Below are 57671 nucleotides of genomic sequence, written 5' to 3'. Positions count from 1 at the left end.
TATTGTAAATCTGTGGTTTCCAATATCTCAAGAAAGAACAGAATAAAGTCACGTTTATTCTAATGTTTATTCCTTATAGGTTCTATACATACAATTTTTCATTTTACATAAACCACAATCATAAGGATTATATTTCACGCGTTCCCCAATACCGATGATGCCGCTCACGGATTTAGGCGGATTCATAAAGCCATTATTGCTCAGGGTAATACCACAGAATCTTTCTGGGAAAAAAGAAAATAGTTTATATCGTTCCAGCACATTCCATCCGCAGTAACCGGGGTTATAACGATTGGTGAGATTCAAACCCTCTACCTCCATCGCTTTCTTCAAGTGAATATGGATGCTGATCATGGCCGATTCTACGATAATGGTTCCCAGGACATCCACAATATATCCTTTCAATATCTGGCCATCATTCATCAGCGACTTTGACCAGTCGGACATTCCTTTACCGGCTGTACAAAGAAAAAAAGCAACCTGTGTCGATTGTCTGATATTCTGATAGACATTTTTTTGTATATCAAACACCATATCCCTCACAGTCAGGGTATGATGTTCTTTATTTAACACGACATCATCGAAAATCAAATATCCTCCTTTTATTGAACTGTGTGAGGCAGCATCTTTTATCACATCATTAATCGTCTCAGTGATTGGCATTGGAGTAAAGCCGGGGTCATAACCCAGCATTTGTTCTATATCTGCTGTTCCAATCTGTAATTCCTCAAATGAGAATTCAAACGATTTCATCATTATAATGTTTAATGTCAATCACTTCACCAAGAAGATAATTATACTTAGCCTCAGAATCATACATATCACCCTTATGATCAGTAAACCGGTTGCTATCGACCTGAATGAACATTGGCTCGCTATTTTTGCAATACTGTGTAATTTCTTTTAGCAGGCACTAAAATAGAAAAGTTTTACATAGACCGGCATTTTTTGTTATTAACTTGACTGACCAAAACTATTAATTAACATATCTCCAAGCTTAACAGTATAGGCACTGAGTGGCAAGAATAGGAAAACTGGCTTAGTAATTAATCTCGGTCAACTGAAATAAAATTGTACTTTTGCAGTTCAAAGAAATTCCCAATGGATGAAAAACCAGGGATGAATCTTCCGGTGTTATTTAAGAAAACCGTGAAGACATATGGTCACTGCAATGCAATGGCTATCGTCGGTGAAGTTCCAAAAACCTATCAGGAGATTGACCGCCACATACGGGCATTAATAGCTTTTCTGGAGCAACTAGGCATTAATCCTGGCGACAAAGTTGCCATCCTCAGCCCGAATATGCCCAACTGGGGTATCACTTATTACGCTATTACATTCATGGGAGCTGTTGCTGTTCCTTTATTACCTGATTTTCTTCCGGGAGAAATCGAGAACATCCTAAACCATTCCGAGTCGAAGGCTATTTTTGTTTCGGAAAGTTTATCGGATAAGGTTAGCAGCATCAAGAGCGACTTTTTAAAAGACACAGTCATTATTGATGACTTTTTGGTCAAAAAATCTGAAAATTCGGGTGTTTTCTTTAATCCCGATGCCGAGCCTGCCAGAGAATACCAGGTTAAAGATGATGACCTGGCATCCATCATTTACACATCAGGCACTACCGGTAAGTCGAAAGGAGTGATGCTTTCGCATAAAAATATCTGCTTCAATGCTTTAAAAGGAAAAGTGGTTCAGCCTGTCGATGAAAACGACCGGTTTCTTTCTATCCTTCCTCTTTCCCACACTTATGAAAACACACTGGGACTTATTCTTCCGATGCTGGGCGGATCATGTATATATTACATAGGCAAATCACCCACACCGGGAGTGTTACTTCCGGCCCTGAAGATTGTTAAACCCACAGTGATGCTGACTGTACCACTCATCATCGAAAAAATATACCGGACCAAAATATTGCCTACCCTGACTAAAAGTTGGATTTCCAAAGCCTTGTATAAAATTCCCTCTGTCAGAAGGGTAATGAACCGGATTGCCGGCAAGAAACTCATGAAAACCTTTGGTGGCAAGCTGCATTTTTTTGGCATCGGCGGAGCCAAGCTTGACAGGAACGTTGAAAGTTTCCTCATCGAAGCCAGGTTTCCCTATGCTATCGGATATGGGCTGACCGAAACCTCACCTTTGCTGGCAGGTGTAAATCCCCAGACCATCAGGCTTGAGTCGACAGGTCCCGCTATCGAAGGCGTGCAGTTGAAAATTAATAATCCTGACAAACACACCGCTGAAGGTGAAATCTGGGCCAAAGGCCCGAATGTGATGATGGGCTATTTCAAGGAACCACTCCTTACCAAAGAGGTGATAACCGCTGATGGATGGTTTAAAACCGGTGACCTGGGAGTGTTTGACAAAGATGGTTACTTGTATATTAAAGGACGGATAAAAAACATCATTGTAGGCGCAAATGGTGAAAATATTTACCCTGAAGAGATTGAATCGGTCATCAACAACTTTCCGCTTGTAAATGAATCACTTGTCGTGGAAAAAAAAGGTAAACTTGTTGCCCTGGTCCATTTTAACCATGAAGAAATTGAACAGCGCTACCACCACTTGAAAAACCACGTAGAGAATTATGTGGAGCGAAAAAAAGAGGAGTCGCTGATTGAAATACGCGAATATGTTAATAAGAGGGTAAATAAATTCTCACAATTGCAAACAGTCATTGTTCAGCCCGATCCGTTCAAAAAAACTCCTACGCATAAAATCAAGCGGTTTCTTTATACCTGATTTTGCAGCCCTATTCATATTTGATCACCTCAGCCGGATTGATCCTTGCGGTAAGCTTTATCACCAATGAATAGTAATCAATAATAATCTGTGTTTCTGTGAAACCAAAAAGTAAAATCTTTATCAGGCATCAGGTTTTTTCTTTTCCATTCGAAGATCACATTATCCCCGGCCATGAAAGACTTATCGGGCTGATAAGAAAGCGAATCAATAAGAATACTCCGCTTATCTGTGATCAATGAATAATTTGCTACTTCAAGAGGTTTTTTCCAATATTTTGTGGTTGTCAGAATGTAAGTTGCATTTCTGCCATTATGCGTTTGCCGGTAGAAGATCTTCACTTTCTTAATTTCCCTGCCGGAAAAATTCAATTTAAAAAAGAATCCGGAGTCTGTCCTTTGAGCAGGTTTCAGGTATTGGTTATTCGTGAAATCGAAAATTAAAGCCGAATCCAGTTTGAAATCCCGGTCAGGATATGAAATGGGGTACCAGAAAGTCATATATTCCGGATGAGACGAAGTATTTCTGAAATAATAATCGCCGTCGACCGTAAAAAAAGTTGTATCCAGTTGAAATGTCAGGTCCTCCCTGAAGAACTCAATTTCCTGGCTTGAAACCTTCAATGACAGCTTGAAGATCAGGATAAGAATAAGTCTGAAGTGTATCTTCATATCTATCGCACAACCAGCAACTGGCCAGATTTAACAGATTTATTATCAATGGATAATGAATAAAAATAGACGCCCTGCGGGAGGCCGTGTATGTCGAATGGCAATGCTAATGACTGTTGTCTTGAAAATGTACCTGACCTGATTTTCTTACCGGAATTTTCATATAGCGTTACCAAGCCGGTAGTATAAATAACGTCATCCGGTATATTAATAAAGAAATTGGTTTCATCACGGCAGGGATTAGGCGCAGGAATTATCGATATCCGGCTAAATTCCGGGGCTGGTTCAGGCACTCCGACAATCGTATCAAGCAAATAGATATCTTGAACGACAGTTGAATCGACTTCCATATTGATTTGAATGTTATTGGTGGATAAGTAATAGAAATGACCACCAAAGGATTGAAGAATAATATGATAAGAATAATTTTTTGCGAAGATTTTCTCTGTAAAATATCCTGTTAAGGTATCAAAAGTGAGATTCTCAATCCGATCCAAACAAATAAAATCTCCACTAGTCACAACGTTCAGATTTATATCAAATAACCGTCCTTTTAAATAGCCATAAGCATCACTGGTATCATTCGGGAAACCAAGTGTGGGGCTGTTATCCTTATAATAATAAATACTCCATGAAATATAACGATAACATATTGATTGTCCAGGCAATAATACCGGTATATTAGAATCAGGGTAACCAAAATTCAATTCCCACGGAAATATCTCATAATAACCATAATATCCAAACTCGTCAATCCCCTGCACATAAGAGTATAATATCAGATTATCCTGATCGGGATCTATTACTAAAGGTTCAAAAATGTCATCCTGATCAATTACAATCAGGAACTCATAAGAATTTATCGGGAAGGGCTTGATTCTTACAATGCCTGCATTGCTTTCAATAAATAGACTATCAATGGCTCTATCAAGGCTTAATTCCTGAGGAATATATATAGATATTTCGAGCTGCCATTCACCGGATTCGTTAAAATAGAGTTCAGAAATCTTAACATCCGGGAAATAAACGATGATCGGATTGCCAAAACCGCCTTTGACGATTAAGGCAAAAATTAAAACAACCAGGAACTTTTTCATTTTATGATATATTAGGTTAATCAATATTATAAAGATAGAAAATTTTTTAGTTGCATAGCAAATACCCCTCATTTTTGAGGACGAAGAAACTGTTGTATGGAATTATATTCTGGAAGCGGGGAACTGGAGCATAATGGGAGGTGAAGAGATATCATTTCCCCTTACAGATTATTCCGGTAAAATCGTACAACTCAAATTCAGAACATGGGGGCCTACCACCGATGCATGGATTGGCCTGTATGTTTCTGATCTGAAAATATCGTCCTATTTTGATAATGACTTGTCCGCATTAAATATTGAAGGTCCTCATAATGTCAGCATTAACCAATCCGGCATATGGATCTTGACGGTAAAAAATTCCGGTTTATTACCACAATCAGGATTTTCTGTTAAATTATTCAGTGCCAGGACCAATGAAGAAGGATGAAATAGACCTCAATATGAAGCCGGGGGGATTTTATTTGGTAACTATACAGGATTAATTTTCAGTCAAAACGATGAAGGTCAGGTTATTGCGATTATTGTTTTTCTTTAGTTCTGCAAAGTCGATCGTTGCAGAAGAAGATAAGTTATCAGAAGACAGGATTTCATCTTACATCATAATCACTTTTTTATTGATAACCTGGTACTTACTCCTTAATTTCAAAACATATACTCCACTGTTTAGAAAATTGACATCCAATGTGATGTTGAAATTCTTGTTACCTTCCTTACTGATGTAAGTTTTTCCCTGTGTATCAATTAATTCGACAGAAGTGAATAAATATGGAGAAGAAATTACCAGTTTTTTTCCAGTTGGATTTGGATAAATTTTTACCTGTAAGGGATCTATTTCATCATAACCATCAACCCCATAACCCGAAACATATACAGTGCTAACAGGCTCTTCCGGATCATTGCTGTAAATAGTGATATAACCGTTATACTCTTTACCTTCTTCAGGTAAAAACCGTATATACAGAGCTATATACTGATTCCCTATAATTTCCACTCCTTTTAAAAGAGGCTTATAACTGCCATTTGCTTGTTTGATATCATATCCTTCAGGTACCGTAACAGAATCAAGAATCAGCAGATCCGTGCCCAAATTATATACTAAAAGAGAATCGATTTTGGAAACTAAAAGAGGGCAATTGTTGAAGTTTATTTCATCCGTATCGATGCTGATTTGGGGTGGAGATACAATCTGATATTCGTAGGCTCCAATATCCACACGATTATTATAGATGCGTGGATGGAAATCAAGGTCATATTCAGGAAAGTAAGGGTAAGTCGTATCCGGATCACCGCTATCAATACAAGGGGATGCAGATGACAATCTGAAATCATTGTTTGCCGGGTCTACAAGAAGAGGATCAGCATCAATATTATTCCCTGAAAATCCATAATATTTCCCGCACGAGTATGTTATAGAGGCGCCCCATTCCCACCAATATGGCCAATCATCATAAAAAACTGAATTTCTAAGAATATACCTCTCTCCGGTAATACCATCTCCTTCATAGGCAATATTTTTTGCAAACGTACAATTCATTAGGGTTGAATAAAATGCAGCTGCTCCCCCACCACCATCATAATGATAAGTACCGGTAGCTACATTATTATAAAATAGAACATTCGAAACGACAGAATAATATACAAAAACACCTCCACCACTTCCTCGAATGTTGTTGTGAAATATCGAGTTATTAAGCACTAATAATGGATCAGAGAAATCATGCGGATGCACTGAGGAATAACATGAAATCCCCCCAGCGTTAAATCTAAATAGTGAATTTGACATTCTGACATGTGCATATTCAGAAATATCCACAGCCGGTCCAGGATTTGCATATTCAAAAATGCAATGATTAAATACAGCAGTGTCAATATGACCAGGAGAGGTACCGTGAATCAGGATACCACTCCAATTCTCAAGTTCTTCCGGTGATTCCCAGGGCATAATCCCTGTAAAAGTAATCTTGTCATTCAATGAGCCTAATGCCAGGATTTTCCCATTAATAACTAAATTATACTTTCCGTCAAACTTGACCGTGCATCCAGGTTCAACGTAAAGGGTCACACCGTTGGGAACAATCACATTTCCTGTAATATATACGCATCCAGTTAGGGTGGAATCCTGTTCAATAGTACCCGATAATTCATGACAAGCATAATAGTATGATTTAACGTATACGGTCTTCAATGGGAAATCAGGATCGTTACTGTTCACATTTATATCACAGAAATAATAACCAGTATCTGGTGGATAAAATCTGACCATAACCGTATCACTTTCATTTGGTGGCAGAATATAGGCCTCAATTTCATAACCCCAACCGGTTTGACCGGCTCTTTTTATTTCAAATGGTATTTCTGATAAAACAGAAAAAATCGTAAGATTACCTTCACCAATATTCTTAATGAAAATGCTATCTATGAATGCCGTTTGTCCACCCACTGCCCTGATTACTAATGTATCCGGATAAACCATGAGCCTTCCGGAAGAGATAGGATACTGGTATTCATAAGCGCCCATATCAATATTTTGCAGGATCCGGGGCAGGCTGTCAAGATCAACAGGAGGTAGATTAAGATCGGATGTGTCGGGATTTCCTGTATTTATTGCCGGGCTATTGGATGATAAACGGTAATTTGTATCATTGACAAATAATGGATATATTCCTATCAGGTTGCCCTGCCCGGATAAATTTCCTTCCGGAAGACAGGTAATAAGTGAATAGTCTGAAATTCCTGTTCCACTCAGATCATCCCCCTCGGGGTGACTTTCTGAAAGATTTAATGCAATAATTGTATTGTCCAGGTTTAATTGCCCATTATCAACTTGCACACCTCCACCTATGCTACTTAACCGTCCGCTCATAATTTTATCATCATTACTTGAGCATCTGTTTTTTGCAATAGTACAATTAATCAGGCTGATTGTGTTATCTGCGCAGAATATCCCGCCTCCATTCCCGGATCTGGAATATGTCGGATGGCCGCCTATACCCGTTTGATTCCCAGCCATCAGACAATTGATAGCCTTAAATACACCATGGTTCGAGATGGCGCCACCATCCCCCCCATTTCCATGAACTGTTACATAGACTGCACCTCCTCCATCACCTCCCTTACCGGTAAAGTTTTCCGATAATGCTGAAAGCAATAGATTGCAAACACCGAAGTTAATTATCACTCCGCCTTTACCACCATCTTTTGCTAGTGATGAAAAATCTCCACCTGCACCACCTCCATTACCTGAAGAATTGTTACTAAAAAAACATCGCTCAATTAGTAATTCACCTGTATTGTAAACAGCCCCGCCACAACCGCCTTCTCCCCCTTCAGCATCTGAGTGATATTGTCCGTAACAATATCCGCCATGTCCTGCATTGTTAAAATTAATTGTACAATCTATCAGATGAAGATTGCCCCGGTTATATATTGCGCCTCCATTGCCACCATCACCTCCAGTATCATCAGGAGGTTGAGGAATGCCGATGCCGCCATTTCCAGCACGATTATTTGATATATCGCAATTATTCATGATGAGGTTTCCGCAATTGTAAATTCCACCGCCATCATCGCCATCTTCTCCTACCTTGCCATCACCGGTTTTATTGTATTTCACCATGCAATCCTTCATCAACAAGGTGCCGTTCGCTATATAAATACCTGCTCCTGGTTCAATATCAATATTTTCTTCTCGTGTCCGGCCATAAAGAAATTGAAGTCCCTGAAAAAAGACAGTATTGTCCGTTACTGAGTCTGAAATATTTATAATCCTGAAAAATTGTACCGTATTGATAGTGTCCCTAATAATGCAAACATCATTACCTATGATACTCAGCGATTTGTCAATCAGTAATTCCCCCGATGTCAGATATCCCGTATCAATGGATTCTGCAAATTTGATAGTATCACCATCATTTGCTGACGAGATCAGGTTTCGCAATGTACCCACTCCATTATCACCAGCGTCACTAACGAACCATATATTTTGAGTTTTTCCTGCACTATAAATGAAAGTCAAAAGAAAGAGAAATAATAATGACCTTATAGATTGTGTCATATTTTCAATATATTATTGCTTTTCTATCTTAAGAAATGATCATGATATTATCTTATGCTATTAAACTTTTTGCTGATAGGGCATTCATTTAATAATACAAAAACAAGATATTCAGTTTAATCAAATATATTATAATACAAAGCTAATAAATATATATGCAATATCGCTTAAACCACTCTCACAATGGCAAATCTCTCGTGAGGTATTCGGAATAATCCCTCACAGCAGGTTCATATTTTTCCTTGAATAACTGGGATGAAATGATAAAGTCGGCAGTGGAGCGGTTGCAAGCCGTTGGAACATTATAAAGAACTGATATTCTGAGCAATGCTTTGACATCTACCTCATGCGGATGGGGCAGCATCGGATCCCAGAAGAAGATCAGGATATCGATCTTACCTTCGGCAATCATGGCACCAAGCTGCTGGTCGCCACCAAATGGGCCGGATTTCAGCTTGATCATGCTCTCTTTCAAGGTCTGTCCCTCCCCCATTTTGGCATTCAAGGCATCTTCGACAACCTTGCCGGTGGTACCTGTGCAGATAAGCGTATGGTTTACTAGGTAATCCCAGTTCCATTCCACCCATTCAACCAGGTCTTTTTTACAGTTGTCATGTGCCACAAGGGCAATACGTTTCACAATCGTTGTTTCCTGTTCAGGCATAAGTATTGAAAGTTAATTATTGACTCGTTTGGATTTGCCTTCAATATAGGTCGTGAACTTTTCCGAATCCTGGGAAAGTTCAAATTTCACGCTCACCGTTTCTTTGTCAAGAAAGATATATGATAACCTGAAGGTCGGCATACCCTGAATCTTTTCACTCGTCAGGATAATTGCATTGTCAGGGTAAGTTATTGTATAATTTATAACGTGTCCTTCATTATCAAAATAAATAGCGTTTACCGGACTACCATTATTATCAGGGTAAATAATCATCAGGTCGTCGTGGATAATTTCAGGATTATTTTCCATTGCCGGATATTCGGAATGGTTTTTCCTGACAAGGATATTATTATCCAGGTCCGGTTTAAATGAAAATGTTCCGCCTCCCTGGCCGGGTTGACCGCTTCCCTCACCTTTCCAGTCACCAATTAATGAACTCCATTGCTTCCAGGTATCTGCCTGTGGTTGTCCATAAAGCATCATAATAATCCCGCAAAGAGCGATAGTCAATATGCACCGTGTTTTCATAAAGTTCAGCTATTTAAAAAAAAAGAAAGTTGAAAATATTGAGCAGGAATTAAAATCCCCAGGGATACTCATTTCTTTCCACGCAATATATTCCGCTCGGATTCTCAGACAAATCAACAGTAAAGTCAAGCTTTACCTGGTCATAACAATAGGGTTCCTCAACGATCACCTGATACTGTCCTATAATGATATCCGTGATCTCTATATCAAGATCATACAGGCACTCACACTCGCAGAGCGGTGCCTGCTCAAATTCCTGGATTTTTATCGTATCATTTGTTACAGTCAAAGTACAATAAATATCTTCCGGACAGCAATTAAACCCAGCATTGATATGTTTCAAAATTAATTTATTTTGCTGCAGAAAATATTCATATTCTATGCAACTTTCATTGCTATCAGCAACGGTTTGCCTGTCAGATGACGACAGAGCTTTGCAATCGGAATGAGCAACCTGAATTGTAGCATGTTCATCATTATGATCATCTTTGTGGCATCCAACAGCAAAAATTAATGGTATAATTCCGGTTAAAAGAAAATATCTCCTCTTCATGACTGAAATTTATTTATTTTATTATATAGACCAGACATGTTTTTAAAAGTTGCCTGGTAAATACTCTAAATCGATCAACAGAATTCATGAACAATGATCAATTTGATAAACAAAGTTATATAATTTTAACTGGAACTATATTCTATTGAAAAAACTCTCTGAACATACTGGATTAGAAATTCACTAAAAATTTTCAATTTCCAGCTATTATTTTATTCGTATTTTTGAGTAAAATGAAAGACAAAACCATAAAAAAATCTTTTACCCTATTTTTATAGAAAATTTAACTGTGTAAGTAAAATCTCAGATACCAAATTGAGCGAAGCGAAGCTGAGCGAAATCCCGACTCTGCCGGGATACCAAATAAATTTCAAGCACCAAATATCAAACAAGTTAATCTAACCTATCCAAAATGAAGACAACTTTTATAAAATGCAGCAGACAAACGGCGACTCTCATTTTAATCATGATTGCCTTAAATTCTCAAAGTCAGGTCCAGTTTTTATCTCATTCGGAAAAGCTGACTCCAATGAATCAGAACCGGATGACACAAGATTATATCGCATTTCCGGGGACTACCGAATATATCTTTGATGATAGCACTTCGGAAAACGGTTGGGCTGTCAATCCGGGATATATAGGCTGGATGGGCAATGAATTCCCGGTCCCACCCACTGCCACTGGTGCTATACAGTCATTTAAATTGTACTTTGTGACAAATGAAATCCATGGTAACGCGCAGGTGAGTATTGATGTCTTCGATTCGACCCGGAATCTGATAGGCTCTTCCGGTTTATTCACTCCACCAAACGATGACTGGGTGGTTGTAAATGTGAACAATATCCCGTTCACAGGTAAATTCTATGCCATGGTGAAATGGAATAATACTCTTAATAGCACAAACTGGGTAGGTTACGATGAAAATGGACCGTATACAGCTCAGGATCTCGCTTGGTACCAAGATGGTACGACCTGGCAGAAGCTATCGATGATAGCCGCCAATCCCGGTGTATTTCTTCTACGTGCCACGGCTACGTTAAATATTGGCATACCGGAACTCACAGGTGGTTCACTACTGATCTATCCGAATCCCTGTTATGATGTCATAACGATTGAAATCCCAAAAAGCGATCATTCACAAAAGACCTTTTCCATCATCAATACATTGGGGATCAAAGTGAAAACCTTTACCGGAATATCCCCGGTACAACACATCAATGTTGGTGATCTGCCCCCTGGCACATACTTAGTATATGTTGACGATAAAGAGAATCACTATTTTGGGAGATTTATTGTCCCTGATTTTTGATGCGTCAGGGTTGCCGGCGGGAGTGTATTTCTATCAACTTCAGGCAAATGGAATGATTGACACAAAGAAAATGATAGTATACAAATGAGTTTTACCACAATAGCCACAATAGGACACAATAGGGAATTATTTTTTCTATTGTGATCTATTGTGACTACTGTGGTGAATAATAAGTGTCACTGCACGAAAGAGTCAATATATTTCCTGATATTCTACCAGAAAAAAGTAGTCTGCGCAGATTTTGACGTACCAATACTATTTCCGTCGAGAAAGACTTCCGCATACACCGAGACCAGATGTCTGGTTTGGGAGGTGGAAATGTTAAGGGCAGAATAAGGCATTTCAATTTTCAGATCCTGCAAATAATATTGCCGGACTGGCACAGAAATAACAGGGGAGTATGATACGGAATTACCATTAGGCTCGCAATGGATCGTATCTCCGTGCAAACAGGGTAATGGCTTTCGGTAGCTATCCATGAACCGTACTGCTATTTTCAGCTCCCTTCCAACAGCATCTTCAAGCAGTCCGATCAAAGAAATACTCATCACCGGATTCTTACTACCTTCTGCCATGGTGTGATCAACAACAAGTTTATCCATCAGCAACCGTTCTATCCCGGGAGGAGAGATATCGGATTCCATACCATTAAAAAGATATGCAACACGGAAACAGTATACACCCTTTTTGTTGACCTCAAATGTAAAAGTTCCAAAAGGTGCATTGTCTGTGCCGGCATCATCAATACCGTCTTTGACCATGAAAGATCCGGAAGCGCTCGCTGCCGGCACTCCGTTGCCGGTATAGACAAGTGCAGCATCAACAGTTTTGCTGAGGCTGAAAAGATAGGATGTTTTCTCCCAGTAAAAGGATAAATCAGGCTTACTGGCTATACCCGTTGAGTCGCCAACAGTAAAACGTACATGCAGCCAGTCGTTGTCGCTTTGCACTTCCCTTGCATCCCGATAGCAATCCAGCAGTCCCCTGACTGTATCAATGACCGGATAGCTGAACACCTCCACGTTGATAGTCTGTCCCTCAGCCAGGTCGGTGACATCCTGATCAAACCGCCATCCGATCCTGAAAGTCTGCCTGCAATCATAACTACTCTTTGGTGTCAAATAGAGCAAAAGTTCCCCACCCTTTGAATCGAGACTTTCAACCTGGGGTCCGCCTGTTATGAGCTTATCATATACAGGTAATCCTTCAAAATCATAAATAATATCGGCAAGCGACCAGCGGGTATACTGCGTTTTTTGCTGGCCGGCACAAATCATGCAGACCATTATTACGGGCAAAAACGACATCCATATCGACTTGAATCTCATATATAATTTATTTCAGGATTTCCTGTATGCTATAAAGGCAATCATCAATGTGCCATCAGAAAAGACTAAAAATATAAAAACAAATCGCCCCGGCAATGGCAGATGCGGGTATTGTCAGAATCCAGGCAACGACCATATTCCCTGCCACCATCCACCTGACAGCTGATATTCTCTTGGAAGATCCCACACCCAGAATAGAAGAGGAAATGACATGGGTTGTACTTATGGGAGCGCCAAAAAGGGAAGCAGACATGATGACCAGAGAAGCGGAAGTTTCAGCGGCAAAACCATGAATAGGTACCATTCTAAAGATCTTATGACCCATTGTCTTGATTATTTTCCAGCCCCCGTTGGCAGTACCGATTGTCATTGCCAAGGCACAGGATATTTTTACCCATAAAGGCACCTCAAAGGCCGGAATGACGTGAAACAGGAGGAGAGCCAGAGTTATGATTCCCATCGTCTTCTGCGCATCATTATTGCCATGGCTCAAGGCCATGAAAGCGGCCGAAACGATCTGAAGCTTGCGGAACATCTTGCTAACTTTTCTTGGCTTATAGTTGTAAGTTATCCATGCCAGCATCAGCATTAAAAGGTAACCACCAATAAATCCTGCTATAGGCGACATGAAGAGCGGAATGATTATTTTATCAATGATGGTTGAATAATTTAGCGATGCCCAGCCTTTATACCCAATCGCTGCGCCAATCAGCCCACCAATCAGGGCATGTGAAGATGAGGAAGGAAGTCCGAAAAACCATGTTATCAGGTTCCAGATTATTGCCCCCACCAGTGCGGCGAGGATGAGTACCTGATTATTAGCAATCATTTCAGCATTGACAATACCTTTTCCGATGGTCGATGCAACATGCGTTCCCAGAAAAGCGCCAAGAAGATTCAACACTGCTGCCATCATTACCGCCTGTCGCGGGGACAACACCTTTGTCGATACAACTGTCGCAATGGCATTGGCACTGTCATGAACACCATTTGTGTAATCAAAAATGATGGCAATCAGAATAATTAAGACTAAAAGAATTTGAATGTCAGGCATTTTTCAAAGATATTCCCTCAATGGTATTTGCTAAAAATTCTGTACTTGCAAGGGCTTCTTCAATTCGGTCGTAAATATGTGCCCATTTGATCAGGTTCAGTAATTCCTTTGTATTTTCAGCAGGATTTTCGTAGATCTCACCAAGAGATACAAGCAACATCATATCGGCTTCAAGTTTTATCTCCTTAACTTTTTTAGTGGATTGTTCAACATCTTTTCTGGTGCTCAATGTGCCCAGCATGACAGAAATTTCTTCAAGTATTGTTTTCATCTTCTGGACCAGATCTAAAGCTCCCGGCCTGATATTCTCAAAATTATACAGACCGATCCTCGTCGCAATGGCACGTATGGAATTTAAAACGTTCTCCTGTGCCATGTTGATCGCAAAGATATCTTCCCTGTCTATAGGAGTTATAAAAGTGAGCGATAATGACTTTGCTATTTCCTTTGAAATATCATTCCCCGCCAGTTCATTTTTTATGATCTTCCCGCATTTCTCAGAGATATTGGTATAATCCCCGAATAAATCGCTTAACAGGGATGAGCTTTCTAACAGAATGTTATTCTGCTTTTTAAACAATTCAAAAAATTTAATGATCCTTGGGAAGAAACTTATAGCCATAATGCATTCATTTTTTTAAGCAAAAGTAAAAAATTTGCCATTGTATTGTTGATGACATGGAAAATCTAAGTCAAATATGAAAATGAATCCATTCCCACGATGCACAATATTCCATGCTAGCATCTAAAACAATTCCGGGTTTATTTATCAACCACTTTCCCCGAAGTCCAAGCTCCCGGGCAGATAATTCAAAATGACAGTATGCAATGCCCATATCAATCCGCTGTAGATCAACATCAGATGCTGAAACTTTGTCAGGATTTCTTCTGAAAAGATAAAAATGAAACAGGGTTCCCTGTCTGATCAATCTCCAGGGCTGGCGATTACTTGCTGAGGGAGCAAGCCGCACCATTTCAAGGACTCTTGAAAAACCCTGTGAATCATCATTTGGAAAAGGTCTGGAAAAATCTTCATCAAAAAAAAGTTCTTTCCAGGGTTTTCGGTGTTTAGAACCAGCCACTATCCTGATCAGGTTATCCCTGAAATCATAACCATCTTTACTATATCCTATAGGTGTAATGGCGGGGATAACTTCATCCTCTTTCAATGTGATGGTTTTTGCGAATTCACTTCTTCGTAATGATCCTCCAATCCAGCATGTCCCCAATCCCATTTGCGTAAAATGAAGAATCTTTGATTCCAGGATATAGCCATAATCCTCCAGGTTCATTGGATCATTTTTCTGCACTGCACCTACAATAAATCTGGAAGCGCCGCCGATAAAACCATATGTTCCAAGCCGGGCATTCTGATCCTTGTAATCATCAGTTCTGATAATACTGAAACGGGCTCTGTTAGCGAATGGGCCCGTATTATCAGTGTTAAGAATTTTAATAATATCAGCAGTTACATTATTGTCAATGTCTGTCTTTTCATATGTCCGAATGGACTTCCTTTTCTGAATGGCAACAAATACTGAAAGGTCATAATTCATCAGCAAGAAGAGTTTAAAATTCCGCCAAATTTAGATGATTTAATGAATGCTCAGCCATGGAAGAAATTAATAAAAATTTTGCAACTTGCATGCGCTTTCACTTTTAAAACAAAATGCTTTTCTGAAATACCTGTTATTATGATAATGCAGCAATCCCAGCGACTTTACTCAATTGATGCCCTCAGGGGATTCGACATGTTCTGGATCATCGGGGGCGAATATGTCATCCATTCCTTAAAGGCCTGTACGGGATGGACATGGACCATATGGTTATCGAGTCAGCTCGAACATGTTGAATGGAATGGATTCCATTTTTATGACCTGATATTCCCTTTGTTTTTATTCCTGTCGGGCATGACCATGCCCTTTTCCTTATCAAGACAACTTGAAAACGGCATTCCTAAAAGCAGGATATATCTGAAGGTTTTTCGGAGGGCATTGTTACTTGTGCTATTTGGCATCATCTATAATGGGTTATATGATCTTCATTTTTCCCAGATCCGGTTTGCCAGTGTCCTGGGACACATCGGAATAGCCTATTTTTTCGCTGCTATTATCTATCTCAATACCAATGTGAAGCGACAGATTATCTGGATCATCGGGCTATTATTGGGATATTGGGCGATTCTCAAACTCGTTCCGGTTCCAGACGTTGGTGCTGGTGTTCTGACCATCGATGGTTGCATTAATGGCTATGTCGACAGACTTTTATTACCCGGTAAGTTCTATGAAGGTATCTTCGATCCGGAAGGAATCCTTGTCAAGATACCTGCAGTGGCAACTGCACTCCTCGGTGCTGTAACAGGATCATTTGTCAAAATGACCAGGATCAAAGGACTGCATAAAACCGGATATCTGCTTCTTGCATTCATTTTTCTTTTTATGCTTGCCAGGCTATGGGATTTATGGCTTCCTATCAATAAAAAACTCTGGACGAGCTCCTTTGTTCTGTATGCCGCAGCATGGTCGGTTTTATTTTTCACTGTTTTTTACCTGATTATCGACGTTCTGGAATTCAGGAAATGGGCATTCCCATTTGTTGTCATTGGCTTGAATCCGATAACCATTTACATGGCAACATCGCTTATCGATTTTTCAATTCCTGCAAACCACATTTTTGGCGGATTGATGGCCTTTGTAAGTCAGAACTGGCAACCCGTCTTCATGGGATTGATGGTAATACTTATTGAATGGCTTCTATTGTACTTTTTATACAAGAAGAAAATCTTTCTTAAAGTTTAAGGAGGTTTTCAATCAATCATCAGGGAGTTCAAAAATAATTTCAAAAAAACTACATCTTTTGTTAAAGCTATTAAATTATGTCGTATGTTTGCGTCATATAACATAAAATGTATGACTTATACAAAATCAGATGTTTTTGACCAGGAACTCCGCGAGATAGCGCTCATAGCCAAAGCCCTGTCACACCCTGCCAGAGTAGCCATCCTCAAATATCTTGCAGAAACAAAAACCTGCATATCAGGCGACATCTCAAATGAGATCCCTTTAAGCCGGACAACTGTGTCGCAACATTTACAGGAACTAAAAAAAGCCGGAATGATCAAAGGTGAAATTGACGGCGTAAAAATCAACTACTGCCTTTCCTCCACTGCCATTACAAAATTTAAAACATTAATAAATAAATTCTTCAGCGATATCAGTTGTTGCTGACAACGAATTGACATTTAATCCGATCACTTTTAATGAATGAAACAGATGAAAACAAAAAAAGACATTAAAGACATTGTCAGAGAAAAATATGGAAAGATTGCCGATAATTCCATGAAGAACAAGTCCTGCTGTGGTTGTTCAAGCCTTCCCGAAGATGAGAGCACTTACACTGTCTTCAGTGATGAATACCATGATCTGGAAGGTTATAATCCTGACGCTGATCTGAGCCTCGGATGCGGCTTACCAACAGAATATGCCGGTATAAAAGAGGGCGACACGGTGCTCGACCTGGGCTCCGGTGCCGGAAACGATTGCTTTGTGGCAAGGGCACTGGTTGGCGAACAAGGTAAGGTCATCGGACTGGATTTCACGCCGTCAATGGTGTCAAAGGCTAAAATGAATAATTATAAACTCGGCTTCCAGAATATCGAATTTATTACCGGTGACATTGAGCACATCCCTTTGCCTGATCATTCTGTGGATGTAGTCATTAGTAACTGTGTGCTTAACCTGGTGCCCGATAAAGCGAAAGCCTTCAGTGAGATATATCGTGTGCTGAAACAGGGTGCCCATTTTTGCGTTTCAGATATTGTGCTGAATGGTGTCATGCCCGATGCCTTAAAAGAAGATGCCATCCTCTGGGCAGGTTGTGTTTCGGGGGCCGTTCAAAAAGACGAATACCTCCGGATTGTCAGCGATGCGGGATTCCGGGATATTGACATCCCAAAGGAAAAGAAAATCGATCTGCCGGATGAAATGCTGAAAAAATACCTTTCTGCGGAGAAAATCAGTGAATTGCGGCAGAAGGTTTCCGGAATTTACAGCATAACGGTAAGGGCACACAAATCTTAATACTGTTCCCGTATCCCGGGTCAGGCATGGCTAAGGGTATTTATCTGGTCAATGTAAAATCAGATCAAGGAACATCCACGGGTAGGATAGTCTTTAATTAATGTTCGATCACAAATATTTCGTTGAGTCGACCAGTATAGGGCAATAATCCAGCCAGTTGTGAATGATTTGCCGGCCTGAATCCGTCATGAATGATTCTGGGTGAAACTGGACGCCTTTAACATCAAAGTTAACGTGAGTGACTGACATGATAATGTCATCTTCACTCACTGAGGTGACCCGGAGCGCCTCCGGGATATTATCCGGAACAGCAGCCCAGGAGTGATACAGTCCGACATAGATATCTTCAGGAAGACCGGCAAACAGGTAATCCGCGGTATCCATAATTCTGATTCGTTGCTTTATCCCATGATATACTCCCGGCAGGTTATAAAGCTTTCCTCCAAAGTATTCAACGATAGCCTGGAATCCCAGACAAATCCCCAGAATTGATTTATCTTTACAATAGATACCGATGATCTCATTCATGACGGGAACCTCAGAAGGAATGCCGGGACCGGGAGAAAAAATGATCTTATCATAGCCTGCAACAGCTTTGATATCGACTTTATCATTCTTGATTACGTCATAGTGACAGGTTCCATGCTCTTCAATGATCTGAACTACATTGTAAGTGAATGAATCAAAGTTATCGATGATAAGCAGCCGTGGGTTCATGGATTCATCTCAGTACTTAAAAAGTCTGCATGTAATGTCAAATACAGAAACAACCATCAGAAAAATGAATGATATGGGAAAGAGAAGGATCCCGTTTCTGTTTATCATTGATTTTGAGATGATTGAATCATATATTTTTCCCTTAGATCAAGCAGAAGGAAATGACATTCTCTTCTATATCAATGGATTAACGAATTATTCCCATCCTGAACGTCCTGATAAAGTTATTCATTTTGAAAAACATCCTGTTTCTTTTAAGGACTATTCTTACAGATTTGACATGGTCATGAAGAACATTGCTGCAGGCAACACCTATCTGATAAACCTGACATGCCCGACACCTGTTGATACCAATATGATCCTGAAAGAGATATTCGTTTTAAGCTCAGCAAAGTACAAATTACTTTTTCAGGATAAGTTTATCGTATTTTCTCCTGAGACTTTTGTGCAGATGAATAATGGCCATATCTCTTCTTACCCGATGAAAGGGACGATTGATGCGTCGTTGGCCAATGCCACGCAGATAATTCTTAACGATAAAAAGGAGACGGCTGAACATTATACCATTGTCGACCTTATCCGCAATGACCTGAATATGGTGGCAAAGAGAGTGGTCGTGGAGAAATTCAGGTATATCGATAAAGTTTACACGAAAGACAAAAACCTGCTGCAGGTAAGCTCTAAAATCACCGGGGAACTCAGTGCAGGTTACCAGGGTCATATCGGAGAAGTGCTCTTCACTCTGCTGCCTGCCGGCTCAGTGACGGGTGCGCCAAAGAAAAAAACAGTGGACATCATTTTGGAGGTTGAGGGTTATAAACGGGGGTTTTATACGGGTATTTTTGGTTTTTTTGATGGCGAAAACCTCGATAGTGGCGTCATGATACGTTTTATTGAAAAAACCGGTCATGGCCTGATATATAAAAGTGGTGGCGGCATCACCTCTTTCAGCGATGTGCATTCAGAATACCAGGAAATGATTGATAAAGTATATGTGTCGATAATATAAAACAGGATTAAAAAAAATGCGTACTTTTAGGGTAACGAAAGTAATATGAATTACGAATTCTAACCCCAAGTACGCATTAATGTAATGACCCATAAAAAAAGTAGAATAAGATTCTTCATTTTCGCATTATTACCTTCTCTTTTGCCACTTCAATTAAATTTTAAAATAATTTGTTAATATATTCCTTTTCAAAAATTTGTATAATATGTTTATATATTCTATTTTTAAATTTTTACTTTAAATGAAGTGAAAACTAACATCTTAATATAGTTACAAATGAAAAGAAATTTAGCTTTAATTCCCTTTGCGTTCGTCCTGCTTCTATCACTGAATCAAGCTGCATTTTCGCAAAAGTCACCGATGAAGTATGGTAAAATCGTTCCGGAAGAACTTAAAATGACCGTCTATTCGCAAGATACAAATGCGAGTGCTGTTGTATTGGGCGATTTCGGCAAATCATATTTCGAATATAGTGAACAGGATGGGTTTCAAATTAAATTTGAACATCATACCAGGATTAAGATATTTAATAAGAATGGTTATGAATGGGCCAATGTCAGGATTCCTCTGTATCATGATATGACTTCAAGAGAAAAACTTACTTCAGTGAAGGCCTCCACCTATAATTTTGATGAAAAAGGGAAGATCGCTGAGACTTCAATGAAGAAAAATGCGGTATTTACTGAAGAATCCTCGTCCAACTGGGACAACTGCAAATTCACATTGCCTGGAATCGCTGATGGTTGCATCATAGAATATGAATATACGATCATATCCGATTTTATGTTCAACCTTAGGGGGTGGCAATTCCAATCTGCCATTCCGATCATCTGGAGTGAATATATGGTAACCATTCCCGAATATTTTACTTACAATCTGAGTTCAAGAGGATATGAACCGTTCTTCATCAATGAGAAGACAAGAGTTCCCGGATCGATAAATTATACCGTTAAAACCGAGACGCAGGAAGGATATGCAGTGAACCGGACATCGCAGATAGAAACAATCAATTTTCAATCAAATCGTTACAGGTTGGTCACACAAAATGTGCCGGCACTGGTTGAGGAACCGTACATGACTACTATTAATAATTATTTTACGAGTATCGAATTTGAGCTGGCGAATATCCAATATCCCAATTCCGCCAGGAAAGATTATACACAGACATGGGAGGCGATTAATGAATTGTTAATTGAAGACGAAGATTTTGGTTTGCAGTTGAATCGAAAAGGATTTATTTCGGAAACTGTCGAATCACTAATTTCCGGAATAAATAATCCACGGGAAAAAATGAGGGTGATATATGATTATACAAAAACTCACTATAAATGGAATAATGAAAAGAGTAAATATGTCACCACCAATATTAAAGAAGCTTATGATAAAGGAACAGGGAATGTTGCAGACATAAATCTCGCGTTGGCAGTTATGCTCCGACAAGCCGGACTGAATGCTGAACCGGCCATTTTAAGCACCAGGGATAACGGCATACTTCATCCAGCCCATCCCTCACTTACCCAGTTCAACTATGTTATTGTTGCTGTTAACATCAATGATACCTCCTACCTGTTAGATGCTACGGAGCCTCTATGTCCTGCAAACCTTCTGCCTTACAGGTGTTTAAACTTTAACAGCAGAATCATAAGCGAGAAAGGCTCAAAAGATCTTGATATCAAACCGAACAACAAATATTCAGAGACCGTCATAGCTGAGCTTAAAATCACTCCCGATGGAACTGTCGCAGGATCTTATATTATTGACTTAGATGGTTATGCCGCACTAAACAGAAGAAAGGAAATAACTGCTGAGGTCAATATTCAAGATTATATTGAAAAACTTCAAAACGACCATCCCGGCTTGACGGTCACAAAGTACAGCTTTGAAAACCTTGATAATGTTTATTCATCATTGAGATTCAATTCTGAGATAACATTAACGGGCCTTGCTCAGGGATTTAGTGACAGGATATACTTAAATCCAATGCTTATCGACCAGGAAAAAATCAATCCTTTCAAACTTGAGGAGAGAAAATTTCCTGTTGATTTCGGGCACCCATTCGAAATTAACTATGTTGTCCGCATTGAAGTCCCGGAAGAATATGAAGCCGAAGAAATGCCTGAAAATGCAAATGTTACATTACCCAATTCAGGGGGGAAATTCATATATAATATTACAAAGACAGGAAACATATATCAGTTAACAAGTAAATATACGGTTGATCGGACTCTCTTCCTGCCAGGTGAATATCCTGTCATTAAAGAATATTTTAACCAGATAGTAACCAAACAGTCTCAGCAAATTGTTCTCGTCAGAAAAAATCAATGATATGAAGTTCAGACTGATTTTAGCTTTCCTGCTTATATTTTCGATCATTGTATCTGGTCAGGAGAACTATAGTGTGGCTGAAATTCCTTCTCCCCTTTTGGAAAATACTGCTGCCATATACCGAGACTATGATCTGATATTTACGGTCTATTCTATTAGTATGGCTATTAAAAAAGTTCATTTGGCAATAACCGTACTAAACAAAAGCGGTGATGTGTTTGCTGATCTTAATGTCTTTTATAATTCATTTATTAGAATATCAGAGATTGATGGGAAAATTTATAACAAGGAGGGAGAACTTATATTAAAGCTTAAAAATGCTGACTTTGAAGATTTCAGTGCTGCCAGTGGGTTTTCATTATATGAAGAAAACAGGGTCAGGCATTTTACTCCCAACGTCAACTCATATCCATTCACCGTTGAGTATAATTATAAAGTAACCTACTCCAGTTTAATTAATTACCCCGTCTGGCAACCACAATACGACTATGATCTGTCAGTGCAACATTCCACCTTTCAAATTATTATGCCTAAAAATCTGAATTTCAGATATAAGGAATTAAATATCCCGGAACAGGTAAAGATTTCTTATGAAAAGGGTACAACAATTTATCAATGGAGTGTCAGTAATTTGACCGTCAAAGAAAAAGAACCATATTGTCCTTATCTGTACGAATATACTCCATTGGTCATTACAGCACCAAATGAATTTAAATATGGCGGTTATAAAGGTAACATGGAGAGCTGGGAGAGTTATGGTCAGTGGACTAAGGATTTATTAGCCGGAAGGGATATATTGCCTGAATCTACGATCACAGAAATTAAAGAACTGACAATGGACTGTAAAAACAGAATTGAAATCATCAGAAGGGTTTACAACTATGTCCAGGAAAAAACACGATATGTCAGTATTCAGCTCGGAATCGGCGGTTTCCAGCCAATAGGTGCAGATAAGGTGGATGAAGTGAAATATGGTGATTGTAAAGCTCTTGTAAATTATACAAGAGCTTTATTAAATGCTGCAGGCATTAACTCGTATTATACTGAGGTGAGAGCCGGAAATAATGAAATGGATCTGATGATTGATTTTCCTTCGAACCAGACGAATCATATCATACTTTGCGTACCCAATGAAAAAGATACAATATGGCTCGAATGTACAAGTAAAACAAATCCATTTGGTTATACCGGTAACTTTACAGATGACCGTCATGTTCTTCTCATAACAGAAGATGGCGGCAAAATTGTTAAAACCAACTCCTATGGACTTGCTGACAATACCCGTTCCAGAAAAATGGAAATGCACATAGATGGATCCGGTTCAGCAAAAGCCTCTGTCAAAACGACCTATTCAGGGCTAAAATTCGATGATATATCAGTGGTAATCAATAAGTCTTCTGAAGAACAAAAAAAATGGTATTACAACACGTTACCACTATCTAATTATATAATTAAGAACATATTCTATAAAGTCGAATCAAACCCGGTACCTCGGGTTCATGAAGAGTTGGATTTAATTCTGAATACCTATGCCTCAGTGACGGGGAAACGCATGTTTATTTCACTTAATCCCCTTGGCAAACTTTCCTCAGTCCCAAAAACCATTGATGAACGAAAAACAGAAGTTGTCATCAGATACCCTTTTCAGAATGCCGATACCATCATCTTTCATATTCCTGATAATTTTAAAATCGAATCTATTCCGGAAAACATACAATTTTCATCTACTTTTGGGGAATACTATATGACCACTGGTCAGCAAGAGAATAAGATATTTTATATTAGAGGTTTAAAAATGAATAAAATTATATCACCTGCTTCCACCTATCCGGAGTTAGTTGACTTTCTTCAAAAGATTTATAACGCTGATAAAATTCAGGCAGTTTTGACAAGAACGTTATAATCATCATGAAAAGTCATTTCCTGACACTTTCACTGTTTTTCCTGACAATCATTGTCAGTGGACAAACGCTTACCTGGGAGAAAACCTATTCCAGAGGTGGTAAAGAAGTGGCTTCATCCATCAAACACACATCCGACGGAGGGTATATCGTTGCCGGCTGTACAGGCATCAATTACGATACAAATGACATGTGGATATTGAAGCTGGATGTTCTTGGTGATACACTGTGGACGAGAATTTTTGACTTCGAAAAGGCGGACTGGGCATTATCCGTCATTCAAAGTAACGACGAAGGTTATGTTGTATCCGGATTCACGTCGCCGACTTCAGTAAGCCAGGGAACGAAAATGAAGATCATAAAATTGACAGAAACGGGTGATACAATATGGACTTATCAATATGAGGTTGAGGAACTTCTCGCCAATGATGTCATTAAATCGGTTGACGGGGGTTATATAGTCCTTGGTTGTAACTATTCTGAATGGCCTGATAAGATTGTCCTTCTGAAACTAAATGAAGACGGAGAAACAGATTGGATAAAAACTTACCAGGGCGAAGATTATGGAGTCATTTATCAAATGAAACAGACATCGGATACAGGGTACATTATGGTCGGACAGATATACACCAATCCTGAAAACGGGTACGATATTTTTTCAATGAAACTTGACCGATACGGTGACACGCTGTGGACAAAAACTTTCGGCACTGCTGACTATGAAATTGCCTTTTCAGTTGAAGAAACCAATAACGACCAGTATATTGTTGCTGTGACGCAGGATTATGGTAACTTGATCATTTTCTATTATCTGGATGCAAATGGAAATATACTGACGGATAAATCTTATGCAATGGAGCCAGGGTCGAGTATCTACCTGATAGAAAAAACCTCCGATGGTGGATTCATCTGTTCAGGCCACGGCCGGCAGCTATCAGGAGAAAATGGTCTTTTTATAATGAAATTAGATGAAACCGCGGATTCTGTCTGGACAAGGTTTTATCAAAAAAATGCTTATTCAGACTCATGGGCCGAAGAAATTCATCAGACAGATGATGGAGGGTATATCGTTGGAGGGACTACAAGCTATCAATTTGGTGAATTCAGTGATATGTGGATATTGAAGCTTAATGAAGAAGGGATTCTGTCCACCCAGGATGACATTTTCTCCGTTAGAAATTTAAGAACCTATAATATACCGAATCCGTTTTCAGAATCGACCACAATCATTTACACCTTAGATGAACCGGCAAACATCCAGATTGAAATAATTGATCATCAGGGACAAAAGGTCACCGGATTAGTCAATACATTTCAGGAAAAAGGTGAACATGGCATCCATTGGGATGCACGGGGTCATAAATCCGGTATCTATTATTACGAAATAACAATCGATGACCGGTTTTTTTCAGGGAAAATGCTTCTTATCAGGTGAAATCCATTTGGGGACATGAACACCAATTAATTTATATATCAAAAAACAATTGGATTAACGTTCATTTTTGTGTAATTTAATGGTATAAATCTTTTGTTTAATCCCTTATGCAAATAATAAGTAGTAAATTGATAATCAAGCCTTTTTGTATAACGATTGGTCTTTGGTTCATCCTCATTCTTATCGCCGGTTGTTCCCACGCCCAGGAAGACATTTATACGATACGCCGGGAACGTATGGTCATTGATCAGATCGAACGTCGAGGAGTGAAGGATACGGCAGTTTTGCGGGCTATGCGCACTGTTGAGCGGCATCTGTTTGTTCCTGATCTATATCTGAATAGTGCTTATGAAGACCATCCTTTGCCTATTGGATCCGGGCAAACCATCTCTCAGCCTTACATTGTAGCTTATATGACTGAAGTCATCAAGCCACAATCCGGTTATAAAGTCCTCGAGGTTGGAACAGGCTCCGGCTACCAGGCCGCTGTACTGGCTGAAATTGTCGCCCATGTCTATACCATCGAGATCATCTGTGAGCTCGCTAATTCTGCAAAAGAAAGACTCGAGACCCTGGGATACAAGAACATTACCGTTAAATGTGGTGATGGATATAACGGATGGGATGAGTTTGCACCTTTTGATGCCATAATAGTGACTGCAGGAGCCGAGGATATCCCTCAACCACTTATTGACCAGTTAAAGGATGGAGGACTCATGGTTTTGCCTGTTGGTGATCCATACATGGTGCAATCGTTGATACTTGTAAAAAAGAAAGGTAACCGCACCATCACACAGGATTTAATACCGGTAAGGTTTGTTCCGCTGACAAGGGACAAGTAGTATTAGCTGACATTAAAAGCCTTTTAGAGAATTTTCAGGAAATTCATTGGTATACTTAATGATCTTTGCGATATTTGCCGTAATAAAAATTCATTTCCAGAAATAAAATTCTCTTACTATGACAACCCTACAATCAGTTCAGGATTTCACAAGCCAAAAATCCATCGCTATAGTCGGCGTTTCAAGGAAAGAAAATAAGTTCGGTAATGCAGCTTTTAAAGAGTTGAAAAAGAAAGACCTGAAAGTATATCCGGTAAATCCTCACATGGATGTTTTTCAGGGCGAGAAATGTTACCCTGATATCAAGTCTTTACCGCCGGATGTTACAGGAATAGTCATCACGACAAATCCCTTCAAAACGCTTGATCTTATCAAAGCCGGCGAAGAACGCGGAATAAAGCATTTCTGGATACAGCAAGGCGCTGAGAATAAAGCGGTAATTGAGTATGCTAATACCAGCAAGAGCAATATCGTATTTAAGGAATGTATCCTTATGTTTTCGCATCCTGTCGGGTCATTCCACAGGTTTCACAGATTCTTTGTGAAGGTTTTCGGGAAATATCCTAAGTAAGGCTGTTTTTATCCAGTTCCATTATTTTCTCACAGATCAAAGCAGCGCTCACGGCAGAGTAACGTTTTCTGATCAAGTCAACTCCTTTGTAACTGACAACAGGATAAGTCCATTCCAGCACCGCCAGGAGATATGGAAGTATGTCCTCCTCAAAAATGGTCACCTTGTCGGCATACTGTCGTAACCGGCAAATCACTTCATAGGCCTTTGGTACGGCTGTGTCATGGCCATGATAACTCAGTTCAGGCTTTTCATTCAGCCTCTGCGGCACAAGCAAACCCTGTTCAAATTCCAGAATGGCCCTGAGATCTGCGTCATTTTTAAGATCTGTCATCTCGATCTTCAGGATAGGCTCCAGCCTGGCAAAATCGGCAATGGCATTGCCTGCTTGTGTTTCAGAGAAATCGATGATGTAAATGTTCTCCACCTCATCGAGAAGGATATTTTGCATATTCAGATCCCTGTGTGTGATGCACGTGTACCAGAGTTTTGAATAATTCTCCCTCCTTTTAAATTCATGTTCAAGGAACCAGTAGGGATTGATTATCTCCCGGCCCAGTTCAGGGATATGAATGTACTGTTTATCAGACCTTATGCATAAAATATTTTCGGCATCCTTAAAAATGTCCGGGAAGAAGGTATGTAAAGGATTATGATCTCTGAAAGGAAAAATAGTTTCAAGCCTTGGTTGCCCATACCATGGCCGAAGGATATCAGTGAATATGCGGTCGAATATGGGTGCCAGTTTCACTGATGGCTGTGATTTGTAAATATGGGTGAGCCACGTAATGATGCTGTCGGGCCCATTGATCCCAACAAAGGAATAGCAGAGACCTTTCCATTCGCCATATTTATAGCTGCCCATAATGGAGGTGCTGTTATTGAGGATATAGTTTTTTACATAGCGGTTATAATTTTTTTCTTCCCTGTCGATGATATCGATACCAGCCATTTTCAATACTGTCGGCAACCTCCTGCGGCCCTGATCATCGAAGCTGGTCACATGAAAGGTCTTTGCAGAGAATCCGCCATGAATGGGATCAAGAACAACCCTGCTGCAATCTTTATAGATATTCCTGATAATGATCTGCCATTCATCAGGCACCGGAAAATCTCCGACGGTTTCAATTTTCAGGCGGGCATCCTCAGCATTTTGAATGGTATCCGGAATATATACCCATATCTTACCCTTTGTAATCCTGGTATCTTTATCCAGCGGAATGATTGCGGCTAAGTTATCCGAATCAATAAATGAATGCAGGCTATGCGTAATATCCGAGTAATCCTTGATTTCTTCTGTTTCACTCAGTGTCACCGTCAGACCAAAGAAACGGATATCCTCATTGATGGCTGTGAAACCTATATTTCCGAGCGACCGCTCCAGCGCGTCATCATTAAGGTCCGACAGGCCGGCATCGTTTATGGCCACAGAAAATGACAACAGGCATTTTTCTTTCCGTTCAATTTCCCTGACATCTTCGGCGGGAAAATCATATTCAGAATAATATAGAAATCCGGCAATTGCAGGAATATGGTGTAACTTCTCTTTCATGAATGAGAAAACATCCTGAACCATCTGGCTGTATCTCCCTGAGAAATCCAAGTCTGTTTCGAAAATCACTGATGGTTTCCCTCTGAAATTAAAGCCACTTTTAATATACACACCTGTTTCGGAAGGTTTTGCTGCTATGAGATAATCGTATGGGAGAGACCTGTCAAAGGGAATGAAGCCAAAAAATGTCCCTGTTGACAGGAATGGGCCTTCATACACATTAGCCTGTTCGCGGCTGGCGGAGAGGCAACCTGTTCCAATGGCCAGATCGAGTTCATTTAACGCAGCATGTATGAAATTTTCGGCCTGCCTGCCTGGTGACAATCCCCAGATATGCAGTTGTGTGCCTTCGATGGATAAATCCGTGACCAGATATTTGCGTTCACTCTTTTTATATGAAACGATGTGTTTCATCGAATCCTCTGAAGCCTGTATCCATGCCGAGGCATTGCCGACGGTATCGAAAAGCCTGAATTGGCGCGATAAGCCTGATATCTCGAGAACCTGATGGATAGTATTTGACAGGTGTGCCAGCAGTATTCTGCCTTTTCTCTCCAGCAGCTTTTTTTCGAGCTTGATCAGTGAACGGATCCCTGCACTGGTCAGAAACTGGCAATCCGAGAAATCAATGATGACATAATGGATATCGGATGGAAGTTTGGCTGCCTCCTCATCAAATGAAGCCGCACCGAGAGCATTGAACTGGCCGTTGAGGATGAAGACGGGCACTCCTTCCCGCATTTGAACAGTAATTTGCATCTATGAAAAATTTTATTGCTACATTTTTTAATCACACAATAGTGCAAATGTATAAAATACATTCCGGAATTGTCATTACGGATTCAGATTGACACCTGTCACATCAATCCCGATTTCGATTTTATTTGCTATTTTTATCCGGGAAAATAAAACATGCCTGCAAACGACACTTACCGCACCATTGCTTCATCCTCATCAGGCCAGTACCGTGACCGTGGCAGCCGCTTCATTGCCCTTGCCTATCCTGTTGAGGACGAAGAATCCATTAAACAAATCCTTATGGGCCTGCGAAAGGAATATCATGATGCCTTACATCATTGCTATGCCTGGGTGCTGGGTGCGGATAAGTCCTCTTACCGGTTAAATGATGACGGTGAACCCTCAGGCAGCGCCGGACGGCCAATATACGGACAGATGGTATCAAATGACCTGACCAACGTATTAATAGTGGTAGTCAGGTACTTCGGAGGAACCAAACTGGGCATACCGGGGCTGATAAACGCATACAGGACTGCGGCCAGAGAGGCTCTTGACCAAGCCATCATGGTCACCAAAACCGTTAAAGACTTTATTGAGATTAATTTCGACTACCAGGCGATGAATGATGTAATGAAAATCATGAAAGAGGAGAACATTGAACAAATTGAAACTGCATTTGACCTCCGTTGCCGGATCATTTTCACGGTACGAAAATTGCAGGCACATCGCGTCTGCGAAAGATTATCTAAAATTAACAATCTGAAATTTAACTACTTGAAATCACAGTAATAATTCTATGCCATGTACATTATATTCATTATCCCTATCTGAGTCAGCTACATGGTACAAAAATTCTAAACCTATAAAAAGTATATTGGGTATCCAAAATTATCCCTCATAAAATTTAACAGAAAGGGTGTTTTTTTTCTTTTAAAACTCCCGATTATTTTTATATCTTTAAAAAAGTATCTGATCGTCTTTATTTATGAATTTTTTTATTCTGTTTCAAAGCTTTATAGAATATTTTCAAGCAGAAATTTATTATATTTTCAGGTATGCAAACGGATTCATCATAAGACAATTTTTTTAATAATCAATAGAAAAAACATTTTTTTTTAAACTTTTTTTACATCACTTTTGTGAATAATAAATACCACCCCCTCTCGAGAAAGACAGGACTATAAAAACTGGTTCAATCGAACTGGTAAAGAATAGATTAGCGAAAATTTATTAAAAATTCTGTATTAAAAAGCTTGAGTTAAACGACACCAGTGAAAAAAGATCATTCAGAGGTTTGGAACAATTGTCTGAAAATCATAAAAGATAATATAAACTATCAAAGCTATAAAACATGGTTTGAACCGATTATCCCTGTCAAACTTGATGACAATGTTCTGACTATCCAGGTACCAAGTCAGTTCTTTTATGAGTGGATGGAGGAGCATTATATCAGTTTACTGAAAAAGACGATCAAACACGAAGTGGGTGCAAATGGCCGGTTGGAATACAGCATTGTCATGGATGCATCATACAATAATTCAGCTCCTTATACTATCAAGGTTCCGACGACAAACAGGAAAGCTACAAAAAATCAGCCCGTCTCCATGCCTATCGACCTCAACAGAGGCAAATCAAAAGAAATACCGAATCCATTTGTGATCCCCGGGCTGAAGAAGCTCAAGATAAACTCACAACTCGTAGAGTCATATTCTTTTGATAATTTTATTGAAGGTGATTGCAACCGCCTGGCACGATCAGCCGGTTTTGCTGTAGCTACCAACCCTGGCAAAACGGCCTTTAACCCATTATTCATATATAGTAATGTGGGTCTAGGCAAGACTCACCTGGCTCATGCCATTGGATTGCAGGTCAAAAACGCCTTCCCTGAAATGATCGTCCTGTACGTGTCGGCCGAACAATTCATCAACCAGTTCATTGACGCAGTAAAGAATAACAGCCATAACGACTTTGTCCACTTCTACCAGATGATTGATGTGCTGCTCATGGACGATATCCATTTTCTTACAAATAAAGAAAAAACGCAGGATGTCTTTTTCCACCTTTTCAATCATCTTCATCAAAACTTTAAACAGGTCGTCCTCACTTCCGACAAGCCTCCCGTCGAACTCCAGGGCATTGAGCCACGTCTCCTCTCCCGTTTTAAATGGGGGCTGGCCGCTGATCTCCAGGTGCCCGACCTGGAAACACGCATCGCTATCCTGAGGAAAAGACTTTATAATGACGGCATCGACATGCCAAATGACGTGGTTGAATACCTGGCTTACAGCATCACCACCAACATACGTGAACTGGAAGGAGCGCTCATTTCCATCCTGGCCCAGTCATCCTTAAATAAAAAAGTCATCACCATCGAGCTGGCACGGCAGATGATCGACAAGTTCGTCAAGAATACATCGAGGGAAATATCCATTGATTATATACAAAAAGTTATCTGCGACTATTTCAAACTTCCTGTTGACATGATTAATTCCAAAACGAGGAAGAGGGAAATCGTTCAGGCGAGACAGCTGGCGATGTTTTTCTCAAAAAAACATACTAAATCATCGCTGGCCACAATCGGGCTGCATTGCGGAAACAAAGACCATGCAACTGTATTGCATGCCTGCCGGACAGTGAATAACCTCATCGAAACCGACAAACAATTCAGGACCTACGTTGAAGAACTGGATAAAAAGATTAAATTATAATGGTTCCCGACCTGAAGGCCATTGAACAGGCAGCCAAACGTATTCACTACTATATTCACCGCACACCCATCCTGACCTCAAAAAATATTAATGCCCTGCTGGGTGCTGAAGTATTTTTTAAATGTGAAAATTTTCAGAAGGCAGGAGCATTCAAATTTCGCGGTGCTACCAATGGAGTTTTCTCACTCACGGATGAGGAGGTGAAGAATGGTGTCTGCACACATTCCTCCGGCAACCATGCCCAGGCGCTGGCTCTGGCCGCGCATAACCGCAGCATTAAGGCATACATTGTGATGCCCGAAACATCATCCAATGTAAAGGTAGACGCTGTGCGGAACTATGGCGGCATCATCACCTTCTGTAAACCCACTCTCGCATCCAGAGAAGAAACCCTGAAAGTGGTCATGGCCAAGACGAATGCCACAGAGCTGCATCCCTATAATGATTACCGGACTATTGCTGGTCAGGCGACAGCGGCAAAAGAACTTATCGAAGATGTGCCCCACCTCGATTATATCCTCACCCCTGTCGGCGGCGGTGGCCTGTTGAGTGGCACTGCTCTCATCACCGCCTATATCTCCCCCACGACTTTAGTCGTGGGATCCGAACCTCAACAGGCCAACGATGCTTTCCTGTCGTTCACAACCAGGAAATTTGTCCCCTCAGTCAATCCCAATACCATTGCCGACGGATTACTGACCTCTTTAGGAAGCCTGACATTCCCAATCATCCTTGATTATGTTCATAAAATATTGACAGTCAGGGAGGAGAGTATCATCGACGCCATGAAATTGATATGGGAACGGATGAAAATCATTATTGAGCCCTCATCAGCCGTGCCGGTAGCTGCTCTCCTCGAAATCAGCAAATCGGGTGATATCCAGGCTTTGGAGATAAAAGGTAAAAAGATCGGGATTATTTTATCGGGTGGGAATGTTGATTTGATGAAGATATCATGGATAAGATGAACGGAAAACTTTATTTACTCCCCTCGGCAATTGGCGATTCTGACATCGACCTTGTCATACCGGTCCGAAACAGGGAAATTATGTTGCAACTCAGTGAATTTGTCGTTGAAGAAGAAAGAACTGCACGGAGATTTCTTCGTAGGATAGGTTATATGAGGGACTTTGAGACTGTCAGGTTTTATATTTACAATGAACATTCGGAAGAGGGAGATATCCGTCCTGTCATTGATTCACTGCTATCCGGCAATGATATAGGGCTATTATCGGAAGCTGGGGCGCCATGTGTGGCTGATCCAGGTGCCGGTATTGTCAGGGAAGCACACCTTAGTGGCATCCGTGTGGTTCCCTTAACCGGTCCATCGTCGATCATCCTGGCACTCATGGCATCGGGTTTCAACGGACAGAACTTTGTCTTCCATGGCTATCTGCCTGTCAATAAAAATGAGAGACTCCGGTCATTAAAAGAATTGGAGAAAAAAGTCTATAAAGACAGCCAGACGCAAATTTTCATCGAAGCCCCATACAGGAACATGGTGATGTTCGAGTCTGTAATAGAGGTATGCGCATCCGAGACGATGCTGTGCATTGCCTGCGACCTGACAACGGACGCTGAGTTCATCAGAACTTTGAGCATCAGTGAATGGAAGAAAGACAGACCCGAAATAAATAAGAGGCCGGCGGTGTTTCTGATTTACAAATAAAATCCCGGTCAGTAGTACTACCTATACTACCACCGCTGGCGCGCGTTTGCAGCGAGTGGTTCTAAAAATCAAAAAAAATTCTACGAAATACCGGATTTACAAAAAAATGTATTATATTTGCGCTATTTTTATCGTACGATGTTTTTATCGTACGATATAAATGAATATTAAAATCAGTATTATGAAACCAATTGTATCTGATATAATCGGAAGGGAAAAAGAAATTAATGATCTCCGGATCATCCTTGAACACTGTAGTGTGGTGATAAGTTCCGTCCGCAGAATGGGTAAAACAATGATTCTCACCAAAATGGATGAAATCTCCTCATACGGACAGAAGTCAATGCTCTGCTTTGTCGAATCGGTACAGACTGCCGAAGAATTTGTGAATGTAATCAGGGAAAGACTGATTGAACAAGGATTGATAAAGAAAAACGATTTCAAAAAAGTACTTGACTGGCTAAACCACAATTTAGGGAACAAAGATTTTGGTTATTTTAAAACTCCCGAATTTACCAGACACTGGAAAGTCATCTTCAATCTAATTATTGATGATCTTATCTCAAAACACAAGGATAGAGTCATTCTCATGCTGGACGAGTTTCCTAAAATGCTGTGGAACCTTATTAGTAATGGTAATCACATCCAGGCCGAAGAAATACTGGATGAACTAAGGACAATCAGGGAGAAATATGAAAAACGTTCCGGCCTCAGGTTTATCTATTGTGGTTCTGTTGGCATGAACCTCGTTATCAATTATCTGAAGAAGGAACATAGATACAGCGGAGCTCCGCTTAATAATATGCATCACTATATTGTACAAGAAATGAGTCCTTCAGATGCCGAGGCACTGATCAGGCATTTATCAAAAAAAAACCAAATGCATATTTCCGATATTTCTCATCTGGCAAAAGCCACCTCCTACCTCCCTTTTTTTATCGACCGAATATTTACTCAACTGAAACTTAATGCACAAAGTAATTCTGTTTCAAATGAAGTAATTGATAAAACCATTTCAGAGTTCGTTTCGGCCCGCGAGCATAATAACCAGTTCGGGCATTTTACCGAACGTATTGATACTTATTATGCCGATAAGGAAAAAAAATGGCTCATGAACTCTTGCGTATTTTATGTAAAAGTGCGGAACCAATCACGTCCAATAAACTTATCAACCTTGTGAAACAAAACATAGTAGCCGATGATTCCGAAATTTCTGGAATGCTTAGGGAGCTATATGAGGATATGTATTTGGACAGGTTAGATGATGAAGATACAATAAGTTATTCATTCAGGTATAGCCTTTTAAAAAAATGGTGGAAACTAAATTATACTTAATTCTTCATGCTATGTACTTATTTAATGCAAAAATAGAGAATCCTGCGAAGTTGGAAAAAATGCTCACCGGGCGGAAGCATATAGTTGACATGCTGGTTGAAGCACAACTGCAACAAACGAAAGGTGGTATGCCTTCACAGCATCTTATCATTGGCCCACGAGGCAGCGGTAAAACCCATATCCTCAGGCTCGTATATGAACGCTTGTCAAAAAACGACAAGTACATGCGCAAGCATGAAATCGCTTACATGGTAGAAGAAGAAACCGGAATAGGCTCGTATTTTGATTTGTTACAGCGCATCTTTGAAGCATTAAAGCGGTGGAGTGATGATCCAGTTAAAACTGAATTCCTTATTAATGAGGTCGAGCAGTTGAAAGAAATCCCACCCAGGGAGTGGACTAATAGCGCTGAAAAAATCCTGCGTCGCTTTCTTGATAAAAAAATTCTGCTTATCCTTATCGAAAACTTTGATACCGTCATGCGGGGGATGGATTGGAAGAATAAGGTGATAGAGATATCCCGCCTCAGGGACTTTATTCAGCAATTCAACCAGGTTTCAATCATTGCTACCAATCAATCACTTATTGAAAGCCTTTCTAATGATTCCAATCCTCTTTATGGATTCTTCGATATAATCCATCTTAAACGGCTCGATCTTGACGAATCTCTGGAATTTATTAAAAAGGTGAGCCAGGCCGAGGGTAATGAGGACATGGTGAAATTTATGGAAACGCCCACAGGAAAAGGTTATCTCGAAACCATACATGAATTTACCAGGGGCAACCACCGGCTCTTACTGGTGTTTTATGATTTCCTGAAAGCGGATTTCAGGAGCGAACTCTCGGAAGTTTTTCTTAAATCCCTTGACGAACTGAAGCCCTATTATGATAGTTTTATCAGAAACCTTTCGCCCCAGCAGCAGAAAATAATTCAATACCTCAGCCTTAAACGCAATCCCCAAAAAGGTGCCGACATAGCCCGGGATTGTTTCCTCGACAAAAATACAATATCCAAACTAATCTCGGAACTGCAGCGATTGGGATACTTACATCCGGTAAACGAAACAGGAAGAGACAAGTACTATGATATCAGTGAACCTCTTCTACGTATGTGCATCGAAATCAATGAAGACCGTAATGGAATTATCAAATTGTTCACCAACTTTTTAGGCAAGGTTTTTTCTTCTGGGCAATTGAAAGCAAAATATCTCAGTTATACCTATTTGGAACGTTTTCAACCGGAGCCGCTCAAAAGGCTCTATAATGATGAAGCCAGAATTTATGAAATAGTAAGATCCGACTATTTAAAACATTGGACAGTAAATGAAGAAGATATCAGGAAGCTGGAATCCTGCTGTGATCCGGAAGAGGCCGGCCGGTTAATTGATGAGATATCCACCTGGAAAGAGTTAGATCAATCTTTTATTAAAAGTCTTATATCACTGGGGGACTCCGGGGAATGGGAAAAAGTGATTGAAATGGCACGGGATGCCCTTGTGAGTATGCCCAACAACAATTTTATCCTTGGAATAATAGGTACAGCCAGTGCCATAGTTGGTAAATACGGGGATGCCATTGAAGCTCTTGGGAAAGCCATCGAAATTAATCCAAAAGATGCAGATGCCTATTTCTACAGGGGACTTGCTAAATCAAATATGCAAGATTATGAGGGCGCTATCTCGGATTATTCTTCAGCCATCGAAATCGACCCAAAAGATGTCAAGGCCTATTTTTATCGGGGCTACGTTAAATCAGAAATGCAGGATTATCATGGCGCCATATCGGATTATTCTTCAGCTATCGAAATCGACCCAAAAGATGCTGAGGCCTTTTTCCACCGAGGTTATGCTAAATCAGAAATACAGGATTATAAGGGCGCCGTATTGGACTATTCATCAGCCATCGAAATCGATCTAAAAGATGCCAAGGCATATTTCAACCGGGGCATTGCTAAATCAAATTTGCAGGATTATCAGGGCGCCATATCGGATTTTTCTTTAGCTATTGAAATCGACCCAAAAAACACTAGTGCCTTAATCGCCAGGGGTGTTGTTAAATCAGAGTTGCAGGATTATAATGGCGCTATCTCGGATTATTCTTCAGCTATCGAAATCGACCCAAAAGATGCCGGGGTGTGGAATAATCTTGGGGTTTCATTTGATCGTTATGGACAGCTAAATAAGGCAAAAGAGGCCTTGCAAAAAGCTATCAGCTTCTCTTACGACGAAGATGAGAATGATTTGTTTTTATATTTCTCAACCTATTTGGAAGTTTTGTTTGCCCTGAAGGAAATACAGCTTGCAATTACTGAAGTTGATGCATTTTTTAGAGTAAAAGGCCGATTACCTAAGCTGATTGGAATTGAAGATGCCTTATTACGATTAATCAACAACAACGGTGAAACTGAAATCAAGGAAGTGTTAAGCAGGCTATTAACATTGTGCGAAAGTGAAGGAGCTCTGGACCATCTGGTAGCTCTTATTTCCAATATTGTTTTCGGATTATTACGGAAAAACAACAAAATCGACCCGATGAAGTTTGAAATTCTGAAGCAAATATTGAATGAATTATTTGCAGGTTTACCAGATTTCATCTATCCACTCAGATATCTCGATATCGGCATAAGGTACTTCCTTAAAAAAGACAAGAAAGCTCTTTATGAATTCAGTCAGGAAGAACGAAAAATCTTTGAACGATTCACGAGAGACAAGTCATCCTGATCTTAGCAGACATGTCTAGTAAACTTGCGTTAACAGGGATAACCAAAAGCTTTGTGTTGGCCGGGAGATGAAGTATGAAGAATGAAAAATGTATGATGAAAAATGCTTCATTTTGTAAGCCTTATTCTTAATTTCCCGACTTTCGTCGGGATTTCACTCAGTTTAGCCTCGTTCAACTTCATTTCCCGGCCCATTTTTACCTCAGCAAAATCATCTTTTTCACCTCTTTCTTCTCATTATTCACTTCGAGGGAATAGTAATAAATCCCTTCAGAGAGGTTTTTCGGTGACCAGGTAAACCGATGCTCGCCTGTTTCGGTAAATTCATCAAAAAGAATTTCTACAAGAGCGCCGAAGACGTTGTAGACTTTTATCGAAATTCTTGCTGCATGGGTAATGGAAAAAACGATATTGGTTTTATCGGAAAATGGATTTGGCGAAGCCGACAACCTCAGATCAGTTTTTTGGATGACAGCTACAGATGTATAAATGGAATCAAGTTCATGGAAATATGTTATGAATGTTTCTCCGTAATCCTCACTATAATCAATATAATACAACCTATGATTTAAAGTCGGATCTAACGTGGAGCGGAACACATAAAAGGATCCTGATTGACGTCCGGCCAAGTATTTTACTGACCAATCGTATAAGTCAATAAAACCAGATTCAAATTTAAGCGTCCATGAATATCCAGTATCGATGCTATGAAATATTTTATAATGATAATCAGGCCACCATGAAACAAGGTACAATTCACCCGGCTCAGTACCCCGAGAAATTTGAGGATAAATGCCGGATATCTGCCAAAAAGCAACTGAACTGTCGATTGGGATTTCAGTATAGGTTTGTCCATAATCAACACTATGTACAAAGTTATAACCAACACCAGGTTCACCATAAATACCAAAAAATTCCGGTTCAATAAAGCCGACTTCTGTAAAAGGGCAAATAACGGTAATAGGCAGAAGTTCAAATGATAATCCATAATCTATACTTTTAAAAAAACCTTCATAATTTCCTTTAAAAATTAATCCCGGATTAACACCACTAAAAAAATGGGTATAATCGGGATTATTTCCTCTATATTCCCAATTCACCCCATAATCAAAGCTCACCCACAATTTATTCATTCCGTAAGTATACTGATTATATACGACACCTGGTGTGGCATCGCCAAGCACAAAACTCACCCACATAACCCCAGGTTGGTTCTCAACATTTTCGTACTCCAAAGTCATGGTTTCCCCGTTATTTGACGAATAAAATATGGCATAATGCATGCCGTCATACCCGCCATATGTTTGGGATGAGACATAAATTTCGCCGCGCAAGGCTCCTCTTGTCTGAGCCTAAGATGTGATGCTGAAAAGGCAGAAAAAAACTAAAAGTAATGGTGACTTTTTCATTGCCTAGGTTTTTAGTTATGTAAAGTATTTATTGATTTCGGCTGTGTAATTTTTTTTCTGATCGTCAATTTCTATTTGTATTGAAGTTTGAATAAAAATGTATCAGAGTTTCTTTGGAATGCATAAAAGTACAAAATACATAATGCAATTGTAAGAAATATGTAAAACGGGATGATGAAATGTCCTACTGTAATTTGACATTCATTTTAAGTGAAAGTCAGTAGAGTTTTGGCCGGGAGATGAAGAATGAAAAATATTTGATGAAGAATTTTTTATTTTGTATCTTTAATTCTTCATCTCCCGACTTTCGTCGGGATTTCACTCGGCTTCGCCTCGTTCAACTTCTTTTCCCTGCTTAATAGCCGCTAATGCGCCAGCATGGGAAAATAATTTTCTGTATCATGTAATAAAAACATCTTATCTTCGTCTCATAACATAAACTGTTCAACTACATCTCCTTGGCCGACGTCGTATTGACTATAAACAATCTCACCAAGCATTTTGGGCACATCCATGCTGTAGAGGATGTGTCGCTGGAGGTGCGCCAGGGAGAGGTGTGCGGCATACTGGGGCCGAATGGCAGCGGGAAGACCACGACCCTCGGAATGATCCTGGGTGTGATCAATCCAACACAGGGCAGCTATTCCTGGTTTGGTAAACCACCGTCGCATACCAGCCGGAAACGGATAGGGTCCATCCTTGAACAGCCGCTGTTTTATCCTTATCTGTCTGCCATCAAAAATCTGCAGATCATTTGTGACATCAAAGAGGTATCGTATCATGAGATAGATAAGAACCTTGAACTTGTAAGTCTTTATGACCGACGTAACAGCAAGTTCAGCACATTTTCCTATGGCATGCGGCAGCGTATGGCTATTGCCGCTGCCCTTCTGTGCAGCCCCGATGTCCTGATCCTGGATGAACCCACCAACGGGCTGGACCCGCAGGGCATAGCAGAAGTGCGGACACTTATCAACCGTGTTGCTACCGAGGGTATCACCATCATACTTGCCAGCCACCTGCTCGACGAAGTACAGAAAACTTGCTCCCATGTGGTTGTTCTTGAAAAAGGGAAAAAACTGTTTTATGGTAATGTAAATGAGATCCTCAGCGAGACAGTCCTGGTTGAAATCAGCACTGACCACATGGATAAGCTGAAACTGGCCATCAGTCAATACGATAAGGTAGTTGAAAGTGTTCAGGAAGGCGACAGGCTCATTGTCAAACTGTCGGGAAATACCTCCACACTGGAGCTGAACAGGTTCCTGTACAAAAAAGGCATTGTCCTGTCACATCTGGCACAACGAAAGAAAACACTGGAAAAATACTTTCTGGAATTATTGGATAAATCATAATGCTCCGGCTGATTCACATAGAGATAAAAAAGATTCTGGATTACAAAACCTTTTGGGTTATTGTAGGATTGTATGTGGTTGCTTTAGGCTTCACCCTTTTTGTATCGCAGCTGGTCATCAACAATATCGTCGAACAGGCAGGCAAGTCTGCTCCGATCCCAATACCAAAGATTTCATTATTCTATTTTCCGAAGATATGGCACAACATGGCGTACATCGCCGGATATTTTAATCTTTTCCTTGCCATCATCATCATCACACTGGTTTGCAATGAATTCTCATTCAAGACCATCCGTCAGAATATCATCAACGGGATGAGCCGTGCGGAATATCTCCTTTCAAAGTTGTACCTCATCCTGATCATCAGCCTGTCGGCTACCTTACTTGTTTTCCTGATCGGCCTTGTCCTCGGGCTTATTCATTCATCCTCACCGGAAATTTCCAATATCTTTCATGTAAAACTGCAGTTTTTCCTGGGTTATTTCCTTGAGGTTCTCACTTATATGATATTTGCCTTCTTTCTGGCCTTTTTATTTAAAAGAGCTGGATTGACCATAATTTTTCTTCTGTTTTATACTGTCATTGAACAGATCATTGTCTGGTGGAAGATCCCGTCGGAATGGGTAAAAGTGATGCCAATGAAAGCAATCGGCAGGCTTGTTCATTTTCCGAGTATTCCTCTGCCCGAAATGAACGGGCAGGGATTGAAATTCCAGGATTATGTGGCAGTGTCGGAAGTTGGAATAGCTATATTCTATGCAGCCGTGATGATCGCAGTCATATATTATCATCTGAAAAAGCTGGACATTTGAAAGGAACGCATTCCTTTCTTAATCTTTGATTTTCAATCTCTCATCTCTTTGAGAACCTTCCGCATTTAGCGTTGTAATACCGTAAAATTCTTTTAAAATAAATGTTTTTTATTTATGTACTTTCTTTTGCTTGTCCAAAAGAAAGTACGAAAGAAAAAGACAGCCTGGATTTTCGGCGACCCACTTGGGGCTCGATTCCTAAGCCAGGTGAAATGAGCTCTCGACTTACGTCAATCGCTCTCACCTGGCTTTTAACGGAATCTTCGCCCAGTGGGTACCCCGCCTGCAAATCCTAAGGCATTATAAAATTATGTTTGAAACGATCGGAAAACAGGTAAAAAAACATCGGAAAACTACTTTCCCCTTCCAAATCAAAAATCTATAATCTCCCATCATTAATCTTATATCTCTCCATATCCTCCAGCGCTTTAAGTCGCTGCAGCAACGGTGGATGGGAATAATGGACGAAGACGTATGCAGGATGCGGCCGCAGGTTACTGAGATTATTCACCGAAAGTTTTTTAAGGGCATTTTGTAATGAAGAGGGATTATAGTTTTCACCTGCATACCTGTCAGCCTGGTATTCATGTTTCCGTGACTGTATGTTCATAGCCAGACCGAGCACTAAACTGATGGGGCTGTAAAGCATGCCGAATGCCAGTATGCCTATATGAAAGCTGGCCTGTGATGCTCCAAGTGCCTGCGATAAAGCAGGATTACCAATAAATAACGACAGGATGAACAGCATCAGGCCGGTTTCTGCTATTGAAACAAGGATTCCTGTTCGTGTATGCCTTTTCTTATAATGACCTATTTCATGCGCCAGAACAGCCACCAGTTCATCGGTCGTATGGTCTTTGATAAGTGTATCGTAAAGAACAATACGTTTTTTAACACCCAGTCCGCTGAAATAAGCATTGGCTTTTGATGACCTCTTTGATCCATCGATAACAAAGATATTGTCAAGGCGAAAACCGACACGACTTGCGAAAGATTCTATAGCCAGCCGCAGGTCACCTTCTTCAAGGGGCTTTTGCTTATTGAAAATAGGGACTATTAGTGTAGAATAGAACATAGTCATGAAAATCATGAACATGCTGATGACCCCCCATGCAATAAGCCAGAAAAAACTGCCTGTCGACTGATATATCCATACGATCAATGATAACAATCCTCCTCCGATAACGGCACCCAGCAACCATCCTTTGATCTTATCAAGAATAAATGTTTTTGGTGTGGTCTTATTAAAACCAAACTTCTCTTCGATGACAAACGTGTGATATAACGAAAATGGGGTTGACAGGATATCAGTAGCCAATCCGAGGATTCCAAAGAACATCAGGGCCATAAGTATCGGATGGGAAGTGAAGTGCCTTACAGTGTTGTCAAGCCAGGCAAAACCTCCGAGTAAAAGCATGATTATCATGATTATAAAGGAAAGCGTATCGGTCAGGGTCGAAAAACGCTGGTTAACCTTCAGATAATCCTGCGATTTACGATATTTCTCCGGATCATAGATGCCTTCAAGCTCCTTTGGCAACTCATTATTCCAATACGTTGAATTCAGGTAGTCAAGCAAACGCTCGAGGAAGAAGCCAAAAACCAGTAACGATAAAATAATAATTAGAAGAGGATGTATCATAATGCACATATTAATATTACAAATAGCCCATGAGAAAGTAAATGGGATAACCCACCATTTCATGCATAACTTCTTTCCAAAGGACAAAGCTTTCCAGGTGGGGTACCAGCAGATATTCAATATCATACCGTCGTGGTCCGGTAAATTTACTCACCGGATAAGGCGTGACCTGCAAACCTGCTTTTCTGAAGCACCCTGCTGCCCGTCGCATATGGATGGCCGAAGTAATCAAAAGATAATCTCCTCCGGATGCATTCTGCTTAAGGATTCCGGCACTGTTCACTGCATTCTGGTGAGTGTTGTCAGAAATGGAATCCACATAAATAACTGAATCCGGTATCCCTATTGACACAAGGTAACGTTTCATGAAAGTTGCCTCAAAGCGGCTGCGCAGCACAAGATCACCTGGCCCGCCAGCAATCATCAGTTTACTGATTGTGCCTTTTTTATATAGGTCAATGGCCTGGAATAACCTGTCGGTATTGTACCTGAATATCAGGCGGTCATAACCGGCATCATAATCCACTATATTGCCTCCAAGCACAATAGCTGCATCGTACCTTTCTTTTAAATCCTCAGTCCTGGTCATCCTGACTTCCCATAACCGCACCACCTCATCCACAAGAAAGTGATTGGAAAACAGGTAAAACAACACGACACTCACAAATATCAACCGTTTTGACCGTCCGGGCTTTCTGACTATCAATGCTATAATCAATAAACCAAGGATCCAGAAGAGCGGATTTAACAGGTAGGAAAGAATTTTAGACAGCACGAAAAACATCTTATAACATCATTAATCCCGGGTTTTGGTTTAGTCTACCATCAGTATGATCCTCTGATCTTGCGTATAAACCACTCCACCGATAATAAACCGGCAATCAGAACCAGCACCCATAAAATATTATTCAACTTATTATACCGTTTCTGGGCGTAAATCACGGTTTTAATATCCTGCCGGTCTTTAAGAGTATTCCTGATATCATTGATCTGAGCAGGAAAAAACATTTTACCGCCATTATTTTTTACCAGGTTAAACAACAGGTTATGGTTGGCAACTGTATTGATTTTCTCTATGTTCAGAGCTTCGACCGAAAATTGTCCGGTGCGTTCATACAGATCATTCCCAACCTTCACATGTGCCTGATAGGAGTAATTTCCAACCGGAAAAGACCCGGTAGAGAGATGATAAGCGCCAGCTGTCCGTCTAAAGACATAAGGGAACTTTTCATCATTATCATTCCTGATGATGATCTCCACTTCAGGGTCAGTGATGGGCTCGTAATTTTTCGTATATACTTCGGCATCAAATTCCACAGTTTCATTTTCGAGAAAACGGTTTTTGCAGAAGATCCTGAAAAAGCTGCGGTCTTCCTTTACAGACAGATACTGTATCGTTTTCAGAATAAATTCATTAAAAGCCAGATGCTGATCATTACGGGCATAATCCATTAAACGCCACTTCCAGAGGCCTTCACCGGTGATGACGCCGGTCTTGACATCCTGGCCCTGATTAAATAAGACCATCGGCATAGAGGTCGTTATTTTACCTATTCGCTGGAAAAATAATATATTGACTGAGGGGGTGGTTTTATATTCACAAAACGGAGTCATCAGAGGTGGAAAATCATTGTACATGCGGCGTGTTTCGTCGCTGATACCGAATAAAACAAAACCGGGATTTATCGCCGGTAAAGCTTCATTATATTTATCACTGACACCTTCCAAAATAAGACCGGTGCTGAGCTGATTGAAGGCTACAATATTGGATTGTGTTCCAATAATATAGAGAACAGGAATTTTTGAGGCGGTCAATTCAGTCAACACACGCAACGCCGGCTCTTGTCTTGATGGCAGTTGATGCAGTATGACCAGATTGAATTTCGATAGTGGCTGAGTAAAAGCATCCACCAGATAATCTTCGACTTCATAGTTGTAATTGCTTTCGATGGCCTGTTTCATGGCAGAGATATCGGGATGAGGGGCAGCAGCCAGGATAAGAATTTTCTGGCGGTCATCGAGCACATCCACGAAAATATCAGTGTAGTTATTCACCAGGCTGATCTCATCTTTCAGAGGGGCGAGGCTAATACGGTACCGCTGCAATCCGCTTGCCTTTGCTTCAAGCTCAAGGAGGATATTTTCAGTGTGATTATCGCCTCTCAGTGCAACATTTTTTGTGAATAAAAGCTCTCCGTCTTTTGTGATATCCAGTTTGGTCGTCAATCCGTCACATTTATATGCCCTGACCAGTACCTCCACAGGGAATTTATTTCCCCGGTATGCCATCCTATTATAATTCACCTTTGCCAGGATGAGGTCCTTTTGCACAGTTGTATCACCAAGGGCAACTGTATAAACCGCAAAGCGGTTTTTCTGCGAACCATATACCGGATTCATTCCTTTATTGTAAACACCATCGCTGGCAATTATTATTCCTCCGACATTACGGTTCGAATAGCGTGCCTGCAAGTCATTAAAAACTTCAGAAATATCAGTCTGCTTTTCAGAAAATAATCCCGGAAGACCAGCATATCCTTTTTCGATGGCATTCACACCGTCGCCGAATGTATAAAGACTTACATCATAATCCTTTTTTAAATCGCTGATCAGAATATCGATTGCTTCAGGATAAGCATGGAGATAATAGGTGGAATCTTTCCCGGCAATAACCGACTGGGAATTATCCTGGGCGAAAATGATCACAGGCTTCTCATACGATCGTGTTATGGATTTCAACAGCGGAGAGAGGAGTAAAAAGGCGATCAGGCTGATGGAAATAAACCGGATCACACCCAGCAGGTTGTGCATCCACACCGGCAGTTCATCCTTTCTGTTACGCAGGTAGAGGATGACGGAGAATAGTGCACCAGTTAATAAACATAACAGGATGAACCAGCCGGAGTAATCGATGACGATGCTGAGAATCAAGGATGCAGGTTGTTAAAGGTTATAAGTTGCAAGTTACAAGTTGCAGGTTGCAAGTTACAGGTTGACGAACTGAAGACTTGAAACCTGAAACCTGTAACCTGCAACCTGAAGACCACCAACATCTGTTCTACTACTAGTATTTATAATCCGTCAGAACGGAATATCCCATCATCTTTCCTTTCTTGTCGAAGGTTTCGGACCGCACCACGCCAACATCCTTTGCATACCAGCTCACACTGCTGCTGGTCATTTTGATCCCCGATTTGGTTTCCATGTCCTGCGATAACTTGTAGCATGTAAAAGTTCCTGCAGGAACCGTAATATCTTCGACAGCTTCAACTTTCCGGTTCATAATTTTAACGGAGAATGCCACCATTTTCATGCTGCCCATCTGCATGGTGAATGTAATGAATGCATCCTTCAGGGTCTGTCCCGGCTGCATGTTCGATGGTATCTCCATATTATCTGATTCGACTGTCACTTGCATGTCTTTCATCGATTCCATCGATTGCTTATCCAGGAAATTTTTCATATCCATATAGAATACGCCATCTTTACAGTACATCTGAACCTGGTTGGTGAATGACTCCTTATCCTTTTCATCAAAACACTTTACATCGACAGTAACCGTAATTGTATTACCCTGAACCTCTTTTTTGATGACCGTATTTTTGACCGTACCAGTCAATTTATTTTTTTCGTCATAGTTCTTCATTTCAAGATACGAACCTTCCTTCATCGGAAAATAGGCTTCGCATTCCTGTGCAATTGTATATCTGGCTATAATGATTAATGACACAGCCACAACGGAAATTTTCAAAAAGTTTTTCATACTAGTGAATTTTAATTAGACTGTTAAAAATCAATTGATCATATACATTTTTAGCTGGTACTTTTAAGTGTACATACCACCGCAAACCTGAATGACTTGTCCGCTGATAAAATCCGACAGGTCAGATGCCAGGAAAAGTGCAACATGAGCCACATCTTCCGGTTTACCTGCACGGCGCAGAGGTATCTTTTTGATCAAGTTTTCCCTGATCTCTTCGGGCAGTTTACGAGTCATATCTGTTTCGATATATCCGGGCGCGATGGCATTACAACGGATATTACGAGTGCCCAATTCTTGTGCAACCGACTTGGTGAAACCGATCAATCCGGCCTTGGAAGCAGAGTAATTTGCTTGTCCTGCATTACCGCTGATGCCAACGACCGAACTCATGTTGATAATGGTTCCATAGCGGTTGCCAAGCATGTGCCGCTGGATGGCCTTAGTCATGTTGAATACCGACTTCAGGTTGACTTTGATGACAGCATCCCATTCAGCTTCGCCCATGCGGAGGAGGAGGTTATCCTTTGTGATGCCGGCATTATTGACCAGTATATCGATCTTTACAAAATCGGCGAGCACATCATTTACCAGTTTTTCACAATCGGTGAATGATCCGGCGTCGGATGCATAGCCTTTGGCTTTGATGCCCATATTTGCCAGCTCATTTTCAAGAGTCTCCATATGTTCATCTCTGAAAAGATCGGTAAAGGCAATCTGGGCGCCTTCAGTAGCAAAACAAAGGGCTATCGCACGTCCTATGCCCCTCGAGGCACCGGTTATCAGAGCGGTTTTCCCTTCAAGAAGTCTCATGATTTTAAGGTATTACTGGGAAAAATAAATTTATGCATTTATTTAATATTTATTGCACATTATTCAATAGCTTCAAGCTGCAAGCTGAGCGAAGCGCAGCTGAGCGAAATCCCGACAAAGTCGGGACTACAAGTTGAGCAAATTTAAATCCACTTTACTAATGCAAACGCCTGTCGGTGAGGCAACAATTGACTTTTAGGGAACATCCTGAAGGCATAGTCATATACCCCTGCTTTATCCATAGGAATTTCACAGAAATACTTGACATTTCCGTTGGACCGGCCCATCATTTTCATTTCCTTGGAATGAATGATCTCTTTCACCTCATCATTTTCTTTCTGTCCAAAGATCACTTCAATACCGATATCCTCAGCTGACAGTTCATTGAGATCCAGGACTACTTCGGCTGTAAAAGCGCCACCCTGTTTGAGAGGGCTTGCTGTAGAATCAGGCACATTAACCGATATAACCTCAATATCATCCCAGGCATTAAGTATTTTTCTCTTCCATGAGGCGATTTTCCGTGCCAGATGATAATTATCCTTTTTGATCTCGGTGGCCTGTTGAAACATCTGGGTATAGAACATGGAGAAATAATCATTCAGCATCCGTTTTGTTGTATAATTCGGAGCGATCTCGGAAATGGTATTTTTAATATAGCCAATCCACTTCTCAGGTACACCTTTATGGTCTCTGTCATAAAACATCGGGATGATCTGGTCTTCAAACATATTATAAATGATTTCGGCATCCAGTTCATCCTGAAACTGCAGGTTGTTATACGTTTCTGTATCCGGCACGGCAAAGCCGGCATTGGGACGGTAGCCTTCGGCCCACCAGCCATCAAGGACGCTGAAATTGACCACACCGTTCATGACGGCTTTCTCACCACTGGTGCCTGATGCCTCCAGTGGCCTGGTAGGTGTGTTGAGCCAGACATCCACACCGGATATAAGTCGTTTAGCCAACTCTATATCATAATTTTCGACAAAAATGATTTTACCGGCGAATTCAGGCTTTCTGGCTACTTCAATAATTTTTTTAATAAGTTCCTGACCTGCATTATCATGTGGATGTGCTTTGCCGGCAAAAATAAATTGCACCGGATACCCTTTGATATTGACAAGACCGGATAGCCGGTTAAGATTTGAGAAAAGCAGATGGGCTCGCTTATATGTCGCGAAACGCCGCGCAAATCCGATAGTCAGGGCATGTTCATTTAATGTTGCCAGGGTCTCAAGTATCAATTTGGGATTCTCCTGGCGTATGGTCATGTCTTTTGAAATCCGTTCCTTGATATAATTGACCAATGTTGTACGGTGCTGTTGACGGAGATCCCATATTTTTTCATCATTGACATGGTGAATTTTTTGCCAATATTCAGGATTAGACTGGTCCGACAGGAAGCTGTCGCCAAACTGAGCCCTGTAAAGTTTCTGCCAATCCATGGATGCCCATGTTGGAAAGTGCACACCATTGGTCACATAACCGATAGATATTTCCTGTGGAAAATACCCTTCAAATAAGGTTTGGAACATTTCCTGCGTCACCTTTCCGTGGATGCGGCTCACGCCGTTTATTTCCTGGGAGAGATGGGCAGCCAGGACACTCATCGAAAATTTTTCTGAAAGATCGTCAGGCCTGAACCTGCCGAGGTTCATAAAGTCCTCCCATGTAAGCTTTAAACGATCAGCATAATGCGGTAAATAGGTACGCAGAAGGTCTTCAGGAAAGGCGTCGTGTCCGGCAGGAACAGGTGTGTGGGTTGTAAACAGCGACGATGACCTCACGATCTCGAGGGCTTCCTGAAAAGAAAATTTCTTACCCTGTACCAATTTTCTCAGACGCTCCAGCCCGATGAAAGCAGCATGACCCTCATTACAATGGTATAAGTCAGGTTCAACATTCATAGCATCGAGAATACGAATACCGCCGACACCCAGCAGCAATTCCTGTTTCAGCCGGTTTTCAACGTCACCGCCATAAAGCTGGTGCGTGATGGAACGGTCATTTTCTGAATTTTCGGAAATATCCGTATCCATGAGATATAATGGCACACGCCCTACCTCAACTTTCCATACCTTGGCATAGACCACACGTCCCGGCAAAGCCAGGCTGATTTTAATCCAGCCACCATCGGCATCACGGACAGGTATCAGCGGCAAATGCGAAAATTTATGCGGCGTATAGGTAGCCAGCTGATCACCGAAAATGGATATCTTCTGATTGAAAAAACCATAGCGGTACATCAATCCGATTCCAATGATATTGACATTTATGTCGCTGGCCTCTTTCAGGTAGTCACCGGCCAGCATGCCAAGTCCACCGGAGAATAGCCTCAGGGTATCATGGAGACCATATTCCATGCTGAAATAAGCGATCATTTCAGCGGGCTTCTCCTCCGCCTTCTTCATATATTCGTCAAACAGGTCATAGACCTTGTCAAGAGTACTCATGAAATGGTGGTCATGCTGCAGTTTATTGAATGTCTCCATACTCAGCGACTCCAATAAAGCTATAGGGTTGTTATTCAATCCTTTCCAGCCGTGAGGATCAATCATCTCAAAAAGTTCATACGCCTCATAGTGCCAGGTCCACCATAGATTCATCGAAATCTTCTGCAGCTTTTCAAATATTTTGGGAATTTCCTGATTCACCAGTATTTTCCGCCAATCAGGTCTGGCAGGTGTAAATCTTTTATGAACCGTTATCTGGTCATGTTGTTTTCCCTTGAAGAGGTCGGAACGGGTATCGGTTTTCCTGAGTGCAAGGGAAAACGCATCGAAATAATTCCTGATAAGATTTTCCCATAGAGCAATGCGTGAAATATCCCAGGCTTTCTTTCGGATAAGGTCCCTTTTCGCCGGTGATTTACGGATGAAATCATTAAGCTTTTCAGTGAGCTGGTCAACAACCCTGTCATCATCATGATCTCCCCGTTCGATGAGTTCAATACCCAAAGTGGTATCGCCATTTCTCAAATGTACCCATTGTCCAAAACCTGACAGGGAAGTGGTGATAGCTGGGATATGGAAGGCTAAGCTTTCGAGTGGTGTATAACCCCAGGGTTCATAATAGGAAGGGAATACGGAAATATCGAATCCGATAAGGAAATCATAATAGTCCAGATTAAAGATGCCATCGCTGCCATTGAGATAGGAAGGTACAAACATGACCTTGACGCGGTCGTGCGGGCTGTTGTGAAGATTGTTTTCCCTAATCATCCGGATGACAGGATCATGTTCAACATCATGTAATCCATGGGTTAAAATCTCATCCGACAAAGGATTGCTCATATCCGGTGTGCCAATGCGCTGAAGGACATCCTGTCGCGGCCCACTGTGGTTAGAAGGAACTGCAATGACAGCCAGAAGCTGGCCCGGCAGGTCGCTAATGGAGTTAAGACGTCCCAAAGCCTTTATAAAAAGATCTATGCCCTTATTTTTAAACTCATACCTCCCGCTGTTAATCACCAGTATGCTATCCGAAGGAATATCCTGATTAAATAAGGCTTTTGCAACGTTAATAATTACATTTCTTGACTCATTTCTTCTCCCTGTAAATTCACCGGTAACCGGAACAAACGAATCATCGAAACCATTGGGTGTGATGATATCCGGGTCTCTCTTGAGAAAATAATGGCATTCATTGGCTGTGATAGGGCTGACTGTAGTAAATGTGTCGCATTCAACAGCGGCTAATTTTTCCAATGAAAACTTCGATCTGATACCAAAATTTGATGCCATAGCTTCGGCATCATATATCGGAAGATCACCGTACAGAGGAAGGCCATTGCCAGCGATACTGCGTCCGACAATGGTAGCGTGTGTAGTGAAGACTGTGGCTGCCTGTGGAACGTATTCTTTGAGATACAATACCCCTGCGCCTGTCATCCACTCATGAAAGTGGGCTACCAGCCTGTCATGAGCGGTAAGATAATAATTATAAAAGCTTTCGATGACTTTAGCAGCTGCATATCCAAATAAGGCCGGTTCAACATAATCCCATTGCCCGGTGATAGAGTCCAGTTTATAACTCTCCCAGAAATGCGCAAATATTTTATTCTTATTAGGAAAATATGGAGTGAAATCAACCAGAATGACGACAGGGTTGCCGGCAATGTTCCATCGTCCGATCCTGAAACGCAGACCTTCCAGTTCTGCTTTATCCCGCCACGATTTATATAAACCTGCATCGTCAATGAACTCATTATTTTCACTCATCTCCTTCATCACATCAGGTCCGATGAGAATGTAATTATCTCCCAGTTCTTTCACCATACTTGATGCCTTCGTCGAAAGAACAGTGTATATGCCACCAATCTTATTGCATACTTCCCAGCCTGTTTCAAAAATATAATCTGGTCTGACCTGCCGCACTACGCTGTTAACTGTATTCATCTCCCTTCCGTGTTTGAGTGTGCAAAGATAGTTTTATTTAAATAGATGAATAATCTAAAGGAATGTTGACTTTATCGCGCCGCCATCCAGGCAATATACCTGTCCGGTGACAAATCCCGAAAAAGGCGAAAGAAGCCATACAGCGAGAGAGGCGAAATCATCAGGAGCTCCCATGCGGCCAACCGGAATTCTCCTGATAGCCTGTGTTTTTGCTTCATCGAAAGGTATATTGAGCTGCTCGCTTTTCTTCCGGAATAGTCTTTTCACAGCTTCCGTATCATGGTGTCCAGGCCCGATAACGTTGGATGTAATGCCCTTGGATGCATATTCTTCAGATAATGTTTTAGAAAATCCTGTTATGGCCAGCCGAAGCGCATTACTGAGAACCAGATTTTCAACAGGTTGCTTTACCGCTGAACTTTCACTGAAAAGTATCCGACCATAATGCTGTTCAATGAATTTTGGGAGGAGCGATTTGATCAGGCTGACTTTCCAGCGGACCAATAATTGATAAGCTGCATCCCAATCCTCTAATGTAGTCTCTGCAATGGATTTAGCCGGTGGGCCACCAGCATTGACAAACACCCCGTCAAGTCGCCGGTCACCTGTTGCTTTGACTATCCTGTCAAGAGTTTCGGATTGTATCACATCGCCACTGACTACTGAAATCTTCCCTGGATAAGTAAGTTCCAGATTATTAAGGATTTCAGATCTTCGTGCCACAGTGATGACATTGGCACCCTCAGATACAAGTGCCCTTGCTACCGCATTTCCAAGTCCGGAACTGGCACCGGTGACAATAAATAATTGGTCCTTTATCAGTAAATCCATTATGGTAAATAGTTTGTTGAAAATTTTTTACAGCAGCAGATCCTACTTTTTAGAGCGTTTGCCAGCCTTCACTGCCGGTTTTTTCCCCTTCTTAACGGTCGTCTTAACCTTAACGGTCGCAGGTTTTGCTGCAGGCTTCCTTTCGCTCTTCTTCCTTGTTACTTTTCTTCCTTTTCCCAGCTCACTCTTCTTCTCCTCTTTGGTTACCTGCTCAGGGATAAATGAACCACTTAACCTGTCATCAATCCTTATCATAAAATCAGCAAGGACATTCATATAGTTAATGAATGAATCGTATGGGGATGGATAGGGATTGAAAAACTTATGGACATATCCATTGGAGAACCATTTTGTACACATGTAATAAAAATGATCACTACCCTGCAGATAACGCCAGTCATTGATCAGTTGCGGATCATTGGTGCTTTTTACCTTTTGCTCAATACTATAGAGGTTGTTAAAGGCTTCATCCTGGAGTTCATTGCCGAGCCAGGCTGTGAGGTCCCTTTCTTCGTCGGCCCAGGAAATAGCATGAGGGACATGAATGGAAGAGACAGGTTGCAGCTTTGTGGATAGTTCATAAGGGGTGTTGAACGTAAACTTAGTCTTAGCGAACACTTTCCGTGGCAGATCTCTCAGAAACTCAAAGATACCTGTCTCCTTCCACTGACGTTCACCAAAAGTTTCATAATCAACGAAGATGTTCACCACTTCTTCATGCGAAGGGATGGCATTCAGCCAATCAGCAAATTTCTCGGTGGTCATAGGCCACTCATTCCAGTCTTGCAAGGAAAAACGGAATGACAGATCATCGCTCAACCTGAAATTTCTAAGCAAGAGTTTCAACTTGGGAATCCTGGAGCTGCAATACATGTAATTGGGGCTTTTCCATCCCAGTATGTGCTTTGCTCCCTCGGTAAGCATCATGTCAAATCCCATATCGAACACCATCTCACCGATGTCATCCGAATAAATCAGTTCTGTGTTTCGGAAAGTCCTGGGTTTCTGGCCAAAGAGGATCTCCATTTTCTGGCTATGCAGGCGCACCTGTTCGAAAAATTCCTCCCTGCTTTTCAACGATGACAAAGAATGTGCATAGGTCTCGGCTATGAACTCCACGCAACCTGTGGCAGCAAGCTTTTGAAAACTTTCAATGACCTCAGGAGCGACAGATTCCAGCTGATCAATGGCGGTTCCGGAAATGGAATAACTTACCTTAAATGAACGGCCATATTCTTTTATCAGATCCAGGATGACCTTGTTGGCAGGAAGATAGCACTTCTCAGCAACACGTTTGATGATAGAGCGGTTCAGGTAATCATCATAATAATAATGGTCTTTTCCGATATCAAAAAACCGGTATGTCCTTAATCTGAAAGGCTGGTGTACCTGGAAATAATAACAAAGAGATCTCATTTATTTTTATGTTATACGTTATTCGAGCATTTGTGGATATTTAGCTGCCTGACTTTCACCCTAACTTGTCCCCTTCCTCATCAGGTGATGAAGTCAGGGGGTGAGGTTCATGACATCCTCATAAACCTGTTTCACTTTCAATGCTGCATCTTCCCATTTAAGGTTATCCACTTCATCTTTACCATATTTTTTAAACATTGCCGACAGAGCTTCATAATGCAATAAGCCATAAATTGAGTCGGCCAGGGCATCCACATCCCAGAAATCTATCTTCAGGGCATGCCGTAAAACTTCGGCGACACCCGATTGCCGTGAAATGACGACAGGTACATTTGAACGCATGGCTTCGAGGGGAACGATGCCAAAAGGTTCAGATACTGATGGCATGACGAAGACGTCGGTCATAAGGAACATACGATCGACTTCCTGACCCTGCAGAAATCCTGTGAAATGAAACCTGGTAGCCATCCTGAGTGTGGCAACCCGCCGTATCATTTTTTTCATCATATCTCCCGAACCAGCCATAACAAATCTGACCTGGCTGTCTCTTTCAAGTACTTTCTTGGCCGCTTCAACAAAATATTCAGGTCCTTTCTGGTAGGTGAGCCTTCCCAGAAAAGTGACGATCTTTTCCTTTACACCTCTTGAGGTATCCGAAAAGTCTGCCTTATCCACAGGTTCGACAGCATTATGAACTGTAACGACTTTATCAGGATCAATTCCATATCGCTGAATGACGATCTGACGTGTCAGGTTGCTGACTGTAATTACCCTGTCGGCTGTTTCCATGCCCTCGCGTTCGATGTCATAGATATTCTGGTTCACGTTTTCACCTGAACGGTCAAATTCAGTGGCATGCATGTGCACGACGAGAGGTTTTCCACTGACCGATTTAGCTGCCATGCCTGCCGGGTAAGTGAGCCAGTCATGTGCATGGATGACATCGAAATCCTGTGAAGCTGCCACAGCAGAAGCTACCAGCGCATAGCGGGAAATCTCCTCGAAAAGATCCTTGTTATATTTTCCTGAAAATTCAAACCGTTTTGAGAACACCCCCTTTGTGACGGTCTGCTTTTCCAGTTCCTGTTGTACAATAATGTCGGTGAACTCTTCCGGGGCAACGTAGGGTATAAGATTTGATCCTATCTGAAGGAAGGTGATTCTTTTCCAGTATTCATTGTACTCCGGATCGGAGGTATCTATCGAGAAGTCACTGGCATTAATCAGTCTGACAGCTTCCTGGTTTTCATCGCCATAAGCTCTTGGTACAACAAAGATGACCTCTGTCCCATGCTTCATTAATCCTTTGGTCAATCCAAAGCATGCTGTGCCAAGTCCTCCGGTGATATGAGGCGGAAACTCCCAGCCGAACATTAGTACTCTCATTGATGTTGTTCTATTATTTATTTCTTTTCGTGTCCGTTGTCAAGTCGGCAGTCAACAGTAGGCAGTCAGCAGTTTACTGCGTTTAAAGTGACTGCCGACTGTCGACTGTCGACTGCCGACTGCCGACTCATGTTTCATACTTCTTCAGCATCTTTCCAATCCTCAGCAACTCGGCAACGCTCCAAGCCTGTGATATAGCCCCGCCAGCCTTATGCGGAGGGTCTCCATCATAAAGCTCCGCAATGGTACCAATTCCATAATCCTGAATCACCTCTTCAAAGCCACTATAGAGGAGTTTGACAAACCTTAAACCAGATTTTCCATGAATGCGGAGATAACCCTCGACGAAATGGCCCAGCAACCAGGGAAATACGCATCCGTTGTGATAAATCCTGTCGCGTGTCGATTGATCACCATAATACACTCCCTGATAATCGGGGTGACTTGGTGAGAGTGTCCGTAAACCGCGTGAAGTCAGCAATTCATTACGGATCACGTCGAGTATACTTTTTCTTTTTTCCTCATCTAACGGTGTATACGGCAAGGATGTAGCAAAGACCATGTTCGGCCGCACATCAAAGTTCTTATAGTCACCATCAACATAGTCGGCAAGATAACCTTTTTTATCATCCCAAAATGTATCGATGAAAGACAAGGGTATCATAGATGATATATCCTGCCATCCTTCGATAAAGGATGTATCGTCCATGATCCTGCTGAGTTCCAGACTAAACATGATCGCATTATACCAGAGAGAATTGACTTCGACAGGCATGCCGGCCCGCGGTGTAACCGGCTTGCCGTCAACGATGGCATCCATCCACGTCAGGGCTTTACCTGTTTCTCCGGCATATATCAGGCCATTATCCAGCATCTTTAAATTGAACAAATCACCATTCCGGTAACCTTCCAGTATCGTCTTCATTTTATGGCCATATTCTTTCCAAACCTGCTGTTTGCGGTTCGTATGCATAACATATTGCTGTAAAGCCCAGAAAAACCATAAAGGTGCATCCACTGAATTATATGATAGCTCCTGGCCTGTACCGAAGTTAGGGAAAAGAGAACCGTGGAGATCCTGAAGTATGGTGTTGATGACTGCGATAAACGTCTGAGGATTCTCCAGCACCAATGTTAAACCGGGAAGAGAAATGAAAGTATCCCTACCCCACCTGCCAAACCAGGGAAAGCCTGCAATAATATCAGTCCTCTTACCACGCCTGACAATGAATTGTTGCGCAGCATTGCCAAGGCAGTTTTCGAAACTGTCGCGTGGGATCCTTTTCTTTACTTCATCGCTAAATGCACGTTTGAGAGTAGTAACAGTTATTGGGCTCAAACCTGCTGAAAAAATTATACTCTCCCCCTTCTTTATAGATATTTCAAAGTATCCCGGCGTATAAAGATCTTCCAGGCAGTCGTACCCTCTCTCCTTTTCACGGATATATTCAAAATTATAGTACCAGTCAGGCACATGAGTGTATTCCGGTGGCTTTGAAAACTGCATATGGAGATGGGAATATCCCTGGTACATCCTTACCTTTATACCGTTTTCAATAAGCTGATATTTCTTTTCAACAAAATGATTGGCCTTGCTCAAATGATGGTGATTCCGGAATGACATAAAAGGCCGGAGCCTCAACAACGTTGGGGAATGCGCATCAACAAGGGTATAACGGAATAATATGCGGGCATCATTGGATAAAAACAACCGCTCCTTTTGCAGGACAACTCCACCCACACGGTATGTAAGAACAGGTATCGGATCTGCTTCAAAATCAGTGACATATTTATGTCCTTTGGGCATGTACACCTCTCCTTTGAATTTATGAATACCCAGGTTAAATTCAGTGCCATGCTGGATTATTGTTTCATCAAACGCAGTAAGGAGAACATGATTATCGCCATCAATAGCGGGTTGAGGAGCTATTAAAAGACCATGATACTTGCGGGTATTACACCCAATGATGGTGGTACACGCATATGATCCGGCCCGGTTCGACCTTAACAACTCCCTGTTCAGCGAATACTCAAGGTTTACCAACTGCGTTTTATCAAACTTTATATAACTCATTTTAAGAAATTTAATCTATAGTTATAGCAGATCATCCAAAATTATTGAAACCTTCAAAATTAGGCATTTATCTTCATTGGAATTATTCTTAATTTTACAAATCCTTTTCCGATACTGCAATTTTTTTTTGTGACATGAACAAAATTTTACGACCTTTGTTTATTCTCTAT

At 41.0% G+C, this 57671-nt stretch carries 46 protein-coding genes; 21 read left to right on the top strand and 25 right to left on the bottom strand.

The features are described from left to right. Nucleotides 1-66: 66 nt before the first annotated feature. Nucleotides 67-753, bottom strand: a complete 687-nt coding sequence (locus NT175_04020; GenBank protein MCX6233877.1) for a hypothetical protein — start codon at nucleotides 751-753, stop codon at nucleotides 67-69. Then, entirely contained in the window at nucleotides 740-868 is a 129-nt protein-coding gene (locus NT175_04015) for a hypothetical protein (GenBank protein ID MCX6233876.1), read from the bottom strand. The genes NT175_04020 and NT175_04015 overlap by 14 nt, the downstream gene beginning before the upstream one ends. A gap of 233 nt (nucleotides 869-1101) precedes the next feature. Between NT175_04015 and NT175_04010 the strand changes: the two genes are divergently transcribed. Next, nucleotides 1102-2745 carry an AMP-binding protein gene (locus NT175_04010; GenBank protein ID MCX6233875.1) on the top strand — a complete coding sequence of 548 codons (1644 nt, stop codon included), beginning with the start codon at nucleotides 1102-1104 and terminating at the stop codon, nucleotides 2743-2745. A 77-nt stretch (nucleotides 2746-2822) separates the two neighbouring features. Here NT175_04010 and NT175_04005 read toward each other — a convergent pair whose 3' ends face one another. Together NT175_04005 and NT175_04000 are read right to left on the bottom strand one after the other, a co-directional pair. Continuing rightward, on the bottom strand, nucleotides 2823-3416 hold the full coding sequence (locus NT175_04005; protein MCX6233874.1) for a hypothetical protein: 594 nt from the start codon (nucleotides 3414-3416) through the stop codon (nucleotides 2823-2825). 2 nt (nucleotides 3417-3418) lie between these two features. Continuing rightward, entirely contained in the window at nucleotides 3419-4513 is a 1095-nt protein-coding gene (locus tag NT175_04000) for a T9SS type A sorting domain-containing protein (protein ID MCX6233873.1), read from the bottom strand. Nucleotides 4514-4646: 133 nt separating this feature from the next. Between NT175_04000 and NT175_03995 the strand changes: the two genes are divergently transcribed. Continuing rightward, complete coding sequence (locus NT175_03995; GenBank protein ID MCX6233872.1) at nucleotides 4647-4940, top strand: hypothetical protein; 294 nt, start codon at nucleotides 4647-4649, stop codon at nucleotides 4938-4940. A 165-nt stretch (nucleotides 4941-5105) separates the two neighbouring features. On the opposite strand, the gene NT175_03990 is transcribed toward NT175_03995, so the two are convergent. From NT175_03990 to NT175_03975, 4 genes are all read right to left on the bottom strand, one after another. Next, nucleotides 5106-8567 (bottom strand): T9SS type A sorting domain-containing protein, encoded by a 3462-nt coding sequence (locus NT175_03990; GenBank protein ID MCX6233871.1) that lies wholly within the window; start codon nucleotides 8565-8567, stop codon nucleotides 5106-5108. Between the two features lie 178 nt (nucleotides 8568-8745). After that, nucleotides 8746-9231, bottom strand: a complete 486-nt coding sequence (locus NT175_03985; protein MCX6233870.1) for a methylglyoxal synthase — start codon at nucleotides 9229-9231, stop codon at nucleotides 8746-8748. Between the two features lie 12 nt (nucleotides 9232-9243). Further along, nucleotides 9244-9759, bottom strand: a complete 516-nt coding sequence (locus tag NT175_03980; protein MCX6233869.1) for a hypothetical protein — start codon at nucleotides 9757-9759, stop codon at nucleotides 9244-9246. A 49-nt stretch (nucleotides 9760-9808) separates the two neighbouring features. Beyond that, nucleotides 9809-10312 carry a hypothetical protein gene (locus NT175_03975; GenBank protein MCX6233868.1) on the bottom strand — a complete coding sequence of 168 codons (504 nt, stop codon included), beginning with the start codon at nucleotides 10310-10312 and terminating at the stop codon, nucleotides 9809-9811. Nucleotides 10313-10841: 529 nt separating this feature from the next. On the opposite strand from NT175_03975, the gene NT175_03970 reads away from it, so the two are divergent. Further along, the gene (locus NT175_03970) at nucleotides 10842-11621 is read left to right on the top strand and encodes a T9SS type A sorting domain-containing protein (protein MCX6233867.1); all 780 of its coding nucleotides are present in this window, start codon (nucleotides 10842-10844) and stop codon (nucleotides 11619-11621) included. Between the two features lie 212 nt (nucleotides 11622-11833). Here the strand turns inward: NT175_03970 and NT175_03965 are convergent, their stop codons facing one another. The 4 genes from NT175_03965 to NT175_03950 form a co-directional block, all read right to left on the bottom strand. After that, the gene (locus tag NT175_03965; GenBank protein ID MCX6233866.1) at nucleotides 11834-12949 is read right to left on the bottom strand and encodes a hypothetical protein; all 1116 of its coding nucleotides are present in this window, start codon (nucleotides 12947-12949) and stop codon (nucleotides 11834-11836) included. Between the two features lie 55 nt (nucleotides 12950-13004). Beyond that, nucleotides 13005-14003, bottom strand: coding sequence for an inorganic phosphate transporter (locus NT175_03960; protein MCX6233865.1), 999 nt, complete (start codon nucleotides 14001-14003; stop codon nucleotides 13005-13007). Then, on the bottom strand, nucleotides 13996-14625 hold the full coding sequence (locus NT175_03955) for a DUF47 family protein (protein MCX6233864.1): 630 nt from the start codon (nucleotides 14623-14625) through the stop codon (nucleotides 13996-13998). The genes NT175_03960 and NT175_03955 overlap by 8 nt, the downstream gene beginning before the upstream one ends. Before the next feature lie 70 nt (nucleotides 14626-14695). Next, the gene (locus tag NT175_03950) at nucleotides 14696-15559 is read right to left on the bottom strand and encodes a nitroreductase (protein MCX6233863.1); all 864 of its coding nucleotides are present in this window, start codon (nucleotides 15557-15559) and stop codon (nucleotides 14696-14698) included. Nucleotides 15560-15697: 138 nt separating this feature from the next. Between NT175_03950 and NT175_03945 the strand changes: the two genes are divergently transcribed. From NT175_03945 to NT175_03935, 3 genes are all read left to right on the top strand, one after another. Beyond that, a complete protein-coding gene (locus NT175_03945) occupies nucleotides 15698-16801 on the top strand; it encodes a DUF5009 domain-containing protein (GenBank protein MCX6233862.1) in 1104 nt (367 codons plus the stop codon). A gap of 111 nt (nucleotides 16802-16912) precedes the next feature. Beyond that, nucleotides 16913-17230: a metalloregulator ArsR/SmtB family transcription factor gene (locus NT175_03940; GenBank protein MCX6233861.1), complete on the top strand. Its 318-nt coding sequence runs from the start codon at nucleotides 16913-16915 to the stop codon at nucleotides 17228-17230. Nucleotides 17231-17275: 45 nt separating this feature from the next. Beyond that, the gene (locus tag NT175_03935) at nucleotides 17276-18082 is read left to right on the top strand and encodes an arsenite methyltransferase (GenBank protein ID MCX6233860.1); all 807 of its coding nucleotides are present in this window, start codon (nucleotides 17276-17278) and stop codon (nucleotides 18080-18082) included. 108 nt (nucleotides 18083-18190) lie between these two features. Here NT175_03935 and NT175_03930 read toward each other — a convergent pair whose 3' ends face one another. After that, complete coding sequence (locus NT175_03930) at nucleotides 18191-18799, bottom strand: aminodeoxychorismate/anthranilate synthase component II (GenBank protein MCX6233859.1); 609 nt, start codon at nucleotides 18797-18799, stop codon at nucleotides 18191-18193. 34 nt (nucleotides 18800-18833) lie between these two features. On the opposite strand from NT175_03930, the gene NT175_03925 reads away from it, so the two are divergent. The 6 genes from NT175_03925 to NT175_03900 all read left to right on the top strand — a co-directional run bounded on the left by NT175_03925 (nucleotide 18834) and on the right by NT175_03900 (nucleotide 26882). Beyond that, nucleotides 18834-19808, top strand: a complete 975-nt coding sequence (locus tag NT175_03925) for an aminodeoxychorismate synthase component I (protein MCX6233858.1) — start codon at nucleotides 18834-18836, stop codon at nucleotides 19806-19808. A 276-nt stretch (nucleotides 19809-20084) separates the two neighbouring features. Next, nucleotides 20085-22133 (top strand): DUF3857 domain-containing protein, encoded by a 2049-nt coding sequence (locus NT175_03920; protein ID MCX6233857.1) that lies wholly within the window; start codon nucleotides 20085-20087, stop codon nucleotides 22131-22133. A gap of 1 nt (nucleotide 22134) precedes the next feature. Next, nucleotides 22135-24036 (top strand): DUF3857 domain-containing protein, encoded by a 1902-nt coding sequence (locus NT175_03915; protein ID MCX6233856.1) that lies wholly within the window; start codon nucleotides 22135-22137, stop codon nucleotides 24034-24036. 5 nt (nucleotides 24037-24041) lie between these two features. Continuing rightward, entirely contained in the window at nucleotides 24042-25469 is a 1428-nt protein-coding gene (locus tag NT175_03910; GenBank protein MCX6233855.1) for a T9SS type A sorting domain-containing protein, read from the top strand. A gap of 128 nt (nucleotides 25470-25597) precedes the next feature. Next, nucleotides 25598-26311 carry a protein-L-isoaspartate(D-aspartate) O-methyltransferase gene (locus NT175_03905; GenBank protein MCX6233854.1) on the top strand — a complete coding sequence of 238 codons (714 nt, stop codon included), beginning with the start codon at nucleotides 25598-25600 and terminating at the stop codon, nucleotides 26309-26311. A 118-nt stretch (nucleotides 26312-26429) separates the two neighbouring features. Beyond that, nucleotides 26430-26882: a CoA-binding protein gene (locus NT175_03900; GenBank protein ID MCX6233853.1), complete on the top strand. Its 453-nt coding sequence runs from the start codon at nucleotides 26430-26432 to the stop codon at nucleotides 26880-26882. Here the strand turns inward: NT175_03900 and NT175_03895 are convergent. Then, entirely contained in the window at nucleotides 26875-29193 is a 2319-nt protein-coding gene (locus NT175_03895) for an STAS domain-containing protein (GenBank protein ID MCX6233852.1), read from the bottom strand. The genes NT175_03900 and NT175_03895 overlap by 8 nt on opposite strands. Nucleotides 29194-29346: 153 nt before the next feature. Here NT175_03895 and NT175_03890 point away from each other — a divergent pair, with 153 nt between their 5' ends. The 7 genes from NT175_03890 to NT175_03860 all read left to right on the top strand — a co-directional run bounded on the left by NT175_03890 (nucleotide 29347) and on the right by NT175_03860 (nucleotide 37604). Continuing rightward, complete coding sequence (locus NT175_03890; protein MCX6233851.1) at nucleotides 29347-29961, top strand: YigZ family protein; 615 nt, start codon at nucleotides 29347-29349, stop codon at nucleotides 29959-29961. Nucleotides 29962-30443: 482 nt separating this feature from the next. Next, nucleotides 30444-31880: a chromosomal replication initiator protein DnaA gene (gene dnaA / locus NT175_03885; protein MCX6233850.1), complete on the top strand. Its 1437-nt coding sequence runs from the start codon at nucleotides 30444-30446 to the stop codon at nucleotides 31878-31880. Continuing rightward, entirely contained in the window at nucleotides 31880-32848 is a 969-nt protein-coding gene (locus tag NT175_03880; protein ID MCX6233849.1) for a pyridoxal-phosphate dependent enzyme, read from the top strand. The genes dnaA and NT175_03880 overlap by 1 nt, the downstream gene beginning before the upstream one ends. Then, complete coding sequence (locus NT175_03875; protein MCX6233848.1) at nucleotides 32836-33549, top strand: SAM-dependent methyltransferase; 714 nt, start codon at nucleotides 32836-32838, stop codon at nucleotides 33547-33549. Before NT175_03880 ends, NT175_03875 begins: the two co-directional genes overlap by 13 nt. Nucleotides 33550-33730: 181 nt before the next feature. Continuing rightward, a complete protein-coding gene (locus tag NT175_03870; GenBank protein MCX6233847.1) occupies nucleotides 33731-34729 on the top strand; it encodes a hypothetical protein in 999 nt (332 codons plus the stop codon). Then, on the top strand, nucleotides 34726-34884 hold the full coding sequence (locus NT175_03865; protein ID MCX6233846.1) for a hypothetical protein: 159 nt from the start codon (nucleotides 34726-34728) through the stop codon (nucleotides 34882-34884). The genes NT175_03870 and NT175_03865 overlap by 4 nt, the downstream gene beginning before the upstream one ends. An 11-nt stretch (nucleotides 34885-34895) precedes the next feature. After that, nucleotides 34896-37604 carry a tetratricopeptide repeat protein gene (locus NT175_03860; protein ID MCX6233845.1) on the top strand — a complete coding sequence of 903 codons (2709 nt, stop codon included), beginning with the start codon at nucleotides 34896-34898 and terminating at the stop codon, nucleotides 37602-37604. Nucleotides 37605-37800: 196 nt separating this feature from the next. Here NT175_03860 and NT175_03855 read toward each other — a convergent pair whose 3' ends face one another. After that, on the bottom strand, nucleotides 37801-38937 hold the full coding sequence (locus tag NT175_03855) for a T9SS type A sorting domain-containing protein (GenBank protein ID MCX6233844.1): 1137 nt from the start codon (nucleotides 38935-38937) through the stop codon (nucleotides 37801-37803). A gap of 533 nt (nucleotides 38938-39470) precedes the next feature. Here NT175_03855 and NT175_03850 point away from each other — a divergent pair. Then, on the top strand, nucleotides 39471-40367 hold the full coding sequence (locus tag NT175_03850) for an ATP-binding cassette domain-containing protein (protein MCX6233843.1): 897 nt from the start codon (nucleotides 39471-39473) through the stop codon (nucleotides 40365-40367). Beyond that, a complete protein-coding gene (locus tag NT175_03845) occupies nucleotides 40367-41179 on the top strand; it encodes an ABC transporter permease (GenBank protein ID MCX6233842.1) in 813 nt (270 codons plus the stop codon). The genes NT175_03850 and NT175_03845 overlap by 1 nt, the downstream gene beginning before the upstream one ends. Nucleotides 41180-41558: 379 nt before the next feature. Here the strand turns inward: NT175_03845 and NT175_03840 are convergent, their stop codons facing one another. The 10 genes from NT175_03840 to NT175_03795 all read right to left on the bottom strand — a co-directional run bounded on the left by NT175_03840 (nucleotide 41559) and on the right by NT175_03795 (nucleotide 57501). Next, on the bottom strand, nucleotides 41559-42821 hold the full coding sequence (locus NT175_03840; GenBank protein ID MCX6233841.1) for a M48 family metallopeptidase: 1263 nt from the start codon (nucleotides 42819-42821) through the stop codon (nucleotides 41559-41561). 16 nt (nucleotides 42822-42837) lie between these two features. Continuing rightward, nucleotides 42838-43596, bottom strand: a complete 759-nt coding sequence (locus NT175_03835; GenBank protein ID MCX6233840.1) for a YdcF family protein — start codon at nucleotides 43594-43596, stop codon at nucleotides 42838-42840. A 50-nt stretch (nucleotides 43597-43646) separates the two neighbouring features. Further along, nucleotides 43647-45752 carry a hypothetical protein gene (locus tag NT175_03830; GenBank protein MCX6233839.1) on the bottom strand — a complete coding sequence of 702 codons (2106 nt, stop codon included), beginning with the start codon at nucleotides 45750-45752 and terminating at the stop codon, nucleotides 43647-43649. Between the two features lie 133 nt (nucleotides 45753-45885). Continuing rightward, nucleotides 45886-46584, bottom strand: coding sequence for a hypothetical protein (locus NT175_03825; GenBank protein MCX6233838.1), 699 nt, complete (start codon nucleotides 46582-46584; stop codon nucleotides 45886-45888). Nucleotides 46585-46647: 63 nt separating this feature from the next. Further along, the gene (gene fabG, locus NT175_03820) at nucleotides 46648-47394 is read right to left on the bottom strand and encodes a 3-oxoacyl-[acyl-carrier-protein] reductase (GenBank protein MCX6233837.1); all 747 of its coding nucleotides are present in this window, start codon (nucleotides 47392-47394) and stop codon (nucleotides 46648-46650) included. Nucleotides 47395-47537: 143 nt separating this feature from the next. Then, nucleotides 47538-51794, bottom strand: a complete 4257-nt coding sequence (gene glgP / locus NT175_03815) for an alpha-glucan family phosphorylase (GenBank protein MCX6233836.1) — start codon at nucleotides 51792-51794, stop codon at nucleotides 47538-47540. 54 nt (nucleotides 51795-51848) lie between these two features. Further along, the gene (locus tag NT175_03810) at nucleotides 51849-52625 is read right to left on the bottom strand and encodes an SDR family oxidoreductase (protein ID MCX6233835.1); all 777 of its coding nucleotides are present in this window, start codon (nucleotides 52623-52625) and stop codon (nucleotides 51849-51851) included. Nucleotides 52626-52667: 42 nt separating this feature from the next. Continuing rightward, nucleotides 52668-54041: a glycoside hydrolase family 57 protein gene (locus NT175_03805; GenBank protein MCX6233834.1), complete on the bottom strand. Its 1374-nt coding sequence runs from the start codon at nucleotides 54039-54041 to the stop codon at nucleotides 52668-52670. Between the two features lie 93 nt (nucleotides 54042-54134). Further along, entirely contained in the window at nucleotides 54135-55427 is a 1293-nt protein-coding gene (locus NT175_03800; protein MCX6233833.1) for a glycosyltransferase family 4 protein, read from the bottom strand. A 127-nt stretch (nucleotides 55428-55554) separates the two neighbouring features. Next, complete coding sequence (locus tag NT175_03795) at nucleotides 55555-57501, bottom strand: glycogen debranching enzyme N-terminal domain-containing protein (GenBank protein ID MCX6233832.1); 1947 nt, start codon at nucleotides 57499-57501, stop codon at nucleotides 55555-55557. Nucleotides 57502-57671 lie beyond the last annotated feature (170 nt).

It is taken from the genome of Bacteroidota bacterium, from assembly GCA_026391695.1.
GTDB lineage: Bacteria > Bacteroidota > Bacteroidia > Bacteroidales > JAGONC01 > JAPLDP01.
Note: the sequence above shows the minus strand (reverse complement) of the source record. Positions and strands in the feature narration are given on the sequence as shown.

Bases quoted from the DNA above. Each gene is read 5' to 3' on its own strand.
- NT175_03970 (MCX6233867.1), top strand. From the start codon at position 10,842: ATGAATCAGAACCGGATGACACAAGATTATATCGCATTTCCGGGGACT.
- NT175_03930 (MCX6233859.1), bottom strand. From the start codon at position 18,799: ATGAACCCACGGCTGCTTATCATCGATAACTTTGATTCATTCACTTAC.
- NT175_03900 (MCX6233853.1), top strand. From the start codon at position 26,430: ATGACAACCCTACAATCAGTTCAGGATTTCACAAGCCAAAAATCCATC.
- NT175_03960 (MCX6233865.1), bottom strand. From the start codon at position 14,003: ATGCCTGACATTCAAATTCTTTTAGTCTTAATTATTCTGATTGCCATC.
- NT175_04020 (MCX6233877.1), bottom strand. From the start codon at position 753: ATGAAATCGTTTGAATTCTCATTTGAGGAATTACAGATTGGAACAGCA.
- NT175_03910 (MCX6233855.1), top strand. From the start codon at position 24,042: ATGAAAAGTCATTTCCTGACACTTTCACTGTTTTTCCTGACAATCATT.
- NT175_03975 (MCX6233868.1), bottom strand. From the start codon at position 10,312: ATGAAGAGGAGATATTTTCTTTTAACCGGAATTATACCATTAATTTTT.
- NT175_03840 (MCX6233841.1), bottom strand. From the start codon at position 42,821: ATGATACATCCTCTTCTAATTATTATTTTATCGTTACTGGTTTTTGGC.
- NT175_03800 (MCX6233833.1), bottom strand. From the start codon at position 55,427: ATGAGAGTACTAATGTTCGGCTGGGAGTTTCCGCCTCATATCACCGGA.
- NT175_03845 (MCX6233842.1), top strand. From the start codon at position 40,367: ATGCTCCGGCTGATTCACATAGAGATAAAAAAGATTCTGGATTACAAA.
- NT175_03920 (MCX6233857.1), top strand. From the start codon at position 20,085: ATGAAAAGAAATTTAGCTTTAATTCCCTTTGCGTTCGTCCTGCTTCTA.
- NT175_03940 (MCX6233861.1), top strand. From the start codon at position 16,913: ATGACTTATACAAAATCAGATGTTTTTGACCAGGAACTCCGCGAGATA.
- NT175_03925 (MCX6233858.1), top strand. From the start codon at position 18,834: ATGTCAAATACAGAAACAACCATCAGAAAAATGAATGATATGGGAAAG.
- NT175_03955 (MCX6233864.1), bottom strand. From the start codon at position 14,625: ATGGCTATAAGTTTCTTCCCAAGGATCATTAAATTTTTTGAATTGTTT.
- NT175_03895 (MCX6233852.1), bottom strand. From the start codon at position 29,193: ATGCAAATTACTGTTCAAATGCGGGAAGGAGTGCCCGTCTTCATCCTC.
- fabG (MCX6233837.1), bottom strand. From the start codon at position 47,394: ATGAGACTTCTTGAAGGGAAAACCGCTCTGATAACCGGTGCCTCGAGG.
- NT175_03950 (MCX6233863.1), bottom strand. From the start codon at position 15,559: ATGAATTATGACCTTTCAGTATTTGTTGCCATTCAGAAAAGGAAGTCC.
- NT175_03825 (MCX6233838.1), bottom strand. From the start codon at position 46,584: ATGAAAAACTTTTTGAAAATTTCCGTTGTGGCTGTGTCATTAATCATT.
- NT175_03990 (MCX6233871.1), bottom strand. From the start codon at position 8,567: ATGACACAATCTATAAGGTCATTATTATTTCTCTTTCTTTTGACTTTC.
- NT175_03945 (MCX6233862.1), top strand. From the start codon at position 15,698: ATGATAATGCAGCAATCCCAGCGACTTTACTCAATTGATGCCCTCAGG.
- NT175_04000 (MCX6233873.1), bottom strand. From the start codon at position 4,513: ATGAAAAAGTTCCTGGTTGTTTTAATTTTTGCCTTAATCGTCAAAGGC.
- NT175_03985 (MCX6233870.1), bottom strand. From the start codon at position 9,231: ATGCCTGAACAGGAAACAACGATTGTGAAACGTATTGCCCTTGTGGCA.
- glgP (MCX6233836.1), bottom strand. From the start codon at position 51,794: ATGAATACAGTTAACAGCGTAGTGCGGCAGGTCAGACCAGATTATATT.
- NT175_03795 (MCX6233832.1), bottom strand. From the start codon at position 57,501: ATGAGTTATATAAAGTTTGATAAAACGCAGTTGGTAAACCTTGAGTAT.
- NT175_03890 (MCX6233851.1), top strand. From the start codon at position 29,347: ATGCCTGCAAACGACACTTACCGCACCATTGCTTCATCCTCATCAGGC.
- NT175_03980 (MCX6233869.1), bottom strand. From the start codon at position 9,759: ATGAAAACACGGTGCATATTGACTATCGCTCTTTGCGGGATTATTATG.
- NT175_03965 (MCX6233866.1), bottom strand. From the start codon at position 12,949: ATGAGATTCAAGTCGATATGGATGTCGTTTTTGCCCGTAATAATGGTC.
- NT175_03810 (MCX6233835.1), bottom strand. From the start codon at position 52,625: ATGGATTTACTGATAAAGGACCAATTATTTATTGTCACCGGTGCCAGT.
- NT175_03935 (MCX6233860.1), top strand. From the start codon at position 17,276: ATGAAAACAAAAAAAGACATTAAAGACATTGTCAGAGAAAAATATGGA.
- NT175_03860 (MCX6233845.1), top strand. From the start codon at position 34,896: ATGTACTTATTTAATGCAAAAATAGAGAATCCTGCGAAGTTGGAAAAA.
- NT175_03805 (MCX6233834.1), bottom strand. From the start codon at position 54,041: ATGAGATCTCTTTGTTATTATTTCCAGGTACACCAGCCTTTCAGATTA.
- NT175_04010 (MCX6233875.1), top strand. From the start codon at position 1,102: ATGGATGAAAAACCAGGGATGAATCTTCCGGTGTTATTTAAGAAAACC.
- NT175_03870 (MCX6233847.1), top strand. From the start codon at position 33,731: ATGAAACCAATTGTATCTGATATAATCGGAAGGGAAAAAGAAATTAAT.
- NT175_04005 (MCX6233874.1), bottom strand. From the start codon at position 3,416: ATGAAGATACACTTCAGACTTATTCTTATCCTGATCTTCAAGCTGTCA.
- NT175_04015 (MCX6233876.1), bottom strand. From the start codon at position 868: ATGTTCATTCAGGTCGATAGCAACCGGTTTACTGATCATAAGGGTGAT.
- NT175_03995 (MCX6233872.1), top strand. From the start codon at position 4,647: ATGGGAGGTGAAGAGATATCATTTCCCCTTACAGATTATTCCGGTAAA.
- NT175_03915 (MCX6233856.1), top strand. From the start codon at position 22,135: ATGAAGTTCAGACTGATTTTAGCTTTCCTGCTTATATTTTCGATCATT.
- NT175_03875 (MCX6233848.1), top strand. From the start codon at position 32,836: ATGGATAAGATGAACGGAAAACTTTATTTACTCCCCTCGGCAATTGGC.
- NT175_03880 (MCX6233849.1), top strand. From the start codon at position 31,880: ATGGTTCCCGACCTGAAGGCCATTGAACAGGCAGCCAAACGTATTCAC.